This window comes from Trinickia sp. HAY1-2D (assembly GCF_056754935.1).
In genome coordinates, this window is the sequence record NZ_JBPGWX010000002.1 from 396641 (window position 1) to 451397 (window position 54757).

59 protein-coding genes, 1 tRNA gene and 1 riboswitch (2 of these 61 cut by a window edge) are annotated in these 54757 nt (G+C 63.5%); of the genes, 48 read left to right on the forward strand and 12 right to left on the reverse strand.

The window, feature by feature from the left end:
• Positions 1-713: the 5' portion of an ABC transporter ATP-binding protein/permease gene (locus tag ACR9ZC_RS08810; protein WP_440560093.1), read on the reverse strand. Its footprint begins 1054 nt before the window's first position; only the first 713 of its 1767 coding nucleotides appear in the window; the start codon lies at positions 711-713; the stop codon falls past the left edge of the window.
• Between the two features lie 355 nt (positions 714-1068).
• Positions 1069-1201: riboswitch (TPP riboswitch) on the forward strand.
• Positions 1202-1335: 134 nt separating this feature from the next.
• Here ACR9ZC_RS08810 and ACR9ZC_RS08815 point away from each other — a divergent pair.
• The 29 genes from ACR9ZC_RS08815 to tatC all read left to right on the forward strand — a co-directional run bounded on the left by ACR9ZC_RS08815 (position 1336) and on the right by tatC (position 23125).
• The gene (locus ACR9ZC_RS08815) at positions 1336-2493 is read left to right on the forward strand and encodes an FAD-dependent oxidoreductase (RefSeq protein ID WP_481579999.1); all 1158 of its coding nucleotides are present in this window, start codon (positions 1336-1338) and stop codon (positions 2491-2493) included.
• Between the two features lie 62 nt (positions 2494-2555).
• Entirely contained in the window at positions 2556-2753 is a 198-nt protein-coding gene (gene thiS, locus ACR9ZC_RS08820) for a sulfur carrier protein ThiS (RefSeq protein WP_481582626.1), read from the forward strand.
• A 45-nt stretch (positions 2754-2798) separates the two neighbouring features.
• On the forward strand, positions 2799-3608 hold the full coding sequence (locus ACR9ZC_RS08825) for a thiazole synthase (RefSeq protein ID WP_481580000.1): 810 nt from the start codon (positions 2799-2801) through the stop codon (positions 3606-3608).
• Between the two features lie 10 nt (positions 3609-3618).
• Positions 3619-4725, forward strand: a complete 1107-nt coding sequence (gene thiE, locus ACR9ZC_RS08830) for a thiamine phosphate synthase (RefSeq protein WP_481580001.1) — start codon at positions 3619-3621, stop codon at positions 4723-4725.
• 89 nt (positions 4726-4814) lie between these two features.
• Entirely contained in the window at positions 4815-5642 is an 828-nt protein-coding gene (locus tag ACR9ZC_RS08835; protein ID WP_331568184.1) for an ABC transporter ATP-binding protein, read from the forward strand.
• A complete protein-coding gene (gene mlaE, locus ACR9ZC_RS08840; protein ID WP_481580002.1) occupies positions 5639-6415 on the forward strand; it encodes a lipid asymmetry maintenance ABC transporter permease subunit MlaE in 777 nt (258 codons plus the stop codon). Before ACR9ZC_RS08835 ends, mlaE begins: the two co-directional genes overlap by 4 nt.
• A gap of 59 nt (positions 6416-6474) precedes the next feature.
• Positions 6475-7059 (forward strand): outer membrane lipid asymmetry maintenance protein MlaD, encoded by a 585-nt coding sequence (gene mlaD / locus ACR9ZC_RS08845; RefSeq protein ID WP_481580003.1) that lies wholly within the window; start codon positions 6475-6477, stop codon positions 7057-7059.
• A gap of 61 nt (positions 7060-7120) precedes the next feature.
• Positions 7121-8161: an MlaA family lipoprotein gene (locus tag ACR9ZC_RS08850; RefSeq protein WP_481580004.1), complete on the forward strand. Its 1041-nt coding sequence runs from the start codon at positions 7121-7123 to the stop codon at positions 8159-8161.
• A 138-nt stretch (positions 8162-8299) separates the two neighbouring features.
• Entirely contained in the window at positions 8300-8944 is a 645-nt protein-coding gene (locus tag ACR9ZC_RS08855) for an MlaC/ttg2D family ABC transporter substrate-binding protein (RefSeq protein WP_481580005.1), read from the forward strand.
• An 8-nt stretch (positions 8945-8952) separates the two neighbouring features.
• Positions 8953-9255 (forward strand): STAS domain-containing protein, encoded by a 303-nt coding sequence (locus ACR9ZC_RS08860; RefSeq protein ID WP_331568213.1) that lies wholly within the window; start codon positions 8953-8955, stop codon positions 9253-9255.
• A 223-nt stretch (positions 9256-9478) separates the two neighbouring features.
• Positions 9479-10405, forward strand: coding sequence for an ABC transporter ATP-binding protein (locus ACR9ZC_RS08865; RefSeq protein WP_331568189.1), 927 nt, complete (start codon positions 9479-9481; stop codon positions 10403-10405).
• 26 nt (positions 10406-10431) lie between these two features.
• Complete coding sequence (locus ACR9ZC_RS08870) at positions 10432-11187, forward strand: ABC transporter permease (RefSeq protein WP_481582627.1); 756 nt, start codon at positions 10432-10434, stop codon at positions 11185-11187.
• Positions 11188-11200: 13 nt separating this feature from the next.
• A complete protein-coding gene (locus ACR9ZC_RS08875; protein ID WP_331568190.1) occupies positions 11201-11440 on the forward strand; it encodes a BolA family protein in 240 nt (79 codons plus the stop codon).
• A gap of 34 nt (positions 11441-11474) precedes the next feature.
• Positions 11475-12791, forward strand: a complete 1317-nt coding sequence (gene murA, locus ACR9ZC_RS08880; protein ID WP_481582628.1) for a UDP-N-acetylglucosamine 1-carboxyvinyltransferase — start codon at positions 11475-11477, stop codon at positions 12789-12791.
• Positions 12788-13453, forward strand: a complete 666-nt coding sequence (gene hisG / locus ACR9ZC_RS08885; protein WP_481580006.1) for an ATP phosphoribosyltransferase — start codon at positions 12788-12790, stop codon at positions 13451-13453. The genes murA and hisG overlap by 4 nt, the downstream gene beginning before the upstream one ends.
• 52 nt (positions 13454-13505) lie before the next feature.
• Positions 13506-14828: a histidinol dehydrogenase gene (gene hisD / locus ACR9ZC_RS08890; RefSeq protein ID WP_481580007.1), complete on the forward strand. Its 1323-nt coding sequence runs from the start codon at positions 13506-13508 to the stop codon at positions 14826-14828.
• Between the two features lie 11 nt (positions 14829-14839).
• Positions 14840-15913, forward strand: coding sequence for a histidinol-phosphate transaminase (gene hisC, locus ACR9ZC_RS08895; protein WP_481580008.1), 1074 nt, complete (start codon positions 14840-14842; stop codon positions 15911-15913).
• A gap of 90 nt (positions 15914-16003) precedes the next feature.
• Positions 16004-16591, forward strand: coding sequence for an imidazoleglycerol-phosphate dehydratase HisB (gene hisB / locus ACR9ZC_RS08900; RefSeq protein WP_331568194.1), 588 nt, complete (start codon positions 16004-16006; stop codon positions 16589-16591).
• A 39-nt stretch (positions 16592-16630) separates the two neighbouring features.
• The gene (locus ACR9ZC_RS08905) at positions 16631-17251 is read left to right on the forward strand and encodes a MarC family protein (RefSeq protein ID WP_331568195.1); all 621 of its coding nucleotides are present in this window, start codon (positions 16631-16633) and stop codon (positions 17249-17251) included.
• Positions 17248-17889, forward strand: coding sequence for an imidazole glycerol phosphate synthase subunit HisH (hisH, locus tag ACR9ZC_RS08910; RefSeq protein WP_481580009.1), 642 nt, complete (start codon positions 17248-17250; stop codon positions 17887-17889). Before ACR9ZC_RS08905 ends, hisH begins: the two co-directional genes overlap by 4 nt.
• Positions 17890-18030: 141 nt before the next feature.
• Positions 18031-18783 carry a 1-(5-phosphoribosyl)-5-[(5-phosphoribosylamino)methylideneamino]imidazole-4-carboxamide isomerase gene (gene hisA / locus ACR9ZC_RS08915; protein WP_331568197.1) on the forward strand — a complete coding sequence of 251 codons (753 nt, stop codon included), beginning with the start codon at positions 18031-18033 and terminating at the stop codon, positions 18781-18783.
• A gap of 94 nt (positions 18784-18877) precedes the next feature.
• Positions 18878-19651, forward strand: a complete 774-nt coding sequence (hisF, locus tag ACR9ZC_RS08920) for an imidazole glycerol phosphate synthase subunit HisF (protein WP_331568198.1) — start codon at positions 18878-18880, stop codon at positions 19649-19651.
• A gap of 18 nt (positions 19652-19669) precedes the next feature.
• Complete coding sequence (gene hisI, locus ACR9ZC_RS08925; RefSeq protein ID WP_331568199.1) at positions 19670-20077, forward strand: phosphoribosyl-AMP cyclohydrolase; 408 nt, start codon at positions 19670-19672, stop codon at positions 20075-20077.
• Between the two features lie 14 nt (positions 20078-20091).
• Complete coding sequence (locus tag ACR9ZC_RS08930; protein WP_481580010.1) at positions 20092-20454, forward strand: phosphoribosyl-ATP diphosphatase; 363 nt, start codon at positions 20092-20094, stop codon at positions 20452-20454.
• Positions 20455-20506: 52 nt separating this feature from the next.
• On the forward strand, positions 20507-20899 hold the full coding sequence (locus ACR9ZC_RS08935) for a DUF4870 family protein (protein ID WP_481580011.1): 393 nt from the start codon (positions 20507-20509) through the stop codon (positions 20897-20899).
• Positions 20900-20927: 28 nt separating this feature from the next.
• Positions 20928-21290, forward strand: coding sequence for a histidine triad nucleotide-binding protein (locus ACR9ZC_RS08940; protein WP_481580012.1), 363 nt, complete (start codon positions 20928-20930; stop codon positions 21288-21290).
• Between the two features lie 140 nt (positions 21291-21430).
• Positions 21431-21676, forward strand: a complete 246-nt coding sequence (tatA, locus tag ACR9ZC_RS08945) for a Sec-independent protein translocase subunit TatA (protein ID WP_331568203.1) — start codon at positions 21431-21433, stop codon at positions 21674-21676.
• A 45-nt stretch (positions 21677-21721) separates the two neighbouring features.
• The gene (gene tatB / locus ACR9ZC_RS08950; RefSeq protein WP_481580013.1) at positions 21722-22249 is read left to right on the forward strand and encodes a Sec-independent protein translocase protein TatB; all 528 of its coding nucleotides are present in this window, start codon (positions 21722-21724) and stop codon (positions 22247-22249) included.
• Between the two features lie 78 nt (positions 22250-22327).
• Positions 22328-23125 (forward strand): twin-arginine translocase subunit TatC, encoded by a 798-nt coding sequence (tatC, locus tag ACR9ZC_RS08955; RefSeq protein WP_440560080.1) that lies wholly within the window; start codon positions 22328-22330, stop codon positions 23123-23125.
• 69 nt (positions 23126-23194) lie between these two features.
• Here tatC and ACR9ZC_RS08960 read toward each other — a convergent pair whose 3' ends face one another.
• The gene (locus ACR9ZC_RS08960) at positions 23195-24400 is read right to left on the reverse strand and encodes a Do family serine endopeptidase (protein WP_481580014.1); all 1206 of its coding nucleotides are present in this window, start codon (positions 24398-24400) and stop codon (positions 23195-23197) included.
• A 19-nt stretch (positions 24401-24419) separates the two neighbouring features.
• Between ACR9ZC_RS08960 and ACR9ZC_RS08965 the strand changes: the two genes are divergently transcribed.
• The 9 genes from ACR9ZC_RS08965 to ACR9ZC_RS09005 all read left to right on the forward strand — a co-directional run bounded on the left by ACR9ZC_RS08965 (position 24420) and on the right by ACR9ZC_RS09005 (position 32131).
• The gene (locus ACR9ZC_RS08965) at positions 24420-25166 is read left to right on the forward strand and encodes a Nif3-like dinuclear metal center hexameric protein (protein WP_481580015.1); all 747 of its coding nucleotides are present in this window, start codon (positions 24420-24422) and stop codon (positions 25164-25166) included.
• 229 nt (positions 25167-25395) lie between these two features.
• On the forward strand, positions 25396-26016 hold the full coding sequence (petA, locus tag ACR9ZC_RS08970) for a ubiquinol-cytochrome c reductase iron-sulfur subunit (RefSeq protein WP_331568208.1): 621 nt from the start codon (positions 25396-25398) through the stop codon (positions 26014-26016).
• Positions 26016-27401 carry a cytochrome b gene (locus ACR9ZC_RS08975; protein ID WP_331568209.1) on the forward strand — a complete coding sequence of 462 codons (1386 nt, stop codon included), beginning with the start codon at positions 26016-26018 and terminating at the stop codon, positions 27399-27401. The genes petA and ACR9ZC_RS08975 overlap by 1 nt, the downstream gene beginning before the upstream one ends.
• A 22-nt stretch (positions 27402-27423) precedes the next feature.
• Positions 27424-28197: a cytochrome c1 gene (locus ACR9ZC_RS08980; RefSeq protein ID WP_331568210.1), complete on the forward strand. Its 774-nt coding sequence runs from the start codon at positions 27424-27426 to the stop codon at positions 28195-28197.
• Between the two features lie 100 nt (positions 28198-28297).
• Positions 28298-28909: a glutathione S-transferase N-terminal domain-containing protein gene (locus ACR9ZC_RS08985; protein WP_006052302.1), complete on the forward strand. Its 612-nt coding sequence runs from the start codon at positions 28298-28300 to the stop codon at positions 28907-28909.
• A gap of 70 nt (positions 28910-28979) precedes the next feature.
• On the forward strand, positions 28980-29468 hold the full coding sequence (locus tag ACR9ZC_RS08990; RefSeq protein ID WP_481580016.1) for a ClpXP protease specificity-enhancing factor: 489 nt from the start codon (positions 28980-28982) through the stop codon (positions 29466-29468).
• Between the two features lie 20 nt (positions 29469-29488).
• Positions 29489-29564 (forward strand) — tRNA-Thr (locus ACR9ZC_RS08995).
• 169 nt (positions 29565-29733) lie between these two features.
• Positions 29734-30969, forward strand: coding sequence for a glycosyltransferase (locus ACR9ZC_RS09000; protein WP_481580017.1), 1236 nt, complete (start codon positions 29734-29736; stop codon positions 30967-30969).
• Between the two features lie 298 nt (positions 30970-31267).
• Positions 31268-32131 (forward strand): hypothetical protein, encoded by an 864-nt coding sequence (locus ACR9ZC_RS09005; protein WP_481580018.1) that lies wholly within the window; start codon positions 31268-31270, stop codon positions 32129-32131.
• Here the strand turns inward: ACR9ZC_RS09005 and ACR9ZC_RS09010 are convergent.
• Positions 32128-33531, reverse strand: a complete 1404-nt coding sequence (locus ACR9ZC_RS09010) for a sensor histidine kinase (protein ID WP_481580019.1) — start codon at positions 33529-33531, stop codon at positions 32128-32130. The genes ACR9ZC_RS09005 and ACR9ZC_RS09010 overlap by 4 nt on opposite strands.
• A 4-nt stretch (positions 33532-33535) precedes the next feature.
• Positions 33536-34201, reverse strand: coding sequence for a response regulator transcription factor (locus ACR9ZC_RS09015; protein ID WP_331571897.1), 666 nt, complete (start codon positions 34199-34201; stop codon positions 33536-33538).
• Between the two features lie 246 nt (positions 34202-34447).
• Between ACR9ZC_RS09015 and ACR9ZC_RS09020 the strand changes: the two genes are divergently transcribed.
• Both ACR9ZC_RS09020 and ACR9ZC_RS09025 read left to right on the forward strand, forming a co-directional pair.
• Entirely contained in the window at positions 34448-35464 is a 1017-nt protein-coding gene (locus tag ACR9ZC_RS09020) for an ABC transporter substrate-binding protein (RefSeq protein WP_481580020.1), read from the forward strand.
• 87 nt (positions 35465-35551) lie between these two features.
• Positions 35552-36862, forward strand: coding sequence for an MFS transporter (locus ACR9ZC_RS09025; protein WP_481580021.1), 1311 nt, complete (start codon positions 35552-35554; stop codon positions 36860-36862).
• 65 nt (positions 36863-36927) lie between these two features.
• Here ACR9ZC_RS09025 and ACR9ZC_RS09030 read toward each other — a convergent pair whose 3' ends face one another.
• Positions 36928-37668, reverse strand: a complete 741-nt coding sequence (locus ACR9ZC_RS09030) for a CerR family C-terminal domain-containing protein (RefSeq protein WP_481580022.1) — start codon at positions 37666-37668, stop codon at positions 36928-36930.
• Between the two features lie 125 nt (positions 37669-37793).
• On the opposite strand from ACR9ZC_RS09030, the gene ACR9ZC_RS09035 reads away from it, so the two are divergent.
• The 3 genes from ACR9ZC_RS09035 (at position 37794) to ACR9ZC_RS09045 (ending at position 42608) form a co-directional block, all read left to right on the forward strand.
• Positions 37794-38933 (forward strand): HlyD family secretion protein, encoded by a 1140-nt coding sequence (locus ACR9ZC_RS09035; RefSeq protein ID WP_481580023.1) that lies wholly within the window; start codon positions 37794-37796, stop codon positions 38931-38933.
• Positions 38926-40527 carry an MDR family MFS transporter gene (locus tag ACR9ZC_RS09040; protein ID WP_481580024.1) on the forward strand — a complete coding sequence of 534 codons (1602 nt, stop codon included), beginning with the start codon at positions 38926-38928 and terminating at the stop codon, positions 40525-40527. Before ACR9ZC_RS09035 ends, ACR9ZC_RS09040 begins: the two co-directional genes overlap by 8 nt.
• Positions 40528-40703: 176 nt before the next feature.
• On the forward strand, positions 40704-42608 hold the full coding sequence (locus ACR9ZC_RS09045) for a putative bifunctional diguanylate cyclase/phosphodiesterase (RefSeq protein ID WP_481580025.1): 1905 nt from the start codon (positions 40704-40706) through the stop codon (positions 42606-42608).
• A 47-nt stretch (positions 42609-42655) separates the two neighbouring features.
• On the opposite strand, the gene ACR9ZC_RS09050 is transcribed toward ACR9ZC_RS09045, so the two are convergent.
• The gene (locus ACR9ZC_RS09050; protein WP_481580026.1) at positions 42656-43135 is read right to left on the reverse strand and encodes an Lcl C-terminal domain-containing protein; all 480 of its coding nucleotides are present in this window, start codon (positions 43133-43135) and stop codon (positions 42656-42658) included.
• Between the two features lie 200 nt (positions 43136-43335).
• Positions 43336-43839 carry an Lcl C-terminal domain-containing protein gene (locus tag ACR9ZC_RS09055; RefSeq protein WP_481580027.1) on the reverse strand — a complete coding sequence of 168 codons (504 nt, stop codon included), beginning with the start codon at positions 43837-43839 and terminating at the stop codon, positions 43336-43338.
• A gap of 283 nt (positions 43840-44122) precedes the next feature.
• Here ACR9ZC_RS09055 and ACR9ZC_RS09060 point away from each other — a divergent pair, with 283 nt between their 5' ends.
• Positions 44123-45268, forward strand: a complete 1146-nt coding sequence (locus tag ACR9ZC_RS09060) for a methyltransferase (RefSeq protein ID WP_481580028.1) — start codon at positions 44123-44125, stop codon at positions 45266-45268.
• A gap of 31 nt (positions 45269-45299) precedes the next feature.
• On the opposite strand, the gene ACR9ZC_RS09065 is transcribed toward ACR9ZC_RS09060, so the two are convergent.
• A complete protein-coding gene (locus ACR9ZC_RS09065; RefSeq protein ID WP_173260073.1) occupies positions 45300-45626 on the reverse strand; it encodes a DNA-binding protein in 327 nt (108 codons plus the stop codon).
• Between the two features lie 337 nt (positions 45627-45963).
• Between ACR9ZC_RS09065 and ACR9ZC_RS09070 the strand changes: the two genes are divergently transcribed.
• On the forward strand, positions 45964-46794 hold the full coding sequence (locus ACR9ZC_RS09070) for a class I SAM-dependent methyltransferase (RefSeq protein ID WP_481580029.1): 831 nt from the start codon (positions 45964-45966) through the stop codon (positions 46792-46794).
• Between the two features lie 22 nt (positions 46795-46816).
• Here the strand turns inward: ACR9ZC_RS09070 and ACR9ZC_RS09075 are convergent, their stop codons facing one another.
• Entirely contained in the window at positions 46817-47377 is a 561-nt protein-coding gene (locus tag ACR9ZC_RS09075; RefSeq protein ID WP_481582629.1) for a DUF1415 domain-containing protein, read from the reverse strand.
• A 29-nt stretch (positions 47378-47406) separates the two neighbouring features.
• Complete coding sequence (locus tag ACR9ZC_RS09080; RefSeq protein ID WP_481580030.1) at positions 47407-48057, reverse strand: TetR/AcrR family transcriptional regulator; 651 nt, start codon at positions 48055-48057, stop codon at positions 47407-47409.
• 200 nt (positions 48058-48257) lie between these two features.
• Here ACR9ZC_RS09080 and ACR9ZC_RS09085 point away from each other — a divergent pair, with 200 nt between their 5' ends.
• Positions 48258-49544, forward strand: coding sequence for an MFS transporter (locus tag ACR9ZC_RS09085; RefSeq protein ID WP_481580031.1), 1287 nt, complete (start codon positions 48258-48260; stop codon positions 49542-49544).
• A gap of 88 nt (positions 49545-49632) precedes the next feature.
• Here the strand turns inward: ACR9ZC_RS09085 and ACR9ZC_RS09090 are convergent, their stop codons facing one another.
• Positions 49633-51108, reverse strand: coding sequence for an MFS transporter (locus tag ACR9ZC_RS09090; protein ID WP_481580032.1), 1476 nt, complete (start codon positions 51106-51108; stop codon positions 49633-49635).
• Between the two features lie 189 nt (positions 51109-51297).
• On the opposite strand from ACR9ZC_RS09090, the gene ACR9ZC_RS09095 reads away from it, so the two are divergent.
• Positions 51298-52563 carry an Hsp70 family protein gene (locus tag ACR9ZC_RS09095; RefSeq protein WP_481580033.1) on the forward strand — a complete coding sequence of 422 codons (1266 nt, stop codon included), beginning with the start codon at positions 51298-51300 and terminating at the stop codon, positions 52561-52563.
• A gap of 61 nt (positions 52564-52624) precedes the next feature.
• Here the strand turns inward: ACR9ZC_RS09095 and ACR9ZC_RS09100 are convergent, their stop codons facing one another.
• Positions 52625-52828, reverse strand: a complete 204-nt coding sequence (locus ACR9ZC_RS09100; RefSeq protein ID WP_173260067.1) for a cold-shock protein — start codon at positions 52826-52828, stop codon at positions 52625-52627.
• A gap of 413 nt (positions 52829-53241) precedes the next feature.
• Between ACR9ZC_RS09100 and ACR9ZC_RS09105 the strand changes: the two genes are divergently transcribed.
• Positions 53242-54757, forward strand: the 5' portion of a protein-coding gene (locus ACR9ZC_RS09105; RefSeq protein WP_331571707.1) for an APC family permease. The gene runs 74 nt beyond the window's last position; the window shows 1516 of its 1590 coding nt (coding positions 1-1516); the start codon lies at positions 53242-53244; its stop codon lies beyond the right edge, outside the window.

Genomic DNA, 54757 nt, shown 5'->3' on the forward strand with positions numbered 1-54757 from the left:
TAACGGAAGTCGGCTTCGACCCGCTGCTGCTGATAGTTGATCGAAACGAGCGGATGTCCAACCTTATGCATCAGGTACGAGCCGCCGATCGCATAGATCACTGCCGCCCAGACCATATAACCAGGCACGGTCCATGCCGAGCCGGCGAAATGGAAGTTCAGCGCGCCGCCGATCGTCCAGAGGATGGTGATGAACGAGACCAGCGTAACGACTGTCGATAACAGGCCGAGCGACAGATCGAGCGTGTTGGTGGCGAGCGATTGCAGATCGTCGCTGATCCGTTGGTCGGGGTTGTCAGCGAGTCGATCGCGTTCGATACGGTAGAACGCGAGGTCGCCAAGCCAAGTCTTCAGATAGCGGTTCGTCAACCACTGGCGCCAACGGAACCCGAGCATTTGCCGCAGGTAGGTACGATAGACGGCCAACGTGATGAACACGAAGGCCGCAACGGTGAATTGGATCAGCAGCTGCCAAAAATGCGGGCTGTCTTTCGCCACCATCGCATTGTTGAACTTCGCGTACCACTGGTTGATCCAGACGTTGAATCCGACGATCGTCAGGTTGATGAGGATGATCGTCACCAACAAACCCCAGGCGGCCTTCCAATCCTCCGAGACCCAGTACGGTTTGATGAGCCCCCAGGCCGAGGTCGACGAGGGTTGGGGCGGCGCACCGTTGCGGGCAGGGACGGGATTGAGAGATGAGGCAGTCATAGGTCTTCCGAACGGTGTTTCCGAATCAGTTGCGCCAGCCGACGGCAGGCATACGGGCGCTTCGACGATGCGCGGCACGGTACGCGGTTACCGCGGATTCTTGCGCGGAGCGCTTAAGCGAGTCTTAATGGCGGCGGCCCGCGCGTTCCATGCCTGGTATCGCACATCGACACCGACCGTGCGCGTGGTTGGCGAAAAGCAAAAGCGTGTCACCCGCGTGCCGCGATCGGACATTGTGCCAGAGAGCGGTGAGCCAACCTTTCGCGCAGCATCCGAGCGCAAAAAAGGGCGCGTTGGCGGCGCCGCGTCATTGCGCCGCGTTTGCGGCCGCTCGCGCTTTTATGGTCTAATGGCCGCGACGAAACAGGGGTGCTTCGCTGGAAGTGGATAGGGTTCGAGCTGTTCGGACCATTCCGTGGCGAGGCTGAGAGAGACCCTTCGCACCCGATCCGGGTAATACCGGCGCGGGAAGTTTCAGGAACACGCTTATAGCGTGGGATGCCGTGTCGCGGCATCTTTTTCTCCGCCGAAAGCATCGGTTGCGTCGATGCCGCCGGCCGGCCTCACCCGCCGGTTTCGTCCTTGGGTACGCGCAGTTCGCCGTACAGAAAGGATCGATCCGATGAGCGTTCAATCTTCAGTCGTTGTTTCAGGAATACCCGATTTCGCCGTGCTCGGCGGCGGGCTCGCCGGCCGGCTAGTGGCCTGGCAACTCGCGGGCGAGGGGCACCGCGTTGCGCTCTACGAGCGCGGCGACGCGTCGGGGACGGCCTCGGCGGCCTGGGTCGCCGCCGCCATGCTGGCGCCGCTGGCCGAGGCCGCGAGCGCCGAGCCGCTCATCGTCGAGCTAGGCCAGGCCTCGCTCGACGCCTGGCCACGGATCCTTGCCGCGCTGCCGGCACCGGTCTTTTTCCAGCGCAACGGCACACTCGTGGTCTGGCACCGTAACGATCGGCCCGAAGCGGCGCTGCTCGAACGGCGCGTGCACGCCAACGCGCCGCGCACGCTCGCGGGCGGCAGCCGCGTTGCGACGCTCGATGCCGCGCAGCTCGCGGCTGCCGAGCCCGCGCTGGCCGGCCGCTTCGGTCAGGGGCTGCTGCTGCCCGACGAGGGCCAGCTCGACAACCGCCAGACGCTCGCCGCGCTGGCCGCGGGGCTGAGCGAGCGCGGGGTGGACGCGCACTGGAACACCGCCGTCGACGAGGCGGCGCGGCCGAGCGCGCGAATCACGATCGATTGCCGCGGGCTCGGCGCGAAGGCGGCGTTGCCCTCGCTGCGTGGCATTCGCGGCGAAGTCGCGCGCGTGCATGCGCCCGGTATCGCGCTGACGCGCCCCGTTCGCATGCTTCATCCGCGCTATCCGATCTACATTGCGCCGAAGGAACACGATTTGTTCGTCATCGGCGCCACGGAAATCGAAGGCGAGGACCGCTCGCCGATGAGCGTGCGCTCCGCGCTCGAGCTGCTGAGCGCGGCGTTTGCCGTGCATCCGGCGTTCGGCGAGGCGCGCATTCTGGAACTCAACACGCAATGCCGTCCCACGCTGCCCGATCACCTCCCTTCGATCGTCTGGGACGGTGCGAGTACCCTCGCCGTCAACGGTCTTTACCGGCACGGCTTCATGATTGCCCCCGAAGTGGCGAGTACAGCGGCCGGACTGGCCGCCGCGCTGCTGAGCGGCCGTGTCGCCGATGCGGAAGGCTTTGCGCAATGGCGCAGCGAAGCGCGCTGGGCGCCCATGCTGCATCTCGCGGGCGAGCGTGCGGCGCTTGCGATGTGAGTACGATGACGCGCACCCCACAGGAAAAGACCGAGCAACTCCATCGTCGGACCGTTCGAATCATGGAAATCCAGATCAATCAGACGTCTCTTTCCCTTCCCGACGGCGCGACCGTAGCCGATGCGCTCGCCGCGTTCGGCGCGCGGCCGCCGTTCGCCGTCGCGCTCAACGGGCAGTTCGTCGCACGCGCGCAGCATCCCGAGCGCGCGCTCAACGCCGGCGATAAGCTCGATATCGTGCATCCCGTCGCGGGCGGCTGATGACCTTCGTGCCGCTAACATCCATTACGTCCTGAGGATCTTGCGATGATTTCCGCTTCCGCCGCCGATTCGCTCACGCTGTACGGCACCCCCTTTGCCAGCCGTGTGCTGCTCGGTACCTCGCGCTATCCGTCGCTGCGGGCGCTGTCCGATTCGATCGAAGCAGCGCGACCCGGCATGGTCACCGTAGCACTGCGGCGCCAGATGCAGGCCGAGACCGCCGAGGCCGGCTTTTTCGATTTGCTCAAACGCCACGCTGTGCCGCTGTTGCCGAATACGGCCGGGTGCCAGACGGTCGACGAAGCCGTGACGACGGCGCACATGGCCCGCGAGGTGTTCGAAACGGATTGGATCAAGCTCGAGGTGATCGGCGACGACTACACGCTGCAGCCCGACCCGCTGGCACTGATCGAAGCCGCGGCCCGGCTCGTGAAGGACGGCTTCAAGGTGCTGCCGTACTGCACGGAGGACCTGGTCATCGCCCGGCGTCTGATCGATGCGGGCTGCGAGGCGTTGATGCCGTGGGGCGCGCCGATCGGAACCGGCAAGGGCATCGTCAATCCTTATGGGCTTCGCACGCTGCGTCAGCGACTGCGGGACGTGCCGCTCATCGTCGATGCGGGACTCGGCGTGCCGTCGCACGCGTGCCAGGTCATGGAATGGGGCTTCGACGGTGTGCTGCTCAATACCGCTGTCTCGCAGGCGACCGAGCCGGCCGTCATGGCGCGCGCATTCGCGATGGCCGCCGAGGCCGGGCGGGCCGCGTATCTCGCCGGTCCGATGGACGAGCGCGATAGCGCGCAGGCGAGCACGCCGGTGGTCGGCATGCCGTTCTGGCACCAGGACCAAGGCTGAGGCATCGCATATGAGCCGTACGCTTGCGTTCGCGGATCGTGAAATCTTCTGGCCACCCGCCGACGAACTGGTCGAAGCGGCCGAGCGTATCCGCGCGCGCCTCGGCGAATGGCCGCGTGGGGAGGCGCTCTGGCGGATCTGTCTGACGCCGCCCGATGCGCCCGGCGCGGGCGATTTGATCGTCGCCGCGGCGGACGAAAGCGGCGCTGCGCCGGCCCAGTCCGCGTGGCTCGCCGCCGGCGCAGGGGTGATCGAGACGTCGGCCGATGGCGCCTGTTTAGTGTTGGGCGAGGCGCGCTATCCGCTCTCGGGCACCCTCGCCGAAGACTGGCTCGCCGCGCTCGCGAGCTTCCTCGATTGCGGCTTCGCCCCGCACGACGCGCTCGTGTTGGCCATGGCGTGGCGCGACGGCGACGAAACGCGCGGCGACGATGCGTGGCCCGACCAACTCGACCGCTTTCCGCGCGTTCGCGCGCTGCCGCCCGCGCCGACGCAGCGCTTCGCTGATTGCCCGTCGCGGCTCGGCCTGTATGCGGTCGTGCCGAGCGCCGAATGGGTGGAGCGCGTCGCGGCCCTCGGTGTACGCACCATCCAGTTGCGGGTCAAGGATGCCCCGGCGGCGCGGCTCGCCAATGAGATCCCAAAGAGCGTCGAAGCGGGACAGCGCCACGGCGCGCGCGTTTTCATCAACGATTACTGGCGCGAAGCGATCGCCGCGGGGGCGTACGGCGTCCATCTGGGGCAGGAGGATCTCGATACCGCCGAGCTGGGCGCGATCGCGTCCGCGGGTTTGCGGCTTGGACTGTCGACGCACGGCTACTACGAGATGCTGCGGGCGCTGTACTATGCGCCGAGCTACCTCGCTTTCGGCGCGGTTTTTCCGACGGCGACCAAGACAGTGGCGAGCGCGCCACAAGGTCTCGCGCGGCTCGCGCGCTATGCGCGGGTGATCGGCCCGAAGGTGCCCCTCGTCGCGATCGGCGGCATCACGCTCGACACGCTTGCCGCCGTGCTCGATACGGGCGTGGGCAGCGCGGCCGTCGTGAGCGCCGTGACGGGGGCGCCCGACCCGGCCGAGGCCGTGGCCGCGCTCGAGCGAATTTTTGCGGACCGGTGAGCGTTTTGCACTTGGAAAGTTGGGTGTCACGGCAACGTTCTCGCTGAGGCCCTATAATTCGGCTTCCGCGTAAAAGGAGCCGCCGCTTCGTGCCGCCTACATCCGCTGAGCCCATTCTCGAGCTGCGTAACGTCGATTTCGGCTATGACGAGGATCGTCTCGTCCTGGCGAACCTGAACATGCGCTTCATGCGCGGGCAGGTGGTCGCCGTCATGGGCGGCTCGGGCTGCGGCAAGACTACCGTGCTGCGCCTGATCGGCGGGCTCGAGCGAGCTCGCCGAGGCGAGGTGCTGTTCCACGGGCGGGACATGGGCAAGGAGAGCCGGGAAGGCCTTTACGCCTTGCGCCGCAAGATGGGCATGCTGTTCCAATTCGGTGCGCTTTTCACCGATATGTCCGTCTTCGAAAACGTTGCGTTCGCGCTGCGCGAGCACACCGATCTGCCCGAAGCGTTGATTCGCGATCTGGTTCTCATGAAGCTCAACGCTGTGGGCCTGCGCGGCGCGCGCGATCTCGCGCCATCGCAGATCTCGGGCGGCATGGCGCGGCGCGTGGCGCTTGCGCGCGCAATCGCGCTCGATCCGGAGCTGATGATGTACGACGAGCCGTTCGCCGGCCTCGACCCGATTTCGCTCGGCATCACGGCCAATCTCATCCGTACGTTGAATCGGGCGCTCGGTGCCACCTCGATTCTCGTGACGCACGATGTCCCCGAATCGTTCGCCATTGCCGATTACGTCTACTTTCTGTCGAACGGCGCGGTGCTTGCCGAAGGAACGCCGGCCGAGCTGCGGGAGTCGGTCGACCCCTCGGTGCGGCAGTTCATCGACGGTGCGCCCGACGGCCCGTTTCGCTTTCACTATCCGACGCAAACGCCGCTCGATGCGGATTTTGGCCTCGGCGGAGGACGCGCATGATTGGTGCAATTGGAACGTTGGGGCACTGGGTGCTCGCGGGCATCGCGCGCGCCGGTTATGCCACCCGCATGTTCGTTCGCCTCGTGCTCGAGTTTTTCGCGCTCGTGCGCCGGCCGAATCTCGTCATCAAGCAGATTCTGTTCGTCGGCAATTATTCGCTCGTCATCATCGGGGTTTCCGGGCTCTTCGTCGGCTTCGTGCTGGGCCTGCAGGGCTATTACACACTCAATCGCTATGGTTCCGAGCAGGCGCTCGGACTGCTCGTCGCGCTGTCGCTGGTGCGCGAACTGGGTCCCGTCGTGACGGCGCTGCTGTTTGCCGGGCGCGCGGGCACCTCGCTGACCGCGGAAATCGGTCTCATGAAGGCGGGCGAGCAGCTGACAGCGCTCGAAATGATGGCCATCGATCCACTCGCGAACGTCGTTGCACCGCGCATGTGGGCGGGCATCATCGCCATGCCGATACTCGCCGCGATCTTCAGCGCCGTCGGCATTTTCGGCGGCTATGTCGTAGGTGTGCTGATGATCGGCGTCGATTCGGGCGCCTTCTGGTCGCAGATGCAAGGCGGGGTGCAAGTCTGGGCGGACGTCGGCAACGGCGTCGTCAAAAGCGTGGTGTTCGGCTTTGCCGTCACATTCATCGCGCTGTTTCAAGGCTATGAGGCAAAAGCGACCCCCGAAGGGGTCTCGCGGGCGACCACCCGCACGGTCGTCTACGCCTCGCTCGCCGTACTCGGACTCGATTTTCTGCTGACGGCGTTGATGTTCAACTGACGCAGTCCATATTGCACCGCTGGCACGATTGGCGCCTGCGCGAGCGCGCTTCTTTTGGGATGACGATGAAAAAGACTGTTCTCGACTTCTGGGTCGGTTTGTTCGTGGTGCTCGGTTTCATCGCGCTGCTGTTCCTGGCGCTCAAGGCCGGCAATATGAGCTCACTCTCGTTTCAGCCGACGTACCCCGTGAAGCTCAAGTTCGACAATATCGGCGGGCTCAAGGTACGCGCGCCGGTGAAAAGCGCCGGTGTCGTCGTCGGGCGCGTGACGTCGATCGGATTCGACACGAATACCTATCAGGCGCTCGTCACGATCGACCTCGACAAGCAATTTGCGTTTCCGAAGGACACGTCGGCGAAGATTCAGACCTCCGGTCTGCTCGGAGAGCAGTACATCGGCCTGGAGCCGGGCGGCGACACCGAAATGCTGAAAGCCGGCGATACGATCACGATGACGCAATCGGCCATCGTGCTCGAGAATCTGATCGGCCAGTTTCTCTATGGCAAGGCGGCCGATGCGGGCGGTGCCAAAACGGCACCTGCGCCGGCCGCCGCGCCTGCCGCTCCTACCACCTTGCCCGCAGCTCCCGCGGCATCCGCTACGGCGCCGGCCAGTGCCGCGGCGTCGGGGGCAGGCGGTTGACGCGAACCTTTGACGCGGGCGGCAATGTGCCGCCCGGGACCGATCATCACGGAGAACAATAATGCAGACCACGCGCGCCAAAAACGTGACGCTGGCAATAGCGGTGGCGATGCTCGCCGGGTGTGCGTCGGTTCAGACGCCCACCCCGGGCGACCCGCTGGAGAGCGTGAATCGCGGCGTGTTCAAGTTCAACGATACGCTCGACACCTATGCGTTGAAGCCGGTCGCGAAGGGCTACCAGCAGGTCGTGCCGGAACCGGTGCGCAGGAGCGTCACGAACTTCTTCTCGAACATCGGCGATGTCTATATCGCCGCGAACGAGTTGCTGCAGCTGAAAATCGCGGACGGCGTCGGCGACATCATGCGTGTGACGATCAACACGCTGTTCGGCGTGGGCGGCCTGTTCGATGTCGCGACGCTGGCGAAGCTGCCCAAGCATGCCGCGGACTTCGGGATCACGCTCGGCCATTATGGCGTCCCGTCGGGTCCGTACCTCGTCCTGCCGTTGCTGGGACCCAGCACGGTGCGCGATGCAACGGGCCTCGTCGTCGATTACTATGGCAATCCGCTGACGTACGTGCAGCCGTCTTCAGTGAGCTGGGCGCTGTATGGACTGAATCTCGTCAATACGCGCGCCAACTTGCTGACGACGGTCGACGTGCTGTCGGGCGCCGCGCTCGACAAGTATTCGTTCGTCCGCAATGCCTATCTGCAGCGGCGCCGCTTCCTCATCACGGGTGGCGACGGCGACGGTGCCCAACTGCCGAACTACGATCAGTCGCTGCCGAAGTACGATGACGATGGCGCGGCGCCTGGCGCCGCTGCGCCGGGGGCCGGTGCCGCCGTGACGCCGGGTGCTACCGGTGCCCCCGGTGCCACCGGTGCGGCAGCGCCGGCATCCGCTGCGGCTCCGGCTTCGGCCGCGGCGCCGTCCGCTACCGAACCGGCGGCAGGGGAGCCGGCCTCGGGCGCGCAGCCGGCATCGGCGGCGTCCGCGACAGCGGTACCGGCACCGCTGGGCGGACCCGACGGAACGGTGCCCGGCCAGCAGTACGTGCCGCCGCCGCAACGCACGGGCTTGCCGATCATTCGTCTGAAGTGACTCGTTGCGGTAACACTTCGACACGAATCTTGCGAGGCCGTGTGACATGAATCCTGCCGAGCCGTGCAAGATGCGGGCTGAACTTGCACGATTCGGCGAGGCTCCAACCTCAGCGTTTCTTCGATATCAGGGTTGACGATGAAAAAATTCTTTCTGATTCCTCTTTTCGCGATGCTCCTTTCGTTTGCCGGTGCGGCGTTCGCCCAGACGAACGCCGGCGGCGTCGATACGAGTTCGCCTGACGTCATGATCAAGACGGTCACCACCCAGGTGCTCGATACGATCCGTGCGGACAAGTCGATCCGCTCGGGCGATATCAACCGCATCACCGAGGTGGTCAACAAGCAGATCCTGCCCTACACGGACTTCCGCCGCACGACGCAATTGGCGATGGGCCGTGCGTGGCGCCAGGCGACGCCGGAGCAGCAAGACCAGATGGTCGAGCAGTTCAAGATGCTGCTGATCCGCACCTACGCTGGCGCGCTGTCGCAGTTCCGCGACCAGCAGGTCCAGTTCAAGCCGTTCCGCGCGGCGCCGACCGATACCGACGTCGTCGTGCGTAGCGCGGTGATCGACAACGGGCAACCGGTCGAGCTCGACTATCGTCTCTACAAGACGCCGCAGGGCTGGCGCGTCTACGATCTGAATGTTGCCGGCGCATGGCTCATTCAGGCGTATCAGCAGCAATTCGCCCAGAAGATCAACGAAAGCGGCGTGAGCGGGCTGATTCAGTTCCTGACCGACCGCAACCAGCAGCTTGCCGCCGGCAAGCAGCCGACGTGAGCACCCCAATGAGCCGCTTTGCCCTGGGCACGGCGCTCACCCATGCGAGCGCGAAAAGCGCGCTCGCGGCCGGCTTGACGAGCATTGCGGGCGGCGCGACGGGCGTGGACTGCGCCGCGCTCACCGAATTCGATTCATCGGCACTCGCGGTGCTGCTCGCGTGGCAGCGCGCAGCCGAGGCGCGCGGCAGCGCATTCGAGATCATCAATGTGCCGCAGGGGCTGGCAAGCCTCGCCGCGGTGTACGGTGTGGACGCCCTTCTGGCGGCGCGACACCGCTCGTCCCCCGAAGGCGTCGCGGCCCCGCTCTGAGCCGCACGCGCGGCGCCGCCGCGGCGCAATGCTCCGACGGTCCACGGCCACGCGCGCCAAGTGAGCCGCCTCGACTTGGCCTATAATCAACCGTTTTTTCGGGCATGCGATCGCTCCGGTTTTTTCCGGGATGCGACGCGGCGCTGCCGTGGCGCCAGCCCGGCGATCAGGTCCAGTCACGTCTAAACAAAGGCGCGCCATTCGCGAAAGGCCGCGCACATCCATGTCAGCGATAGAAATCCGCAACGTCAAGAAGCGCTATAAGGCGCTGCAAGCGCTCAAGGGCGTCAGCTTGACGATCGACGAAGGCGAATTTTTCGGCCTGCTCGGCCCGAACGGCGCAGGCAAGACCACGCTCATCAGCATCCTTGCCGGATTGGCCCGGGCGGACGAAGGTAGCGTCGCCGTGCTCGGCCACGATGTCGTGTCCGATTTCCGCGGCGCGCGCCGCTCGCTCGGCGTCGTGCCGCAGGAGCTCGTGTTCGATCCCTTTTTCACCGTGCGTGAAACGCTGCGCATTCAATCGGGCTACTACGGCCTGCACCGCAACGATGAATGGATCGACGAGGTGATGGCTCATCTCGATCTCACCGAAAAGGCCGATGCGAACATGCGCGCGCTGTCGGGCGGCATGAAGCGGCGCGTGCTCGTCGCGCAGGCGCTGGTGCACCGGCCGCCCGTGATCGTCCTCGACGAGCCGACGGCAGGTGTCGACGTCGAGCTGCGACAGACGCTCTGGAAATTCATTTCGCGGTTGAACCGCGAAGGGCACACGATCGTGCTGACGACTCACTATCTGGAAGAAGCCGAGTCGCTGTGCGGCCGCATCGCGATGCTGCGCCGCGGGGAAGTCGTGGCCCTCGATCGCACGCGCGACTTGCTCGCGCGTTTCGCCGGCATGCAGCTTTTTCTGCGCTTGTCCGCGGGGGTCTTGCCGGCGGAGCTGCGCGCGCTCGAGGTCGACGCGGCGCCGCCAGGTGCGCGCGAGCATCTGTTGCGTCTCGCGAGCTATGACGATGTGGAGCCGATTCTCGCGCGCTGTCGCGAACAAGGCTGCACGTTCGACGAGATCGACGTACGGAAGGCGGACCTCGAGGACGTTTTCGTCCAACTGATGAGCGGCCCGGAACTGGTGGAGGGACTGGCATGATGTACCCCCGCACTCAGGCTCGCGGCATGACCGGCTTTCGCACGCTCTTTTACAAAGAGATTCTGCGTTTCTGGAAGGTCTCGTTCCAGACGGTGCTCGCACCCATCGTCACGGCGTTGCTCTATCTGACGATCTTCGGCCACGCGTTGCGCGGACGTGTCGAGGTCTATCCCGGCGTCGAATACACGAGCTTTCTGGTTCCGGGCCTCGTCATGATGAGCGTGCTGCAAAACGCGTTTGCCAACAGCTCGTCGTCGCTGATCCAGTCGAAGATCACGGGTAATCTCGTCTTCGTGCTGCTACCGCCGCTCACGCACTGGGAGATATTCGGCGCTTACGTGCTTGCATCCGTCGTGCGCGGACTCGTGGTCGGGGCGGGCGTATTCATCGTGACGATCTGGTTCGTGCCGATGACATTCGCGTCGCCGCTTTATATCGTGCTCTTCGCCGCATTCGGTTCGGCGATTCTCGGCACACTCGGCCTCATCGCCGGTATCTGGGCCGAGAAGTTCGATCAGCTCGCGGCGTTCCAGAACTTTCTGATCATGCCGCTCACGTTTCTCTCGGGCGTGTTCTACTCGACGCATTCGCTGCCCGAGCTCTGGCGGCATGTGTCGCGGCTCAATCCGTTTTTCTACATGATCGACGGTTTCCGCTACGGCTTTTTCGGCGTGTCCGACATCGATCCGCTTGCGTGCCTGGCCGTCGTTGCCGTTTTCTTCGCGCTGATCGCCGCGCTCGCGATGCGTCTCATCGCGTCCGGCTACAAGCTGCGTTATTGAGGAGTCATGAACCATGTTGCCGACACCCGACGAGGTCAAGCAATATATCGCGGCCGGATTGGCCTGCACCCACCTCGAAGTCGAGGGCGACGGTCAGCACTTTTTTGCGACGATCGTCTCGGACGCCTTCGAGGGCAAGCGCCCGATCCAGCGTCACCAGCTCGTCTATGCGGCGCTGGGCGAGCGCATGAAGGCGGAAATCCACGCGCTGAGCATGAAGACGCTGACGCCGGCGGAATGGCGAAACGCATAATCCAGGAAACGTAGTGCGCATTACACAAGACGATATGGCGGCAGCCGGCAGCGGCGCCGCGCGCGAGGGACAGCTCGGCATGGATAAACTTTCGATCGAAGGCGGCCGCCGCCTTTCAGGCGAATTGAGCGTTTCGGGCGCCAAGAACGCGGCCTTGCCGATTCTCTGCGCGAGCCTGCTCGCGGCCGATCCGCTCGAGCTTGCGAACGTGCCGGACCTCAAGGATGTTCGCACGACGCTGACGCTGCTCGAACAGATGGGCGTACGGGCTCGGTTATCGGGCGGCACGGTGTCGCTCGATGCTACGCATGTCGACAATCCGGTCGCGCCTTACGAACTCGTGAAAACGATGCGGGCGTCGATTCTCGTGCTCGGACCGCTCCTGGCCCGCTTCGGCACGGCGAAAGTGTCGCTGCCGGGCGGCTGCGCCATCGGTGCGCGGCCGGTCGATCAGCACATCAAGGGCTTGCAGGCGATGGGCGCCGACATCAGCATCGAGCATGGCTACATCGAGGCGCGGGCGCGCCGGTTGAAGGGCGCGCGCATCGTGACCGACATGGTCACGGTGACCGGAACCGAAAATCTGCTGATGGCGGCCGTGCTCGCCGACGGCGAGACGATTCTCGAAAACGCCGCGCGCGAGCCCGAGGTCGGCGATCTGGCGCATCTGCTCGTGGCGATGGGAGCGAAGATCGACGGCATCGGTACGGATCGTCTCGTGATCCAGGGTGTCGAGAAGCTGCATGGCGCGCGTCACGCGGTGATCCCCGACCGGATCGAAGCCGGCACGTTCCTGTGCGCCGTCGCGGCGGCGGGGGGCGACGTCATGCTGCGCGACGTGCGCCCGAGTACGCTCGATGCGGTCACGGCCAAGCTGCGTGAGGCCGGCGTGACGATCGAAGAGGGCGACGACTGGCTGCGCGTTCGGATGGACGGGCGCCCGAGCGCCGTCAGCGTGCGCACGTCGGAGTACCCGGCGTTCCCGACCGATATGCAGGCCCAGTTCATGGCGCTCAATGCGATTGCCGAAGGCAGTGCGCAAGTCATCGAGACGATCTTCGAAAACCGCTTCATGCACGTGCAGGAATTGAACCGCCTCGGCGCGCATATCGCCATCGACGGCAATACGGCGCTCGTCACGGGCGTGCGCGAACTGTCGGGCGCGACGGTCATGGCCACCGACCTGCGGGCCTCGGCGAGCCTCGTGATCGCCGGCTTGACGGCGCAAGGCGAGACCATCGTCGAGCGCATCTACCATCTCGATCGAGGCTACGATCGGATGGAGGACAAACTCACGCGCATCGGCGCGAACGTGCGCCGCGTTCCTGCGCATTCCGGAGCTCGCGCATGAGTGCCCAACCGTTGACGCTCGCGCTCTCGAAGGGGCGCATTTTCGAAGAGACGATGCCGCTCCTGGCGGCAGCCGGCGTCGAGGTATCGGAAGACCCCGAGACTTCGCGCAAGCTGATCCTGCCGACGAGCGCCGGCAACTTGCGCGTCATCATCGTGCGCGCGACCGACGTGCCGACCTACGTCGAGTACGGCGCAGCCGATTTCGGCGTCGCGGGCAAGGATGTGCTGCTCGAGCACGGCGGCGGCGGTTTGTACCAGCCCGTCGATCTGAACATCGCGCGTTGCCGCATGTCGGTCGCCGTGAAGGCGGGCTTCGATTACGCGAACGCGGTGCGCCAAGGCGCCCGTCTGCGCGTGGCGACGAAGTACGTGCAAACGGCTCGCGAGCATTTCGCGGCGAAGGGTGTGCACGTCGATCTGATCAAGCTCTACGGCTCGATGGAACTCGCGCCGCTCGTCGGGCTGGCCGATGCGATCGTCGACCTCGTCAGCTCGGGCGGAACGCTGCGCGCGAACAATCTCGTCGAGGTCGAGGAAATCATGGAGATCTCTTCGCGCCTCGTGGTGAACCAGGCTGCGCTCAAGCTCAAGCGCGCGGCGCTCAAGCCGTTTCTCGACGCGTTCGAACGCGCCTCGAAACGAGGCACGGCGCCCGCGTAAGCGGTGCGACGAGCCGACTTGGCAACGCGCGCCTTACCGAACGGATACCAGCATGTCTTTGAAGATTCGCAAACTCGATTCGAGCGCCGCCGATTTCGACGCGACGCTCGCGGCGGTGCTCGCCTTCGAGGCGAGCGAGGATGAAGCGATCGAGCGCTCGGTTGCACAGATTCTCGCCGACGTGAAAGCGCGCGGCGATGAAGCCGTGCTCGAGTACACCAACCGCTTCGATCGGCTCGACGCCACCAGCGTGGCAGCGTTGGAGCTGCCCCCTGCCGCGCTCGAAGCGGCGCTGGAGGGCCTTCAGCCGAAACAGCGTGCCGCGCTCGAAGCGGCGGCCGCGCGCGTGCGCGCCTACCACGAGAAGCAGAAGATCGAATGCGGCAGCCATAGCTGGCAATACACGGAAGCCGACGGCACGGTGCTCGGTCAGAAAGTCACGCCGCTCGATCGCGCCGGCATCTATGTGCCGGGCGGCAAGGCCGCCTATCCGTCCTCCGTGCTGATGAACGCCGTACCGGCGCGCGTGGCCGGCGTACGCGAGATCGTCATGGTCGTGCCGACCCCCGACGGCGTGCAAAACCCGCTCGTGCTGGCGGCTGCGCTCTTGGGCGGAGTCGATCGCGTCTTCACGATCGGCGGCGCGCAGGCGATCGGCGCACTTGCATACGGAACCGAGACGGTACCTGCCGTCGACAAGATCTGCGGTCCCGGCAACGCGTACGTGGCGTCGGCCAAACGACGCGTATTCGGCACGGTGGGCATCGACATGATCGCCGGCCCGTCGGAAATCCTCGTGCTGTGCGACGGAACGACGGATCCCCGCTGGATCGCGATGGATCTTTTCTCGCAGGCCGAGCACGACGAGCTCGCACAGTCGATCCTGCTGTGTCCGGATAAAGCATTCATTGCGCGCGTGGAGGAGGCGATTGCCGAGCTCTTGCCGACGATGCCGCGCCGTGACGTGATTCAGCGTTCGCTCGAGGGCCGTGGCGCGCTCGTCAAGGTGCGCGACATGGCCGAGGCCTGCGCGATCGCGAACCGGATCGCGCCGGAGCACCTCGAGATTTCGGCGCTCGACGCGCAACAGTGGGCGAAGGAAATCCGTCATGCCGGAGCGATCTTCATCGGCCGCTTCACGAGCGAGAGCCTCGGCGACTACTGCGCCGGCCCGAATCACGTGCTCCCGACCTCGCGTACCGCGAGATTTTCGTCACCGCTCGGCGTCTACGATTTCTTCAAGCGCTCGAGCGTGATCGAAGTCAGCGCCGAGGGCGCGCAAACGCTCGGCGAGATCGCGGCGGAACTCGCGTATGGGGAAGGGCTGCCGGCGCATGCCAAGAGCGCCGAGTACCGCATGAAGCAAACCGGCTGAGAGCGACGACCATGACCCGACCGCAAGACATCATCCGCCCCGACGTGCTGGGCATGACGAGCTATCCCGTTCCCGATGCAACGGGGCTCGTCAAGCTCGATGCGATGGAAAATCCGTTCACGCTGCCCGAGGCGCTCGCCACGGAGCTCGGCGAACGCCTCGCGGGCGTGGCGCTCAATCGCTATCCGGCGCCGCGTCCGGCCGCGCTCATCGAAAAACTGAAGCGGGTAATGGGTGCGCCCGCGGGCAGCACCGTGCTGCTCGGCAACGGCTCCGACGAGATCATCAGCATGATCGCCGTCGCCTGTGCGAAGCCGGGCGCGAAGCTGTTGGCGCCCGCGCCCGGCTTCGTCATGTACCAGATGTCGGCGAAATTCGCGCAGCTCGAATTCGTCGGCGTGCCGCACCGGCCCGATCTGACGCTCGATACCGACGCAATGCTCGCCGCGATCGCCGAGCACGCGCCGGCCATCGTCTATCTGGCCTATCCGAACAATCCCACCGGCACGCTGTACCCGGATGCCGATATCGAGCGGATCATCGCGGCGGCGACCAAAAGCCTCGTCGTCATCGACGAGGCCTACCAGCCGTTCGCCCAGAAAAGCTGGCTTTCGCGCGTACTGCAGTTCGACAACGTCGTGGTGATGCGCACCGTGTCGAAGCTCGGGCTGGCGGGAATCCGGCTCGGCTATCTGGTGGGCTCGCCGGCCTGGCTCGACGAGCTCGACAAGGTTCGCCCGCCGTTCAACATCAATGTACTGACGCAGGCGGCGGCCGAGTTCATGCTCGATCATGTCGAGGATGTGCTGGAAGTCCAGGCCGCCCGGTTGCGTGCCGAGCGCGAGACTCTTGCCCAGGCCATCGCAGCGTTGCCGGGCACGACCGTGTTCCCGAGTGCAGGCAATTTTCTGCTCGTGCGGGTGCCCGACGCGGACGCGGTGTTCGAAACGCTGCTGGCTGCGCGGGTTTTGATCAAAAACGTGGGTAAAATGCACCCGTTGCTGACCGATTGTGTGCGTTTGACCGTGGGTACGCCCGAAGAGAATGCCCAAATGCTGGCGGCACTCAAGCTCATATTGAAGTAACTACTGAAAATTCGTGCCGTCGTCGCCCTGGGCGTGCGGCGGCCGGCACATTTCGCCCCACACCCTTTGCAGTCAGATTCGAGGTTTTCCATGCGCGTAGCGGAAGTCGTTCGCAATACCAGCGAAACGCAGATCCGTGTGAAGGTCAATTTGGACGGTACCGGTCAGCAAAAGCTCGCGACCGGCGTGCCGTTTCTCGACCACATGCTCGACCAGATCGCCCGTCACGGCTTGATCGATCTCGAGGTCGAGGCGCAGGGCGACCTCCATATCGACGATCACCACACGGTGGAAGATACGGGTATCACGCTCGGCATGGCTTTCGCCCAGGCGGTCGGCGATAAAAAGGGTATTCGCCGCTACGGCCACGCCTACGTACCGCTCGACGAGGCGCTCTCGCGCGTGGTGGTCGACTTCTCGGGGCGGCCGCTGCTGGACATGCATGTGCCGTTCACCCGCGCGCGCATCGGCACGTTCGATGTCGATCTGGCGAGCGAATTCTTTCGCGGCTTCGTCAATCATGCGAAGGTGACGCTCCATATCGACAATCTGCGCGGCGTGAACGCGCATCATCAGATGGAAACGGTCTTCAAGGCGTTCGGCCGGGCGTTGCGCATGGCCGTCGAACTCGACGAACGTGCGGCGGGGCAGATCCCGTCGACCAAAGGCACTCTTTAAAGCGAGGACGGCTCACCGGCGCGCGCGCCGCGCACACCGATGGATCTTCTCAAATCGTTTATTTCGCTGCTGGCGCTGATCAATCCGATCGGCGCCGTGCCGTTTTTCCTGAGCCTGACATCCGAACATTCGGAGGGTGAGAGGCGGCGCACGATTCGCATCGCTTCGATTTCGGTGTTTTGCGTGATTGCCGTCACGACGCTGCTCGGCCAGCAAATCATCGGCTTCTTCGGCATCTCGGTCGGCTCGCTGGAAGTCGGCGGCGGCATCATCATGCTGCTGATGGCTATCAGCATGCTCAACGCGCAGGTCGGCAACGCGCGCGCCACGGCGGAGGAGCGCGACGAAGCCGAATCGAAGAACAGCATCGCGGTCGTGCCGCTCGCGATCCCGCTGCTGACGGGGCCGGGTTCGATCAGTACGGTGATCGTCTATGCGGCGAGCGCGCATCATTGGTACGACCGGCTCGGGCTCGTGGCGATCGGCCTGGCCATCGCGGTCATCTGCTTCGGAACGCTGAGGCTCGCGGCGCCGATTGCCCGCTGGATCGGACAGACCGGTATCAATATCGGCACGCGGTTGATGGGTTTGATGTTGTCGGCGCTGGCGGTGGAGTTCATCGTCGACGGATTGAAGGCGTTACTGCCTAATTTGAGATGAAGACGTCAATTGCGATTGTGGATTACGGTATGGGCAACCTGCGCTCGGTGCAGCAGGCGCTGAAAAAGGCGGCCCCGGAAGCGGACGTGGCGATCGTCGATCGGCCCGAAGGCATCCGCACCGCCGATCGCGTCGTGCTGCCCGGCCAGGGCGCGATGCGCGACTGCATGCGCTCGTTGCGCGAATCGGGGCTCGAGGAGTCGGTGCTCGAGGCGGCGCGCACCAAACCCTTGATGGGCGTGTGTGTCGGCGAGCAGATGTTGTTCGACTGGAGCGAGGAAGGCGATACGAAGGGGCTGGGCCTGCTGCCCGGCAAAGTCGTGCGCTTCGAGCTCGATGGCCGGCTGCAGGACGACGGCTCGCGCTTCAAGGTGCCGCAAATGGGCTGGAACCGCGTCCGACAGGCGGTGCCGCACCCGCTGTGGGACGGCGTGCCCGATGGCAGCTATTTTTATTTCGTGCACAGCTACTATGCCGTGCCCGACAATCGCGCTCATACGGCGGGGGAAACGGACTACGGCGGGCTGTTTGCGTCGGCAGTGGCCCGCGACAACGTGTTCGCGACACAGTTTCACCCCGAAAAGAGCGCCGAATCGGGGCTGCGCGTTTATCGCAACTTCGTGCACTGGAACCCTTGAATGTCGCGCTTTTTGCATCGAAATGACGGCTTGAGCGTCGAAAGAGTGTACTAAACTAGCGAGACGGTTCGCCGTGCGCCCGTATCCAGGCGCGCCGGCGGGCATCCACGATACCCAACCATCCAGACTTACGCGATTGCTATGCTGCTGATTCCCGCCATCGACCTCAAGGACGGTCAGTGCGTGCGCCTGAAACAAGGGGATATGGACCAGGCGACGATATTCTCCGAGGACCCTGCCGCGATGGCCCGTCACTGGGTCGAGCGCGGTGCGCGGCGGCTGCATCTCGTCGATCTGAACGGCGCGTTTGCCGGCAAGCCGAGAAACGAGGAAGCGATCCGAGCGATCATCGAGGAAGTCGGTACCGAGATTCCCGTCCAGTTGGGCGGCGGCATCCGCGACCTCGAAACGATCGAACGGTACCTCGACGACGGTCTCTCGTATGTGATCATCGGCACCGCGGCCGTGAAGAATCCTGGTTTCCTGCAAGACGCCTGCACGGCATTCGGCGGCCACATCATCGTCGGGCTCGACGCCAAGGACGGTAAGGTCGCCACCGACGGCTGGAGCAAGTTGACGGGCCACGAAGTCGTCGATCTCGCGCAGAAATTCGAAGACTACGGTTGCGAATCGATCATCTACACGGATATCGGGCGCGACGGCATGCTCCAGGGCATCAATATCGATGCGACGGTACGGCTTGCCCGCGCGGTGAAAATCCCGGTGATCGCAAGCGGCGGTTTGTCCAGCCTCGCGGATATCGATTCGCTGTGCGAAGTCGAGGATGAAGGCATCGAAGGCGTCATCTGCGGGCGCGCGATCTATTCGGGTGATCTCGATTTCACCGCGGCGCAAACGCGCGCCGATACCTTGCGCGAATCGGACGACGCTTGAGCGCGCCGTACCCGCGCAACCCATCGCTCTCGAAAGGACGGCGCCGCCGGCTTTCGCGAAAGGGCGGCCCATCAGCAGCGGCACCTGCATCATCATGGCTCTAGCTAAACGCATCATCCCTTGTCTCGACGTGACCGCCGGGCGCGTCGTGAAGGGCGTCAATTTCGTCGAGCTGCGCGACGCGGGCGACCCCGTCGAAATCGCGCGCCGCTACGACGAACAAGGCGCCGACGAACTGACGTTCCTCGATATCACCGCCACCTCCGACGGGCGCGACCTGATTTTGCCGATCATCGAGGCCGTGGCTTCGCAAGTGTTCATTCCGCTCACGGTGGGCGGCGGCGTGCGTGCTGTGGAGGACGTGCGCCGGCTTCTGAACGCGGGGGCGGACAAGGTCAGCATGAATTCCTCTGCGGTGGCCAACCCGCAGCTCGTGCGCGATGCGTCCGATAAGCATGGAGCGCAGTGCATCGTCGTTGCGATCGACGCAAAGCGCGTCTCGGGTGCCGACGAGGCCCCGCGCTGGGAAGTCTTCACGCATGGCGGGCGCAAGGCGACGGGGCTCGATGCCGTCGAGTGGGCGCGCAAGATGGCCGAACTCGGTGCGGGCGAAATCCTGCTGACGAGCATGGACCGCGACGGCACGAAAAGCGGATTCGACCTGGCGTTGACGCGCGCTGTCTCGGATGCCGTACCGGTGCCGGTGATTGCGTCAGGCGGGGTGGGATCGCTGCAAGACCTGACCGATGGCGTTGTCGAAGGCCGTGCCGACGCCGTTTTGGCCGCCAGCATCTTCCACTACGGCCAGCATACGGTCGGCGAGGCCAAGCGCTTCATGGCCGCGCAGGGCATTGCCGTGAGACTCTAGGATCGAGACGGTACGAACATGATTACACCCGACAAACCCTGGCTCGACAAAGTCCAGTGGGACGTGAACGGTCTCGTGCCGGTCATCGCACAGGAAGTCTCGACGAACGACGTGCTGATGTTCGCGTGGATGAACCGCGAGGCGCTTGCGAAAACGATCGAGACGGGCCGCGCGGTTTACTTCTCGCGTTCGCGTCAACGGCTCTGGTTCAAAGGCGAGGAGTCCGGCCACGTACAGCGTGTGCACGAAGTGCGGCTCGATTGCGACGAAGACGTGGTGCTTCTGAAGGTCGAGCAGGTATCGGGCATTGCCTGCCATACCGGCCGGCATTCATGCTTTTTCCAGAAATTCGAAGGCACCCTTGACGAGGGCGACTGGGTCGCCGTCGATCCGGTGCTGAAAGACCCCGAACAGATTTATCGATAATGGCCACCCAACCGATGCCTTTGACCGAAGATACGCTCGTCCGGCTTGCCGCGATCATCGACAGCCGCAAGGGCGGCGACCCCGAAAGCTCCTACGTTGCGCGGCTTTTTCATCGCGGTGACGACGCGGTGCTCAAGAAGATCGGCGAGGAGGCGACCGAGGTCGTTCTCGCCGCCAAGGACGTACGTCAGGGCGGCGCGCGCGTGGCGCTCGTCGGCGAGGTGGCGGACCTCTGGTTCCATTGCCTCGTCATGCTGTCGCATTTCGACTTGAGCCCGGCGGACGTCATCGCCGAACTCGAGCGGCGCGAGGGCATGTCGGGCATCGAGGAAAAGGCGCTCCGAAAGCGGCGTGAGCGCGAGGAAAACGGCGGCTGAATCGGGCTGCCGGCCGATCGACGGCAACATTCACGAAGCGAGGAGAGCCACCATGGATGACCCGCAAGGCGGACGGACCCCGGCGGCGTATACGGGCACGATCGATGCCGATCGCGAGCGCAGCATCCGCACGCTGACGCACGTCATTTATGGGCTCTATGCGCTGCACTGGTTCACGGGCGGTGTGTCAGGACTCGTCGCGATCATTCTCGACTACTTGAAACGCGGCGATGCGGCGGGCACGCCGTACGCCGATCACTTCCAATGGCAGATCCGCACCTTCTGGTTCGGTGTCGCAGGCTACATCATCGGTGGCGTTCTCGTTTTCGCGATAATCGGATTTCCGATTCTGGCGGCCGTGTCGATCTGGATGCTCTATCGGATCGTCAAGGGTTGGCTGTATCTTTACGAAACGAAGCCGCTCGATCCGAGCGCCTGGTTCTGAGGCGGCGCATTGAACAACCGGGAAGACCATGAGCCACGAAAACTGTCTTTTCTGCAAGATCGCCGCCGGCGAAATTCCGAGCGCGAAGGTCCACGAGGACGACGAGTTCGTCGCGTTCAAGGACATCCGCCCCGCGGCGCAAACGCATATCCTCGTCATCCCGAGACGACACATCGATACGCTGTCTCACTGCGTCGAAAGCGACGCACCGCTGCTTGGTAGAATGATGATTCTGGTGTCGCAGCTCGCCGATAAGCTCGGCTGCGCGTACACGGGCGGCGAGACAGGTTTTCGCACGGTCATCAACACAGGGCCGGGCGGCGGACAGGAGGTCTATCATCTGCACGCGCATCTGCTCGCGGGGCCGCGTCCGTGGCAACGGATGGGCTGACGCCCAACGTGTATTGCGCAGAACAAAAGGGTATGCGGGGTAGAGACGACGGAGCGCATGCGCGCTGATTGCGGCTGCAAGGCCGATGTTGCTTGGCCGGGCATGAATTTCCATGCAGCGGCGGGGTTCTGGAGATTTTCATGGGTTCGTTTAGCGTTTGGCATTGGCTGATCGTGCTGCTGATCGTGGCGCTGGTTTTCGGCACGAAAAAGCTGCGCAATATCGGCAGCGATTTGGGCAGTGCCGTGAAGGGTTTCAAAGAGGGCATGAAGGAACACGAGACACCGGGCCCGGCTGCGAATGGCGGCGAGCATCCCGAGTTGCCGACCGCGCGCACGGTCGACGTCGAGGCGAAGGAAAAAACCCGTTCGGGCGACTACCGCTGATGCGCGGAGCGACGCTGCGAGGCCTGCCGGGATAGAACGACAACCATGCTCGACCTCGGTCTCACCAAAATGGCGCTGATCGGCGTGGTCGCGCTGGTCGTGCTCGGCCCCGAGCGGCTGCCCCGTGTGGCGCGCACCGCCGGGGCGCTGTTCGGCCGCGCACAGCGCTATATCAACGATGTCAAAGCCGAAGTTACGCGCGAAATCGAGCTCGACGAATTGCGCCGCATGAAGAGCGAGTTCGAAGCCGCCGCGCACAACGTCGAAAACACGATTCACGAAAACGTCCGGCGCCACGAAGCCGAGCTCAACGAGGCCTGGCAGGCCGGCACGAGCGTTTCGCCGAGCATCGCCGGCGGTGGGGCGTCGTCGGACGGCTCCGACAGTGGGGTGTCCACGTGGTCGCGCGGCCCGGCGCTCGCCGAAAAACGCCGCAACTGGCGGGCGAAGCGTTTGACGATGCCCACTTGGTACAAACGGGCGACGGGACGGCGAACGCATGTGCTGTCCGGGGCGGCGCGCGTCGCGCGCCATACGCCGGCCAGCCTGCGCCGGCCGCGGCGCTTTCTCTGACCGGATGGGCATGCCCTTGACGCTTCCCGTCTTCGAGCGTGCGATGCCACGCTTTTCGAATTTCCAACGAGGGCCGGCGTGAGCGACCCGAAACAGAACCAGGACCACGACCCGGAGCAGGGCGACGATTCGCAAGAGACGTTCATCTCGCATCTCGTCGAACTGCGCGACCGCATCATCCGGGCCGGCATCTCCGTCATTGTCGTATTCGTTGCGCTCGTCTATTGGGCCCCCGATATTTTCCGGCTGCTGGCCCGGCCGCTGATGCAAAACCTGCCGAGCGGCGGCAAGATGATCGTCACCGACGTCACGGGCTCGTTTTTCGTGCCGATGAAGGTGACGATGCTCGTTGCATTCGTCATAGCGTTGCCGGTCGTGCTCTACCAGATCTGGGCTTTCGTTGCGCCCGGACTCTATCAGCACGAAAAGCGGCTCATCGCGCCACTCATCGGCAGCAGCTATTCGCTTTTTCTCTGTGGCATGGCGTTCGCCTACTTCGTCGTGTTCCCGACGATTTTCCGTGTCATGGCGCATTACAACGCCCCGCTCGGCGCGGAGATGTCGACCGACATCGACAACTATCTGAGCTTCGTGCTGACGATGTTTCTCGCGTTCGGCGTGACCTTCGAGGTGCCGATCGTGGTCGTGCTGCTCGTGCGCATGGGTTTGCTGACGGTGAAAAAGCTCAGGGAAATCCGCCCTTACGTGATCGTTGGCGCATTCGTGGTGTCGGCCGTCGTCACCCCGCCCGACGTGTTCTCGCAGCTGATCCTGGCCGTGCCGCTCATCGTGCTCTATGAGGCTGGAATCATTGCGGCGCGGCTCCTCGTGGGCAAGGCGCCACCGGTAGCGGACGGCGAGAACGCCGCGAGCTGAAAGCCCGCGAGCGGCTCAAGTCGAGCCAGCCGCGGCGCAAACCGGCCCCGGCCCTTTCCGTCACGCCCGTCACTCGTCTTGTTGGCTGTCGTCGCTGCTGCCTTTCGGCGGAGGCGGGCGCTTGCCGATCATGACGTCGACCAGCATCTCCTTGTTCTTGCGCATCAGACGGATCTTCGCATCGGTGCCGGGCTTGATTTGCGCAATGACGTTCAGAAGCCGCGTCGTGTCGGTGATTTCCTGGCCATTGACGTCGAGCAGCACATCGCCGGGCTTGATGCCGGCCTTGTCGGCGGGACCGCCTTGCAGCACGCCGGCGACGATCGTGCCCTTTTGCTGGAGCCCGAACGATTCGGCGATCGCCGGTGTCACATCCTGCGGCTCGACGCCGATCCAGCCGCGCGTGACCGAGCCCGTCGTAATGATGCTTTCCAGCACGCTCCTGGCTGTGGAGACGGGGATGGCGAAGCCGATGCCGAGCGAGCCCCCGGAGCGCGAGTAGATGGCCGTATTGATGCCGAGCAGGTTGCCGCGGGCATCGACGAGTGCGCCGCCCGAGTTGCCCGGGTTGATCGGCGCATCGGTCTGAATGAAGTTTTCGAATGTATTGATGCCGAGGTGATTGCGCCCGAGTGCGCTGATGATGCCCATCGTCACCGTTTGACCGACGCCGAACGGGTTGCCGATTGCAAGCACCACATCGCCTACGCGCGCCTCGTCGATCCGCCCGAGCGTGATCGTCGGCAGATTCGTCATGCCGATCTTGAGCACCGCGAGGTCCGTTTCGGGATCGACGCCGACCACTTTCGCATTGGTGCGGCGGCCGTCGGCCAGGGCGATTTCGATCTGGTCCGCCCCGTCGACGACATGTTGGTTCGTTAGAATGTAGCCTTCCGAGCTGACGATGACGCCCGATCCGAGGTTCGTTGCCGGCTCATCCTGGGGCGGTTCCTTGCCCCCTTTCGGATTGCCGAAGAAGTAGCGGAACAGTGGGTTGTTGGCCTGCGGGTTGGGCGGCAACGATCCGGCTTTGCCCGAAAACACGTTGACGACGGCCGGCATCGCCCTTTGCGCGGCATCGGCATATGACGTGACCGTCGGTGTCGAGCCTGTACCCGGCGCGACTTCGCGCAGCGCCACGATGGGCGAGGCCAGTTGCTTGCCGAGCTGTCCTTGCCGCTGCAGCCATTGCGGCTTGAGCGTCACGACGATGAACATCAGCGCGAGCAGCACCGTGACCGCTTGGGCAAAGAACAGCCAAAAGCGTCTAAGCATTTGAAGATTAGAGGATTCTATGGATCGGATCGAACTTGAATTGTACTTGAACGATATGCTCGGCACGGCACGCTTCAAGGACTATTGCCCCAATGGGCTGCAAGTCGAGGGGCGCCGCCGCATCGAGAAGATCGCTACCGGTGTCACGGCGTCGCTCGCATTCGTCGAAGCTGCGCGCGAGTGGGGGGCCGACGCATTGCTCGTGCATCACGGCTACTTCTGGCGCAACGAAATGCCGCAGATCGTCGGGCGCAAATATCGGCGCCTGAAGGCCCTCATCGCCAGCGACATGAATCTGTTCGCGTTTCACCTGCCGCTCGATGCGCATCCCGAGTACGGCAATAACGCGCAGCTCGGTGCGCGCATGGGTTTGATTGCCGATGCGCACTTCGGCGCCGACGATCTCGGCTGGATGGCCACGCTGCCGATGCCGATCACGCTCGCTCACTTCACGGCACAAGTCGAGCATACGCTCGGCCGTACGCCACTCGTGCTGGGGGACCCCGAGCGCGAGTTGCGCCGCATCGCCTGGTGCACGGGGGCCGCGCAGAGCTATTTCGAGGCCGCCATCGACGCCGGCGCCGATGTCTTTCTGACGGGCGAGATTTCCGAGCCGACTACGCATATCGCTGCCGAGAGCGGCGTCGCGTTTCTTGCGGCGGGGCACCATGCGACGGAACGCTTCGGGGTGCAGGCGCTCGGCGCCCATTTGTCCGAGCAGTTCGATATCGAACACCTCTTTATCGATATCGATAATCCCGTCTGATTATCGGAATTGCGCTGCGTTGCACGATCCACCCGATACGCGAAATGCTTGAACGAGGCATCGTTTACCGGCCCGACGAGCTGCTGGTGTCTCGGGAAAACCCTTACGGATCAAGCGGTTCGCATGGTTTTTGGCGGACAGGTCTTGTAAATGACGACTCCATTCCCGCAAACTAGCGGGCGGTGGCAAAAAGCGTGACGGAAAATCCAACTCAGAAGTGGGGCGTGTAATGCGAGATAAAGAAGAGGAACGCGTCGACGGCAGCCGCCGTACCTGGCTGATTGCGACGTCCGTAGCAGGCGGCATTGGAGGCGTAGCCGCTGTCATACCGTTTGCAAGCTCGTTGGAACCCTCTGAAAAGGCCAAGGCCGCCGGCGCACCGGTCGAGGTCGATATCGGCGATTTGAAGCCCGGCGAAATGAAGACCGTTGCCTGGCGCGGCAAGCCCGTGTGGATCATCAATCGGACGGACGCCATGCTGGCCGACGTGGTCAAGGCCGACAACGAAGTGGCCGATCCGAACACGAAACATCCGTTTTCGATGCCCGAACCGGCGTACTGCCAGAACGAATACCGTTCGCGCCCCGATCACAAGAACATTCTCGTCCTCGTGGCCGTGTGCACGCACCTGGGCTGCACGCCGACGCCGCGGTTCACCCCGGGACCCCAGCCGAACCTGCCCGGCGACTGGCCCGGTGGCTTTCTCTGCCCTTGCCACGGGTCGACGTATGATCTGGCGGGCCGGGTCTTCAAGAACAAGCCCGCACCGCAGAACCTCGACGTTCCCCCCTACATGTTCACGTCGGCGACCACGATCGTGATCGGCAAGGACGAAAAAGGAGAAGCGTAATGGCGACGACGGAAAAAGAAGCCGTAACGACGACGGGTCTTGCCGGCTGGATCGATCGCCGCTTCCCGATGACGTCCACCTGGAAGGCCCATCTTTCCGAGTACTACGCACCGAAGAACTTCAACTTCTGGTACTTCTTCGGCTCACTGGCGTTGCTCGTGCTCGTGAACCAGATCGTGACGGGCATCTTCCTCACGATGAACTACAAGCCCGATTCGACGCTCGCGTTCGCCTCGGTCGAGTACATCATGCGCGAGGTGCCATGGGGCTGGCTCATTCGCTACATGCACTCCACGGGCGCGTCGATGTTCTTCGTCGTCGTCTATCTGCACATGTTCCGCGGGCTGCTTTACGGTTCGTATCGCAAGCCGCGCGAACTCGTCTGGATCTTCGGTTGCGCGATCTTCCTGTGTCTCATGGCCGAGGCGTTTTTCGGCTATCTGCTGCCGTGGGGGCAAATGTCGTACTGGGGCGCGCAGGTGATCGTGAACCTGTTTTCGGCGATCCCGTTCGTCGGCCCTGACCTTTCGCTGTGGATTCGAGGCGACTACGTCGTGTCCGACGTCACGCTGAACCGCTTTTTCGCGTTTCACGTCATCGCGATTCCGCTGGTGCTGATCGGACTCGTGTTCGTGCATATCGTCGCGCTGCACGAAGTCGGCTCGAACAATCCCGACGGCATTGAAATCAAGGCCAAAAAAGATCCGCACGGTCGCCCGCTCGATGGCATTCCGTTCCATCCGTACTACTCGGTCCATGATTTCATGGGCGTGTGCGTGTTCCTGATGGTATTCGCCGCGATCATCTTCTTCGCACCGGAGATGGGCGGGTACTTCCTCGAGCAGAACAACTTCGTTCCGGCCAATCCGCTGCAAACGCCGCCCGAGATCGCGCCTGTGTGGTACTTCACGGCCTTTTACGCGATGCTGCGTGCCACGACCGATCCGTTCAAGATCGTGCTGATGGTCGTGATCGGGCTGCTTGGGCTCCTTGCGCTCGTGCGGGCACGAGGCAAGTGGAAGATCGGTTTGCCGGTCCTGGCCGTGCTCGTGATCGTTGCGATGTACCTGACCCAATCGAAGTTCTGGGGTGTCGTCGTGATGGGCTCCGCGGTGGTGTCGCTTTGCTTTTTGCCGTGGCTCGACCGCAGCCCCGTGAAGTCGATCCGCTACCGGCCGTTGTTCCACAAGGTTTTCTACGGAATCTTCGTGCTTGCGTTCCTGACCCTCGCTTATCTGGGCACCAAGCCGCCGTCGCCGGCCGCGACGTTGATCGCTCAGATCTGCGCGCTGATCTACTTCGCGTTCTTCCTCGGCATGCCGTTCTGGACGCCGCGCGGCAGGTTCAAGGAGCCGCCGGAGCGTGTTCGGTTCAAGCCCCATTAATCGCGAGCGAGGACAAGACGATATGAAGACATTGCTTTCGAAGCTTGCCCGCATTGGCGCGGTGGTGGTCACGCTGGCCGCCGGCATGCTCGTGGCCCCCGGGGCTTGGGCGCAGGAAGAGGGATTTCGGCTCGATCGTGCGCCCGACAACACGGAGAACCTTGCGTCGTTGCAACATGGCGCGCAATTGTTTGTAAACTACTGCTTGAGCTGCCACAGTGCGAGCCTCATGCGCTACAGCGCGCTGACGCAGCTTGGCCTTTCACAAAAGGAGATCGAGCAGAATCTGCTCTTTACGACCGACAAGATCGGTAACACGATGACCGTGGCCATGCGTCCGGAGGATGCCAAAACGTGGTTCGGGGTCGCGCCGCCCGATTTGTCGGTGGAAGCACGGGCGCGCAGCAGCGACTGGCTCTACACCTATTTGCGCAGCTTCTACCGGGACGAAACGCGGCCGACGGGATGGAACAACATGGTGTTCCCGAACGTCGGCATGCCGCATGTCTTGTGGCAGTTGCAGGGTGTGCAGACGGCGAAATACGAGGACGAGTTGAACCCCGAAACGGGGGAGAAGGAGCATCGGTTCGTTGGCTTCGCGCAGGCAAAACCGGGGACGATGTCCCGGGTAGATTATGATTCTGCCGTGGCCGACCTTGTCGCCTACATGACCTGGATGTCCGAGCCGACGCAACATGGGCGCCGGCAGCTTGGCGTATGGGTGCTGCTGTTCCTGGGCGTGCTGACGTTCCTGGCCTGGCGGCTGAACGCGGCGTACTGGAAGGACGTTAAATAATCACGCCGTGACGGCGGTGTGAGGGCCGGCGCGACTCGAAGCCCGCTTCGGCGGGCTTTTCGGCGTGCTGGCCCTTCAGCTTTTTGAGGAAATTTTAGACATGATGGTTCTGTATTCCGGCACAACTTGCCCGTTTTCCCAGCGTTGCCGGCTGGTGCTGTTCGAAAAGGGGATGGACTTCGAGATCCGCGACGTCGACCTCTTCAACAAGCCGGAAGACATTGCGGTGATGAACCCGTATGGGCAAGTGCCGATCCTGGTCGAGCGGGACCTGATTCTGTACGAATCGAACATCATCAACGAATACATCGACGAGCGCTTTCCCCACCCGCAGCTGATGCCGGCCGATCCGGTGCAGCGCGCGCGCGCACGGCTGTTCCTGCTCAATTTCGAGAAGGAGTTGTTCGTGCACGTGGGCACGCTCGAGAACGAGAAGGGCAAGGCAGCGGAAAAGAATCACGAGAAGGCGCGTCTTGCGATTCGCGATCGTCTGACGCAACTGGCCCCGATTTTCCTGAAGAACAAGTACATGTTGGGCGAAGAGTTTTCGATGCTCGACGTGGCGATCGCTCCGCTGCTCTGGCGTCTGGACCATTACGGTATCGAGCTTTCGAAGAACGCCGCGCCGCTCATGAAGTACGCTGAGCGCATTTTCAGCCGGCCGGCGTATATCGAAGCGCTGACGCCGTCGGAAAAGGTGATGCGCCGCTGATGTAATTTCAGGGTGCGGCGCTTGTGGCGGGAGCTCGGCAGCAAGCGTTGCACCTTGGCGAGGACAGTCGATGCAAGAGATTCCAACGAAACCGTATCTGTTGCGCGCGCTTTACGAGTGGTGCACGGATAACGGGTACACGCCGCACATTGCGGTGAGGGTCGACAATCAGACGCGCGTGCCGCGGCAGTTCGTGCACAACGACGAGATCGTGCTCAACATCAGCTTCGAGGCGACGACGCAGCTGCAAATGGGCAACGAGTGGATCGAGTTCAGTGCGCGCTTCTCGGGCAAGGCGCACAAGATCGAAGTGCAGGTAGCCAACGTACTGGCGATCTACGCGCGCGAGAATGGGCAGGGTATGGCGTTTCCGGTGGAGCCCGCGGTGGGGGCGGCCGGTGGCACCCCTGTCGAATCCGAGGTGTTGGATGCCGAACCGGAGGATGTCGGCGTCGGAGCGGGAACGCAGGCGCAGGCGACAAAAGACGACGGTGACGGACCGTCCTCCGACGACGGCTCGAAAGGCGGTGGCAAAGGGCACCTCAAGGTCGTGAAATGAAGTAGAATCACGGGCTCAACGCCGGCTTAGCTCATCTGGTAGAGCAGTTGATTTGTAATCATCAGGTGGCGGGTTCGAGTCCTGCAGCCGGCACCAAACAAAACAAGGGGTTACGTGATATTCACGCAACCCCTTGTCGCATTTTTGACCCCTCCCGGTACACTGCGCCGTCGGAACTCGCCTGCTCGGTCCGGATGCGCGGTCTGCCAGACGATCAAGACCGCACGGACAAGTGCGGCGATTTACGGGGTGTTTAAAAATCAGAATGGCGAAGCAACAACGCATAACCCGGGAGAGCAAGCGCATTCGCGCTCACTTCCATATCACCGACTTCAACAACGGCGGCATCGAATCGTCGCTCTTGCAGTGGCTGCGGATCCTCGATCGCAGCCTTTTTCGCGTGTCGCTGTCGGTGACGTATGCGTCGCCCGCGCTGGAACACCGCTTCCGCGCGCAAATCCCGGCTGACGTTCCCATCGAAGTACTCGCGGACCGGCCGTGGCTCCGATACTTTCAAAGCAGACGTCACCAAAACCGCCTCGGAAAGCCGGGACGTGTCGCGCGCGACGTACATTCCGCACTGGTCGTGCGCCCGCATGTGGCGAAGCGGATCAAAGCGATCGCGTCCGATGTCGATGTCATCATCGACTACGATATGTCGCTGCGGCGGCTTTGTGGCCAATTCGATGTGGCGTGGCTCGGCATCCATCACTTCAGCTTCCGCGCGCGGCTGAGCGGTCGCGCGAATCGAGTGCGGCGCTTGCTGCGCCAATACGGTGGATACGATTGCCTCGGCGCGCTCAACGAGCAGATGGCCGAGGAAGCCATGCAAATGTTTGGCAGCCAGCTCAAAGGCGTCGCGGTGCTGCCCAACGCGATCGACGTCGAGGCCGTACGCAAGCGCGCAGCGGCTGGCCACTCTGAACTCGGCCTCGGACGCCCCTATATCGTTTCAGTCGCGCGCCTGGATGAACTGCAAAAGGACCATCGCACATTGTTGCGCGCGTATGCGGCGATGGTGCGCCAACACGCGGTCGACGAGCAGTTGGTCATCGTCGGAGACGGTGCGCACCGTAACGAACTGGAAGCGCTCGCTCGCGAGCTCGGGATTGCAGGGCGTGTCCATTTCACGGGCCAGCTCGACAATCCGCATCCAGTCATGGCGGGTGCTTCGATGCTCGTGCTGAGTTCGAAGAACGAGGGCATGCCGATGGTCCTCATCGAAGCGCTCGCGCTCGGTCAAGTTGTCGTGGCGACCGATTGCCCGACCGGGCCGCGCGCAATCCTGAATCACGGCAAGGCGGGCGTACTCGTGCCCGTTGGCGACGTCGACGCTATGGCTGCGGCGATGGCTCGCCTCATCGACGACGAGCCGCTCAGGCAGGCATACGCCGAGGTGGCCGTGGCGCGTGCGGCGTTCTTCGACGTCAAGCAAAGCAATCAGCGGCTCTATGAGTGCCTCGAAGACATCCGTTCGGCGCGCCGCAAGATCGCCGCGTAGCATAGCTATCTCCGTGCAGGCGGCATAGCTGCCGCACGCCTCGTTGTTCCATTCGCGCTGTCGCACATCAGAACATGGTAGCGACGCACACGCTTCTTTCCGTTTGTCCTAGAAACGGCGCCGATCGGTGCCGTTCCCCCTCCGTGAAATAGATTCCGAGGCTGTTTGACGTCAGACGTGCGGCTGTTCTCGTGGCCAACGCGCCTGCCTTCGGCCATGCGCCGTCCGACGTCGCTCACGCAGGCCTGCGTTTGCCTGTCCTGCGTTCGTCAACTTCCTCGGAGCGTTCGGAGAAACAATGAAGCGAAATCATGGGCGCCGCTGCGCGCTATCGGTCAAACGTGCAGTTGCGTTGACCGCACCGGTTGCACTCGTCGTCCTCGCAGGATGTAACGGCGGCGATGACAAAAAGTGGTCGAACCAAAGCAAGGCGGAAGCGCCGAAGTCCGCGATCGAAGTCGCCGGTCAATCGGTGTCGGTCGAAGGCGTCGACGGAGAAGTCGATGTGCTGCTGCTTTCGCCGAGCTCGGCCAGTATCGATTCGATATCGGGCTTCATGGGCAAAATGAAGACGGCAGAACTCAAGGAAGCTGCTCCTGGAGCGTACGTCGCCTTCGGCGATCAGCTTTCGCTGCTCTCCGGAACCGTGACCGACCTGTCGGGCAACGGCGCCTATGCGATCGGTAAATGGACCAACGGCTCGGATTCGTCCGGCGCGACCTACAACCGGAACCAAGCCCGTTTCTGGGCCGTGGGGCTGCCTGTCGATGTCGAACTCAAACCGGGTGCATCGATGCACTGCACAGTGGCGTCGAAAACGCAGCCCGTGGCGATGGACGGCAACACGGCACCCGGCACGCTGCTCGACGCATCGGCTGAAATTCGGCGCATCTCGGATCAGGACTCGGCGGAGATGACGCTTTCCCTTCGTTACTCGATCGGGCAGGACCAGCAAACCGTCACGCTCGAGAGCATGCCCGGCGCTTACACCTCGCGGCAAAGGGAAGCGTCCCACAACGGTGCCCAGCGTTCGGAGCGATATGCCGTCGCCAGCCGCTTTATCGGACGTGATCCGCTGAAGCCCTACCTGGCGGCAAGCTATACGTTGCATTCGCCCACCGCCGGCGTGATTTCCGGGATGGTGGCGCTGAGCTGCTCCTAGGCCTTGGTCACGGCGGCCGGGCGTTCCACCGCGTCATGACGTGGAAACGAAAGCGTCACGGCGAATCCGCCCGATGCGGGAAACGAGAATGCAACCCGTCCGCCGTGCGCTTGCATCACTTCGCTCACGATCGCCAAGCCAAGGCCTGAACCTGTGCTGTGCTCGCTGCCGTTGCCCAAGCTGACGAACGGCTGCAGCACGGCGTCCCACTGCTCGCGTGGAATACCGCGGCCGTTATCGCGGACCGTCAGGTCGACCGACGTCGTCGTCGACGCGACCGATACGACGATCTCGTCGGCGCGGCCGTGAGAAAGCGCATTGTGCAGTACGTTCGAGAGCGCTTCGCGCAAGCTGATGCCATCGCCGACAATCTCGGTGCGGGCAGCGTCGCTCTCGAACGCGACGGCGACATCGCGATCGTCGGCAAGCGGGATCGTCCGTCCGAGCACCTCCTTCGCGAGTGCGTTCAGATCGAGCGGAGCAAGCGCGACGAGCTCCGAGCGGTGGATGACCATCGCATGATTGAGCAACTGGCCGGTGAGCCGCCCCACGTCGGCGCAGGTGTCGCGCAACGCAGCAAGCCGCTCTCGATCGTGAATTCCATCGTGCTCGGCGCCGAGCAGTTCGATTTGCGCATCGAGTCTCGCAAGCGGTGTGCGCATCTGATGGGCGGCGTCCGCGATGAAGCGTTGCATCGATGCAATCCGTTTCGCGAGGCGCTGCATGAGGACGTTGATCGCGCCGATGATCGCGGCAATCTCGCTGGGCGTGTCGGCGACGACAGGGCGAAGATCCGCGGGATCGCGCGCTGCGATGATCGCTTCGATCTGCGCAAGCGGACGCAGCCCCCGCTTGATGGCCAGGCCGCTCGCACCGATCGCGAGCAGGCTCATCAGCACGATCAGCGTCCACACTTTCAGACTCATGTCGTTGGTGAGCTGCTGCCGTGCATGGGTGGTCTGCGCAACGGTAATCGTTGCCCAACCCGGCACGGTTTCCTCGGGCATATAGCGCGCAATCGTGACGATGCGTACCCGCTGACGCTGGTATTCGCCGCTGTCGAACTCCGGGCCAAGCCGCGTCGCGGCACGCGTTGCGCGGCTCGCAAGTGCGGGATCGCCGGCAACGACCAGACCGCGCGAATCCGTCACTTTGTAGTAGACGACGTCGTAGCTCGATAGTGTCGAGAATGCGGCAACGGGCGGATTGAGTGCGAGCACGCCTCCTTGCACATACAGGTTTTCGGCTACCTGCACGGCGGCGCCCGACAACAATTGATCGTACGCCCGCTCGGCCGCGACGCCCGCGTAATAGCGGGCAATGACGGCAAGCCCAATCGCGCCCGAGACGACGACGAATGCGATGAACAACAGCGTGCGCCCGAAAAGCGTGCGCTTCATCGTTTCAAAGTGTCGCAATCTGATACCCCATGCCGCGTGCCGTCCGGATTTCGACCGAGCTGCCCTGAAGCTTTTTGCGCACGCGCGTCACGTACTGTTCGACAGCGTTCGTGCTGGGTTCCTTGTCGAAGCTGAAGAGCTGGCTGAGCAGCTCGTCCTTGGAGAATATTCGCTGCGGGCGGCTCGCGAGAATCTCGAGCAGCGCGAATTCCTGGCGCGATAGCGCAAGCGGCTTGCCATCGAGTTCGGCGAGCCGGTTACTGCGATCGATGACGAGCGTGCCCACCCGGACGACGTCGTTTGCATGGCCGCTTTGACGGCGCAGTAGTGCCTGCACGCGTGCGTCGAGCTCGCGATAGTCGAATGGCTTCACGAGATAGTCGTCCGCACCGAGGCCCAGCCCGCTCACGCGGTCGTCGATCGTCGAGCGAGCCGTCAGCAGCAATACCGGTGTCTTGCCGCCCGCCTCGCGCATGCGACGCAAGATCGTGAAGCCGTCCATCGAAGGCAGCATCACGTCGAGCACGACGAGATCGAACGATTCGGTGTCGAGCAGCGCGTCAGCCATCGCGCCATCGGTTTCGAGGTCCACGGCATGGCCGAGCCGCGACAGGCGGCTGCGAATCGCGGCGCCGATTTGTGCGTCGTCTTCCACGACGAGAATGCGCATGATGCTGCCCTTGCTATGTCCTTGGCGATGTCATTGGCTCGCGCTGTCGGCCGTTGCCGATACGCATGCGGCTGTCTGCTTATGACCTGCGCGGTTCCACCGCGGATAGAGGGGTTTTCCCGAGTCGCGCTTGTCAGCATTTTCTCAGACTCGCCCGGTAATCTCCGTCCATAGAACGCATCGAGCGGCGACTATTGCTGGCGAAGGCCTGCAAAGGCGTTCGCATAGGGGAAAGGAGGGGAGACGATGATGGCGAATCGGCGCCGCCGCGCATTGACCATCGCGGCGCTCGGCGCATCGCTCGCGCCGTCCCTCGCCTTGCCACGGCCGCGCGAGGTACGCATCTCGAAGGGCTATGGGGTGCTTTATCTGCCGTTGCTCGTCATGGAGCAACAGCGTCTGTTCGAAAAACATGCGGCACGTCGTGGCATGGGACAGGTTTCCGTCAATTGGGTACTGCTCGACGGAGGCAATTCGATCAACGACGCGATGATGGCAGGCACGCTCGATTTCGCCGGAACCGGCGCGCCGGGCTTCATCGAACTGTGGGCACGCGCCCGTGGCCTTCCGAATGTCGAGGTCATTGGCGTGAGCGGTCTCGGCCGTGCGCCGCTCTCGCTCAACACGAACAAGGCGTCCATTCGGTCGATCGCCGATTTTTCGGCGGCGGACAAGATCGCCGTGCCGGGCATCCGCACGTCGTTATCGGCCGTCGTCCTGCAAATGGTGGTCGCCAAGCAGCTCGGGGTGCGGCAATTCGCGCGGCTCGATGCGATGACCGTCAATTTGCCGCATCCGCAAGCGATGCAGGCGCTGGTTCGCCGTCAGGGCGGCGTGACGGCGCATTTCTGCGCGCCGCCGTTTTCCTATCTCGAATTGCGCCAGCCGGGTATCCACCGGGTGCTGAACGCGAGCGACGTGTTGGGGCCGCTGACGCTCGACGTGGTCTTCGCGCCGAAGAAGGTCGTCGATACCGAACCTGTGCTCGTCGAAGCGTTCCTCGACGCATTGGATGAAGCGAATCGGCTCATCGAAAGCGACCGGCGGCGAGCGGCTTCGATTTACGTGGCGGGTTCAGGCGTCGAAGTGTCGGCCGATGACGTCCTGCAGATGCTGTCGGACGAGCAAACGCATTTTTCGGCTGTGCCGAAGCAATTGATGGACTACGTGGAATTTCTTTCCTTCACCGGGACCATCAAGGCAAAGCCGCGCCGCTGGCAGGAGATGTTCGCTCCGACGCTGGCGCGCTATGGCGCGATGTAACGAGCGGTGCCCGCGGGCAGCGCAACGATGAACCATGAAGACGGGCTACGCCCGGACTCGAGTCGATACGAAAGAGGAGCCTACCCTGTGAACGCAAGCGATACCCTTCACCCGCCATCAGCCGAAGAGCGGCACGTCATGGCGAAGACGGCACGCCGCCTGATGCCGATTCTCGTGCTCATGTTCCTCATCTCGTTCATCGATCGTCAGAACGTCGGCTTCGCCAAGTTGCAAATGGTGCACAGCCTGGGCATGACCGAAGCCGCTTTCGGTCTCGCCTCGTCGCTCTTTTTCATCGGCTATTTGCTGTTCGAGGTACCGAGTACGCTCGCGCTCCACCGGTTCGGCGCGCGCGTCTGGCTCGCGCGCATCATGCTGACCTGGGGTGCCATCACCGTGCTGATGGGTTTCACGACCTCGATGGGGATTTTCTGCGGCCTGCGCTTCGCGCTGGGGGTTGCGGAGGCCGGCTTCTACCCGGGAGTCATCTACTATCTGACGCTCTGGTTCCCGCAGAGTTACCGGGCGCGCGTGCTGGGCATCTTTACGCTGGGCAGTGCGCTGGCCAATATGCTCGGCTCGCTCGTGGGCGGTTGGCTGCTGAGCCTCGATGGCGCCTTCGGGCTGGCCGGCTGGCAGTGGGTCTTCGTGGCAACCGGTTTGCCCGCTGTGCTCGTCGCGCTCGTCGTCTTCAAGATCCTGCCCGCATCGCTGCAAGAGGCACGTTTTCTCGATGCGCGCGAAAAGCAGATCGCACTCGCGGCGCTCGAGCGCGAGAAACCGGTCGACGCGGTGCACGAGCATCCCTGGAAGGCCTTGCTCGATCCGCGTGTCATGCTGTTCGCCTGCACCTACATGCTCATGTCGACGTCGCTGTACGGCGTGACCTACTGGCTGCCGACGCTCGTCAAGTCGTTCGGTGTCGCCAGTACGACCAACGGTTTGCTGAGCATGCTGCCCTGGGCCATCGCCGTGCTGCTGCTGCTCTACTTGCCGGGCAAGCTCAAGCGCAGTAAGGGCGTTCTCAAGGCGATCGCCGTCGTCGCCGCGGTAGGTGCGCTCGGTTTCACCTGCAGTCTGCTGTTGCCGACGACACCGCTTCGCTTCATCGCACTCGTGCTCGGCGGGGCATGCATCCCGCTGCTCTATCCGTGCTTCTGGTCGATGCCGCCGCGTTACTTCAGCGGCGCGCGAGCAGCGGCAAGCGTGGCGGCGATCAACTCGATCGGCAATCTCGGCGGCTTTTTCGGCCAGAATCTCATGCCTTATGCGGGCAAGGCCACAGGCACCGCGTTTGGCCCCATGATCGTGCCGATCGTTTGTTTGAGCGTCCTTTGTTTCGGTGCTGCCATCGCGTGGTTCCAGACCGAGCGGCGGCTCATCGTCGCGCAAGCCTGAGGCAGCAGGCTGCGAAGGCTTGGCGGCGGCCGCTCAACGACGCCTCCACGTTGTCGAGCGTGCCGTCAAAGCCCGCCGCCGCCGCTTTGCCCATCGTCTCCCGCTGCGCGCGCCTGGGCCCAAAGGTTCAGGAGCGCACGTGTCTGAGCTTCGATCGTCCTTTGTATCAGCGCGCTTTTCTCGGCATCGATTTGCGTCCACTCGAGCAGCGCCAGCGCTGAGCGTGGAGCGACATTGAATACCATCATCTGGCCGTGCAGGCTCAAGAGGCGAATCCGCGTAACCGGGTCATCGATGCGTGTGCCCCCGATGCGCGCAACCAGTTCCGTACCGACGCGGTTCAGCGGCGCGCGCATTCGCGTTTGCAGAATTTCCGACGCGATCGACGGCTCCTGCCCCGTTTGCTCCCGTACGAAAAACAGGCGTTGACTGGCTGTCGCAGGTGACAGGAACATCCGCTCGGCGATTACCTGCTGGATGTCGATGAACGCGTCGATCAGGTGAGGCGTGTCCGCACCGGACGCAAGCTTTTCGTTCGCGCTTTGCACGACCGGCGCAAAGCGTTCCCAGACTATCTCCGCAATGTGCTCTGCGCAGGCACGATAGACCCCTTCCTTGTTGGCGAAGTAGTACTGCAGCGCAGGGGCATTGACGCCCGCCCGCGCGGCGATATCGCGTGTCGACGCGGCGTCGAAGCCGCGCTCTCCAAACAGCTCGATGGCCGCGTGAATGATGCGCAGCCGCGTTTCGTCGCCGCGCGCATACCCGCCTTGCGCGGAGCGCCGGCCACGCTTCATTTCATTCATGGGCTTCGTGCTCCTCACGTGCTCGCCTGGATCGACCTGTTGCCCGAAGGCAAAAATATATCACTTGACACATTTTTTCCAAGTGGAATAAATTGGGCGCCTCGTATCAACTGGAATCGAACATCATGTCGGAGACGATCGATGCCTCCCAGCGCATCGACGGGCCGCGCTCGGGACGCGGCGCGCCAGGGCGCCGCAGCAAACGTGCACTACTCGCAGTCTTGCTGATCGCCCTCGCGATAGTGGGTGCATCGTGGTTTGCATACTGGTGGACGCACGGGCGTTTCATCGAAACGACCGACGATGCCTACCTGCAGACCGATAGCGTCACGATCGCACCGAAAGTCAGCGGTTATATCGCCGAGGTGCGGGTCGCGGACAACGAGGCGGTAGCGGCCGGCGCGCCGCTCGTACGGCTCGATGTGCGCCAGTATCAGGCTGCCGTCGATCAGGCGCAGGCGACCGTCGACGCGCGCGCCGCCGATCTCGCGCGCGCCGAGGCCGACGTCGAGCAGCAAAAGGCTATCGTCGCGCAGGCGCAGGCGGAACAGCAGGTCGCGCGCGTCGCGCTCGAGCATGCCGCGGACGATGTGCGGCGCTATGCACCGCTGACCGCGCAAGGCGCAGAAACGGCGGTCCATCTTGCGGAGCTGACGAGCACGCGCGATCAAGCGCGCGCGACGCTCACGGCCAAGGCGGCCGCGGTTCGCTCGGCGCAGGCTCAGGTGACGTCGATGACGGCGCAGATCGCCCAGGCGCGCGCGCAACTGGAAGCGGCGGGTGCGAGTTTGCGGCAATCGCAGCTCGATTTGCAAAACACCACGCTCGTGAGCCCGCTCGCGGGCCGCGTGGGCGATCGCAGCGTCCGGGTCGGCCAATACGTCCAGCCGGGCACGCGGCTGATGTCGGTCGTGCCGGTGCACGCGGTTTATCTCGAAGCCAATTTCAAGGAAACGCAAATGCGGCGCATGCGGGTTGGACAGCCCGCGACGCTGCATGTCGATGCGCTGCGCGGTGTCGAGCTGCATGGCGTCGTCGATAGTTTCGCGCCCGGCACCGGGGCACAGTTCGCACTGCTGCCGCCCGAAAACGCGACGGGCAACTTCACGAAAATCGTCCAACGTGTGCCGGTTCGCATCCGCATCGAAACCGGCAGTGAAACGCGCAATCTCCTTTTGCCCGGGCTGTCGGTGACGGTCGATGTCGACACGCGCTCGGCCCGTGACGAGGACCAGCGTGTCGTCAGCGAGAATCGGCATGGCTGAGTCGGCATCGGCTGCCGGCCTGCCCGATACCCCAGCTCATGGCGAGCGGGCGAGCGTTGCCGACTGGATCGCGGTCGCGGCCGGCGCGCTCGGCGCGCTGATGGCCACACTCGATATCTCGATCACGAACTCGGCGCTGCCGCAGATTCAGGGTGCCGTAGGCGCGACCGGCACTGAAGGCACGTGGATTTCGACCGGCTATCTGATGTCCGAGATCGTCATGATTCCGCTCGCGGCCTGGCTCACGCGCGTATTCGGCCTGCGTAACTTCCTGCTCGCGAACGCGGCGCTTTTCATGGCGTTTTCGATGATGTGCGGCATGTCGGCATCGCTGCAGGCAATGATCGTCGGCCGTATCGGGCAGGGCTTCACGGGCGGCGCGATGATCCCGACCGCGCAAACGATCATTCGCACGCGATTGCCGCGCGCGCAGTTGGCGATCGGCATGACGATCTTCGGGCTCATCGTCCTGCTCGGTCCGTTGCTTGGCCCCGTCGTCGGCGGCTGGCTTGCCGAGAACGTCTCGTGGCGCTGGTGCTTTTTCATCAATCTGCCGGTATGCGTGGCCCTTCTGGCGCTGCTTTTGACCGGGTTGCCCAGTGAATCGCCGCGCTGGCGCGAATTCGTGGAGGCGGATTGGATCGGCATCGTCGGCCTGTCGATCGGCCTGAGCTCGTTGACGGTCGTGCTCGAGGAAGGGCAGCGCAACCAGTGGTTCGAATCGAACGAGATCGTAGCCATGAGTGCGATTGCGGCGCTCGGTTTCGTGCTGATCGCGGTGTCTCAACTCGTTGCCGACAAGCCGATCATGCGGCTCTCGCTGCTGCGCAACATTCGATATGCGAGCGTCATTCTCATTGTCTCGGCGGTGGGGGCGGGCATCTACGGGATTTCTTATCTCGTACCGCAGTTCCTGAGCCTCATCGCGGGCTATAACGCCGAGCAATCGGGCGGCATCATGTTGCTTGCGGGCTTGCCGGCGTTCCTCGTGATGCCCATTTTGCCGCGCTTGCTGAACAAGGTCGATTTTCGCGTGCTGGTAGTGAGCGGTCTGGCTTGCTTCGTGATCAGCTGCTTCATCGATACCGGGCTGACGTCGCAAAGCGCCGGCCACGATTTTCTGTGGTCGCAACTGTTGCGCGGCGTGGGACAGATGCTCGCGATGATGCCGCTGAACCAGGCGTCGATGGCGGCCGTGTCGCGCGAGGAGTCGGCGGATGCGGCGGGCCTCTACAACATGGCTCGCAACCTGGGCGGCTCGGTCGGCCTCGCCATCATCGGCGTGGTCATCGATCGTCGCAATAGCTTTCATATCGAGGCGATTCGCGAGTCGGTGACAGCGAACTCCCTTCGCGGGCAGGAGAGAATCGCCGCCGACGCGGCGGGTTGGCTCGCCCGCGCGAGCGATGCGGCTCACGCGAATAGGCAGGCGCTTGGCCAGTTCGCCGAGCAGATTCAGGTGCAGGCGATGGTGATGACCTATTCGGAAACCTTCTACGTTCTGGCCATCGCGTTGCTCGTCTGCATCCCGCTCGCACTGTTATTGAGAACGCCCAAACAGATGTCTGTCGACGCAAGTGCAGCCGGTCACTGACCGCGCGCATACCCTGGCATCGGGGTTGCCGCGCGCACGCAACCGGTTTAGCCGCTCAGGACCGGGTGCGGCGTGCCCCGGGGGCCGTGGCCCTCGACGGGACGCCCCGCTGCGGAATCTCGTCGAGGACGGCATATATTCTCGGTAAGATATGAAAAATCGCCGGGGGGTGACGTGTGCTGACATCGGACTCGGGTGAAAGGGGGCGCGGCGCCGGTTTGGTGCGGCGCATCTATGTCATCCGCCTTGTTGGCTATGTGATGGGATTGCCGCCCATCCTGCTGCACCTGCATGCGCAGCATGCCGGGGCGTGGCTCCTTGCGTCCGTTTTGGTGATTTGCCTGATATGGCCGCATGTGGCCTATCTGCAGGCAAAGCGGGCGGCGCAGCCGATCGTGCGCGAAAGAGTGAACCTCGTCTGCGATTCCGCGTGGGGTGGGTGGCTCGCGGTCGCGATACAGCTCGCACCGATCGGCACGATCGTAATTCTGCTCATGTTCGCGCTCGACAACATGGCGGTAGGCGGCTGGCGGCTCTTTTTGGCCGGCACGCTCGCGAGCGCCTGCGCGGTCTTCCTCGGTGTCGTCATACTGGGTGCGCCGTCGGTACTCATCGGCGCCGAGTCCTACATCGCCTTCGCGTGGCTGCCCGTTGCCGTGGTCTACCCGCTCGTGCTCGCCAAGACCACGCACGATGTGTCCGCCAAGCTCATCGAGCGCTCGGCGCGATTGCGCGAGCTGAGCGAACGCGACAGCCTCACGGGACTTGTCAATCGCGGCACGGTAGCCGGGAGCCTGCAGGCGCTGCTGGCCGGGGCGGAGGGCGCGCAGGAGCGAATCAGCGTGCTCTTTATCGATCTCGACGGCTTCAAGACCGTCAACGACGCATTGGGCCATAACGTGGGCGACGAGCTGCTCGTCAAAATGGCTAAACGGCTCGCGGCGTGCGCGCACGATGACGAGATCGTTGCACGCTACGGCGGCGACGAGTTCGTCATCGTTGCGCGCCACAGCAAGGAAAATGGCGCCGATCGCAGATCGATACTGTCCGAGGCCGTGCTGCAAGCCGTGTCCACGCCGATCGACGTAGGCGGACACGAGCTCTTGCTCGGAGCGAGCATCGGCGTCAGTTCGTTTCCCGATGACGGCCGCGATGCGGCCGGTCTGCTGCACAGCGCCGACATCGCGATGTATGCCGCCAAGAACCGCGGCCGCAACTGCTACGAGCTCTATCAGCCGAGGATGCGCGCCGAAGCGGATGCCCGGTTGCGGCTGTCGGCGCGGTTGCGAAAGGCCATCGAGTCGGGCGGTCTGCGTTTGCACTATCAACCGCAGGTCGACATGCGCACGGGCGAACTGCGTGGCCTGGAAGCGCTGGTTCGCTGGAATGACGTCGATTTCGGCGAGATCCAGCCCAGCGATTTCATCGCCGTAGCCGAGACTGCCGGACTCGTCTCGCATCTTGGCGAATGGGTGCTCGGCGCTGCCTGTGGGCAGGTCGTCGCGTGGCAGCGCTTGGGCTTGCGTTTGCCGCGCATTTCAGTCAACGTTTCGCCGCTCCAACTGCAACGTGCGGATGTGGTCGAAACGTTCGAGCGAATCTTGAACGAGACGCGAATCGATCCGGCGTGCGTCGAGCTGGAAGTGACCGAGACGGCGCTGATGCGCCAGCCGGAAACTGCGGCGCGGCGCCTCGGCGAATTCCGACGCGCCGGCATCACGATCGCGATCGACGACTTCGGCATAGGTTATTCGAGCCTGGGTCAATTGCGCACGCTGCCGATCGACCGCATCAAGATCGACCGCGCATTCGTCGAAGGGATCGGCGCGGGCGACTCCGGCGCGATCGCGACTGCAATCGTGACGCTTGCCAAGACCCTTGGCCTCGCGGTCATTGCGGAGGGTGTCGAGACGGTCGCGCAACGCGATTTTCTGCTCTCGCTGGGCTGCGTCGACGCGCAGGGCTACCTTTATAGCAAGCCGCTCGATGTCGACGCTGCGACGCGCCTGCTGGTTGGCGGCGGCACCTTGCCGCAGTTGGGCGATGCGCCATGCGATGGACAAGGACGCATCGTGGTCTGACGCGGCGAGACGCGCCGCCTGTTCGACGATGCACCCTCCGTGTCTCCTCAGGCGGGAACCGTGCGCACCGCACGTGCGCGCGCTGCGAAAACCTTGAAGAGAAAGTCCAGATCCGTATCGCCGAAATTGCGCGCATAAGCCGTGATCGCATCGCGGTCGGTGCTCGACCAGTACAGGTCGTTCGCGAAGAACAGCTCCGGCATCGTCACGTACGCAACGTTCAGCTCGGCGAGCGAGGGCAGATGAAAATCGGTATGGCCGTCTTTCTCGTAGTCGTCGGCCCATTGGGCGGCAGGGTGCGGCAGTGCGCGCGCCAGCAGCGCTTTTGTATTCGCTGCGCCATCGGTTCTGCTCGTGGCCTCCGGTACATGATCCGAACCCCACTCGATGTCGACGGCTTCATCGATCGAGAACACGAGATGCTTAGGTTCGTGGCCCTCGTAGTCGGGCATGATCCCCGCATAGAGACCGCCCTGTCCCTGCCAGTATTGGCCGATTGCCGGCGCTTCAATCGATTGGAGAATCATCGAAGACTCCTTTCCCGTGATTGCAAAGTTGCAAAGTTGCAAAGTTGCGAAGTTGCGAAGTTGCGAAGTTGCGAACTCGCCCGTGCCGGTTCGTTCCGCGCTGCAATGAAGCGGCCGGCTCGTCATTGGACGATCGATGCCGATAGGCCGGGCGTTCGGCCACCCGATATCGGACCGAACGCCGCGAAGCTTCTTTTCGACTAGGCGGGAATCGTGCGCACCGCGCGTGCGCGACCATCGAAGGTTTTGAACAGATGGACGAGATCCACCATGCCGCCGAAATTGATGCCATAAGCCGATGTGGGCGAGTAGTCACTGCTCGACCAATACCAAGCCCCGCGTGCGAATGCGTCCTGAATCGTTACAGACGCTACTTCCCACTCGGCGCGTGACGGTAGATGAAAGTCGGAATGGCCGTCTTTCGTGTATTCGCTGGCCCAACGTGCGGCCGGGTGCCAATGCGGGCATTCCATCAACGCCTCGGTATTGGCTTCGCCGTCGTGCATGCTGCTTGCGTCCGGTTCCGCAACGCTGTAGCCGCCCCATTGGACGTTGGTCTTTTCGTCGACCGAGAAAATGAGATGCTGAGGCGAGTGCCCGGTGTAATCGGGCATGATGCCGGCGTAAATGCCGCCCTGGCCGACCCAATATTCGCCGACGTTCGGCGCGGGGTTGTGCAGGGCGTTCGTTCCGGAAATCGTCATCGAATCCTCCTTTTGCGCATCGAGGGCCTCTGTGTAGAGTCCAGTGGCGGAACGCCGCTCGGCGGATCGCCCCTGTGGCGCGGCGTTCCGTGCGTCATTTCACCCGCCATGGCGACGCACCGCATGGCTATATCGAAAAGTCGGACGAAGTGCCGTTTTCGAGCTATCAAATTTCGGGCGGAATGGCCGGGGCAGTGCAATGCGAGGTATCGTGTCGTCCTGAAAAGAGCCGCGCAACGCGCTCGCCGCGGCAGCCCCGCCGCCTACATCGAAATCCATACCCGTGACTCTAGATTCGACGCCCGATCAGCTCACCTGGACCGAAGCCGACGTGGAACAACGCGCGCAGTGGCGCTCCGAAGCCGGCGTGCGCGCGCCAAAGCGCGTCATCGTCGCCGACGATCGCCTTACCGCCGACGCGGCCTATGCGCAAGCTTGCGAGGGCATTGCGCTGCTTTGGCGCGGCGACTTTCAGAACGCGCGTCAGTTGTTGCAGGCCATGGCGCGGCGCATCGACCGCAAACCGCGCAAAACGGCCGACGCGCCGCTCGACGCATTCAATCTGCATCGTCAGGCGCAGGCCCACCGCGCGCGCACGCTCGGCATGCTGCTGATTCCGCTCGGTGAGGACTATCGCATCGCGTTGCGCCGTGCGCCCGATGTGCGCGAGGCGTGCCACGAGGCGTGGGGGCCGGCCGCCGGGCCGAGCGTCGTTTCGCTGCGGGAGCTGCAAGGGCTCATCGGCGCGCACGAGTGGCGCAAGAAGGGTGTCGAGATCGCGGCGCTCGACGGGGCGCGGATCCACCCGCACTACGGGGTGTTTTCACCCGTGCGCGGCGAGTACCTGGAGCTCGTTGCACGGGCGCGGCTGCCCGCGCGCACATTGGCTTTCGATGTCGGCACCGGTACCGGCGTACTGGCGGCCATTCTGGCCAAGCGCGGGCTCGAGCGCGTCGTGGCGACGGACTGCGATGCTCGCGCGCTTGCCTGTGCGCGTGAGAATGCGGCGCGTCTGGGATACGCCGATCGCATCGAAGTGATCGAGGCCGATCTTTTCCCGCCAGGGCGGGCGCCGCTGGTGGTCTGCAATCCGCCGTGGCTGCCGGCCCGTCCAAGCTCGCCGGTCGAGCGTGCCATCTACGATCCCGACAGCCGGATGCTTCGCGGTTTCCTGGCCGGGCTCGCCGCGCATCTGGAGCCGGGTGGCGAGGGATGGCTGATTCTCTCGGATTTCGCCGAGCACCTGGGGTTGCGCACGCGCGAGGCGCTGATGGCGATGATCGATGCGGCGGGGTTGGAGGTGCGCGGACGCGACGAGATCAGGCCGCAGCATCCGAAGGCATCGGATGCCGGGGACCCGCTCCATCGCGCTCGCTCGGCAGAGGTGACTTCGCTCTGGCGGCTTGGTGTGCGTGCGGTGCCGCGTTGACCGACTCGCGGCGCGCCGGCGGGTTCGCGGCTCAGCCCGGATACGCTTCGTCGACTTTCAGGCCTGCGAGCTTGAAGATGACGCGTAGCGTTTGCGGGCGGATGTCGCGCCTGGACGCGAGCGTCGTCAAAATGAAGTCGACCACCTTCGCGTATTTGAGCAGTGTCAGCAACGTCTCGAGTCGGGTGTCTTCGGTGTCGCGCATCGATTCGGCAAGGCGAAGCATTTCGTTGGAAATATCGCGTGCCATTTCGAGCTCGAGCTGCTGTTTTTCCGACCAGCCGGTTGGCGCCGCCAGGAGCGTGGCGAGCATGGCTTGAAACTTTTGCTCTGCATCTCCGTTGGGTATCGTAGCCATCCCTGTCGTCCTTTCGTCAACTTGATCCTTCGAGGATGTGGGCACCGTGTTGCGGCCCCGCATACTCCGTTTCCCCCCGATGCAGTGTTACGTAACATGTGGCCGGTGCTCCGTTGCACGTTACGCTTGCTTCCGCCCGTCAGCTTATGCAGCGCGGCGAAGCTACGGCTTGTCGGTTGCGACGACTTCGCAGTAGGACGCGTTGGAGCACGATACGTTCCATCGGCTGGCGCCGACGAACGGGAAGCCACGCTTTTCGGTAAACTGACGCGAATCTCCTTGTTGTTCTGTAGGCTGTCGCACGTTAGGCGCGACTTCCGCACAGGTCGCCCCGACGATGTCCGCAAAAAACTACGAAATCCGTCCCGAACAGTCGGTCGAGCTGCTGAAAGAGCTCCATATCCTGACCCGCGACGGCAAGATGAATCAGGATAGCCGCCGCAAGCTGAAGCAGGTTTACCACCTTTATCAGTTCATCGAGCCGCTGCTCGAAGAGGTCCGCCGCGAGAAGGGCTGCGTCTCGCTCGTCGATCATGGTGCCGGTAAGTCTTATCTTGGCTTTATTTTGTACGACCTTTTTTTCAAGGCGTTGCCGCGCGATGACGGTTCGCACGTCTACGGAATCGAGACGCGTGCCGAACTCGTCGAACGTTCGACCGAACTGGCGGCGCGGCTGGGCTTCGAGGGAATGTCGTTCCTGAACTTATCGGTGGCGGAGTCGATCGAGTCGCCGCGCCTGCCGTCGACCGTGGACGTGGTGACTGCGCTGCACGCCTGCGACACGGCCACTGACGATGCGATTCGTTTCGCGTTGGGCAAGCAGGCGCGTCATATCGTGCTCGTGCCGTGCTGCCAGGCCGAAGTCGCTGGCGTGCTACGGCGGAACAAGGGCAAGTCGCTTGGCAATGCGTTGACTGAAATCTGGCGTCATCCGCTGCACACGCGCGAGTTTGGTTCTCAGGTCACGAACGTGCTGCGTTGCCTTCAGCTCGAGGCGCACGGTTATCAGGTGAGCGTGACCGAGCTCGTCGGGTGGGAGCATTCCATGAAGAACGAGTTGATCGTTGCTCAGCATAAGGCGCTGCCGGGCCGGCGGGCGGCGGAACGGCTGACCGAGGTGTTGGATACGCTCGGGCTCGACGCGTTGCGCGAGCGGTTTTTCGTTTAACGCTTACGCCATCCTTCCACGGCTACTTTTCCTCTCCCATCCACAGCCGCCAGCCCTCATGACCGAGGCGCTGCATCGTTTCGATGTTGCGTTCGTAAATATCGGCCGCGTCCGGAAAGGCTTCGACTGCACGCGTAACGCTCGCTTCGCGCAGCAGGTGCAGGATCGGATAAGGGGCGCGATTGGTATAGTTTTCGATGTCCTCAGGTTCGCTGCCTTCGAAGCGGTAATCGGGATGGAAGCTGGCGATTTGCACAATGCCGTGCAGGCCCAGTTGGTCGACAAGCCGTTCGGCAAAGAAAACGCAGTCGTTGAATTCGAGGAAGCCGCCAAGCGCGCGCGGAAGAATCAACAGTGTCGTATCGACTTGCGCCGGATCCGCCTCGGCGAGCCATTTGAGTTCCGCTTCGAGTTCGGTCAACGCGCCTTCCACATCGCGCGCCTCGCTGACCACGTATCGTATCTGTCCCTTCGCATGGACGGCTTTGGCGAACGGGCACAGATTGAGCCCGATGACGGCGCGCACGAGCCAGTGCTGCGTCGCCGCGACGACGGCTTCATCGGAGAGCGGACGCCCGCCCATTTCAGGGGATACCGCGTTCGCCTCGCTGCTCATGCCTGCCCGTCCGCCGGTCGCGAACACGCGCCGGGACAAGCGGCGGCAACGAGTTGGGCGGCGAGCCGGGGCGCAGCCTGGACAGGCCCGCAGCCCGGCCCGTATGTTTGACTCGCGGCATAAATGCCTTCGATCAGCAGTGCGAGCGCGTTCGCGAGGTACGCAGGATCGTCCGCACCGGCGGCGGTCGTGAGAGCGAGGAGTCGCGCCATCAGCTCTGTCTTGTTGCGCGCCACGCACTGGCGCGCGGGATGGTTCGCGTCGGGAAATTCCGCCGATACGTTCACGAACGGGCAGCCCCGATACCCCTCGACCGATGCGCGGCCCGTCAGGTCTTCGAAATATTGCGCGATCTGACGGACCGGCTCGCCCGGATGCTTGTCGATACTGCGGTCAAAGCGCTCGAAAAAGCGTTCGCTCGCCTGTTCGAGGTAGGCGACGACGAGCTCGTCCTTCGACGAAAACTGCCGGTACAGGCTCATTTTGTTGACGCCGGCACGCTCGACGACGGCGTCGACGCCGACCGCCCGAATGCCCTCGCGATAGAACAGCTCGCCCGCGGCGCGCAGCAGCAACTGCTGCGCCGTGGGCCCCGCTGTATGAGGGCGAGAGCGGGCGGCGGATTTGTCCGAAGCAGTGCGGGTCATGAGCGTTCCTTCCGGTGAGCGTGCGTCAGGCCTACGAATCGACACCCTTGACATGTTACCGATCGGTAACTAGCATTGCAACTCGAAGTGACTGCTTGGTCACAAGAGCGGGCGCAGGGGCCCGGAAACGCGTCGAAGAACACCTCGAATCAATGAACAGCGCGCCGCATCGCGCGGTACGTCAAGAAAAAGGAGCGCCGATGAACTGGGCAGCGAAACGGATAGGAGGAAGGTTCCACTACGGCTGGCTCGCGGCTGCCGTCGTGTTTCTGGTGCTGCTGGCCGCAGCGGGCACGCGCGCGACGCCGAGCGTCATGATGGTGCCGCTCGAGCACGAGTTCGGCTGGAGCCGCGCGACGATCTCGCTGGCAATCTCGGTGAATATCGCGCTCTATGGCTTGACCGGGCCCTTCGCCGCGGCAGCGATGCAGCGCTTCGGCGTGCGCCCGACGGTGTTGGCCGCGCTGGCCGTGATGGCGGGCGGAGTGGCATTGTCCTCGATGATGACCGCGCCGTGGCAAATGGTATTGAGCTGGGGCGTGATGGTGGGGGGCGCCACGGGCGTGGCCGCGCTGACGCTCGGTGCGACGGTGGTCAATCGCTGGTTCGTGGAGCGGCGCGGTTTCGTCATGGGCATCCTGACGGCCAGCTCGGCCACGGGGCAGCTCGTATTTCTGCCGATGCTGGCGTCGGTGGCGCAGCACCATGGCTGGCGGCCGGTCGTTTTGATCGTCGCGGCAGCTGCCGTCATCGTCCTGCCGCTCGTTTTCTTCCTGTTGCCCGAAAGCCCGGTCGACGTCGCATTGCGTCCCTACGGCGCGGCGCCCGACGCTCCGGTCGCCCCTGCCGGTACGACGCAAAACCCACTCGCGATTGCCTTCGGTACGTTGGCCCGGGCGTCCGGCAAGTGCGACTTCTGGCTGCTGTTCTTCAGCTTTTTCGTCTGCGGCGCCAGTACCAATGGCTATATCGGCACGCATCTGATCGCCATGTGCGGCGATTACGGGATGACGGAGGTGCAAGGCGCGTCGCTGCTCGCGGCGATGGGAATTTTCGATCTCTTCGGCACGACGCTCTCGGGCTGGCTGTCCGACCGGTTCAACGGCCGTACGCTGCTCTTCTGGTACTACGGACTGCGCGGCCTGTCGCTGATCTATCTGCCGCATGCATTTGGCGTCCAATTCTTCGGCTTGCCGCTGTTCGCGATGTTCTACGGGCTCGACTGGATTGCCACCGTGCCGCCCACCGTCCGGCTCACGACCGACGTATTCGGCAAGGAGTCGGCGCCTGTCGTATTCGGATGGATCGTTGCCGGGCATCAGCTCGGTGCGGCCTTCGCCGCGTTCGGCGCCGGTGTGCTGCGTGCCGATCTCGGAACCTACACCGTCGCGTCGACGATCTCGGGCGGGTTGTGTCTCGTCGCCGCCATCGTCGTGCTGCGAATCCATCGTCGAGGCCTGGTGCGTGACCTGAGTCCGGCCGCCTGACGCATGCGGGGCGCCATTCCCGGCGTAGCTGGACATCGCCGCTGCGGGGCGCTCTCAACGAGGGCGCCTCGCAGTTCTTCATCATCGGTTACTCGTCGTCGGGCAGCGCCGAAAGCGGCAACGCTACGTGCTCGAGCGGTCTGCGTTCAGCATCTACGCCCCAGATCGCCGCGACGACGGCCGCGGCGATCATCAACGCAGAGCCCACCAGATAGCCGTCGAAGACGGCGCTGCGTTCGTGCGTATCGATGAGTCGCCCGAAGAACGCCGGGCCCGCGATCCCGCCAAGGCCCGTGCCGAAAGCGTAGAAGACGGCAATGGCGAGTGCGCGGATTTCAAGCGGGAACGATTCGCTGACCGTGAGATAGGCGGAGCTTGCCGCCGCCGAGGCAAAAAAGAAGATCACCATCCAGGCGGCGGTCTGTTGCACGACGTCGAGCATCTGCCGCTCGAACAGATATCCGCTTCCGATGAGCAGTAAACCCGATAGGGCATAGGTGAACGTAATCATCGTACGGCGGCCGATGGCATCGAACGCGTGCCCCAGCACCAGTGGCCCCAGAAAATTGCCGAGCGCAAACGGCAGCAGATACCAGCCTACATGGGCACCGGGCACATGATAGAAATCAGTGAGCACCAGCGCATAGGTAAAGAAGATGGCGTTATAGAAAAACGCCTGCGCCGTCATCAGCGCGAGGCTGACGAGCGAGCGCCGTCGATGCAGTACGAAGAGCGCCGCGAACACCTCGCGCAGCGGCGTGTGCCCGCGCCTGATGAAGCGCAGTGTACGCACCGCCTCCTGGGTCGGCCGTCTGCCTGCCCGATGAAAGCGTGCTTCTATTGCCTCGACGATTTCGCGCGCTGCTTGGGGCTGATTGTGCGTGATCAGCCAGCGCGGACTTTCCGGTACCCACATGCGCATCCAGACGATCGTGAGCGCGAGGGCCGCGCCGATAAAAAAACATAGCCGCCAGCCGAGATCGCCCGGTGCCAGCCGCGGATCGAGCAACACCAGCGAGCCGCCGGCGCCGAGTGCGGCGCCCACCCAGAACGTGCCGTTGATGCCGAGATCGGTCCAGCCGCGCACACGGGCCGGCGTGAATTCCTGAATCGTCGAGTTGATCGCGGCGTACTCGCCGCCGATCCCCGCGCCGGTCAGAAAGCGAAAGAGCGCGAAGCTCGCGAGATTCCAGGAAAGCGCGGTGGCGGCCGTGGCGGCCACATAGAGTCCGAGGGTGATGAAAAAGAGTTTGCGCCGTCCGAGCCGGTCCGTGAGCCAGCCGAAGCCGAGCGCCCCGAGCACGGCCCCTGCGATATAGGCGCTGCTCGCAAGGCCCACATCGGCGTTCGAAAATCTGAGAACCGGGCTTGCTTTCAATGCGCTCGCCACAGCCCCCGCAAGCGTGACTTCCAGCCCATCGAGGAGCCACGTCACGCCGAGCGCCACCACGATGAGTGTATGAAAGCGTCCCCATGGCAGGCGATCGAGCCGAGAAGGTAAGTCCGTTTCGATGACATCGGGGCGAGGTTCGTCTACGGTGCGATCGAGTGCGGGTTGAGCCACGCGACGATTCTCCTGATGAAAGCCGGCTGCAAGCATGCGATGGCGGGCGGAATGAACGTCGCGCGCAATCATCGTGCCCGCGATTGGTGGCGGCGAAGCGTCCGGTTTGCCGCCGAGATTTGCGGTTGCCCGCGGGGGGCGTTCGTGTTACAAAGCCGGTCCTTCTTCGCAGCCTCGACGGGTGACGCCATGCCAGCGACGACTTACTGCGCGATAGATTTTGGCACTTCGAACTCTGCGGTTGCGCTGCCTGCGGCCGGTGCCGTGCGCCTCGCCCCGGTCGAAGGCGAACATGCGACGTTGCCGACGGCTGTTTTCTTCAATACCGATGAAAATTCGCGCGTGTATGGAAGAGAAGCCCTCGAGGCCTATATCGACGGCTTCGACGGGCGCCTCATGCGCTCGCTCAAGAGCATTCTCGGGTCTCCGCTCGCGGAGAGCACGACGGAGCTCGGTGACGGGACCGCAATCAAGTACACCGATGTCATCGCGCTTTTCATCGCGCATTTGAAGGCTTGCGCGGAGGCTTGTGCCCACGATGGCGTGACCCGCGCGGTGCTGGGCCGTCCGGTGTTTTTCGTCGACGACGATCCGCGTGCCGACCGCCTCGCGCAGCGTCAGCTCGAGGCGGCTGCCGAGGCCGCCGGCTTGCGCGAATTGCACTTCCAGTACGAGCCGATCGCGGCCGCGTTCGACTACGAAGCCCGCTTGACGAACGAGGGGCTCGTGCTCGTGGCCGACATCGGCGGCGGCACGTCCGATTTCTCGCTCGTCCGCGTCGGCCCTGAGCGCATGAAGCGCATCGATCGCAAGGACGACGTGCTCGCGCATCACGGCGTGCACGTTGCGGGGACGGATTTCGATCGCCGGGTGAATCTCGCGACGATCATGCGCGAGCTCGGCTACAAATCGCTCGATCCCGAAGGCCGCGAAGTGCCGAACCGGGTCTACTTCGATCTTGCGACGTGGCACCTGATCAACACCGTCTATACCGGCAAGCGTAGCGGTGAAGTCCGGCTCATGCGGCATCTCTATCGCGACGTGCGGCACCATGAGCGGCTGGTCCGCGCGGTGGAACACCGGCTTGGCCATGCCCTTGCCGCGCGGGCGGAAGAGGCGAAAATCGGCGTGGCGGCGGGCGGGCAGACATCGATCGATCTGGACGATGTCGAGTCCGAGCTTTCACTCGCGTTCGACGATGCACAACTGATCGATGCAGGGTTCGAGGAGACTCGCCGCATCGTCGATGCAGCGCTCGATACGGCGCGCGCGGCCGGCCTCGCGCCGAACGATGTCGACGCGATCTATTTCACCGGAGGCTCGACGGGCCTCGCCTTCCTGACCCATGCCATCGCGAACGCCTTCCCTGAGGCCACGCCCGTTTTCGGCGACCGCCTGGCGAGCGTTGCAATGGGGCTCGGCATCCATGCGCAGCGCGTCTTCGCCCACGCCTGAATCGACAAAATGAAAAAACCCCGCATTCGCGGGGTTTTTGCGTCAGTCAAGACGGTGTCGCTTACAGCGGCTTGATGTTGGCCGCTTGCTTGCCCTTGGGGCCCGTCTTCACTTCGTACTGGACCTTCTGGTTTTCCTGAAGCGTCTTGAAGCCTTCGGCACGGATTTCCGAGAAATGCGCGAAGAGATCTTCGCCGCCGCCATCGGGCGTAATGAAGCCAAAGCCTTTCGCGTCATTGAACCATTTGACGGTACCGGTTTCCATATTACTGTTTCCTAAAAATGAGTGAACAAGGCCGAAGCCCGGGGTGCATGAAGATCAAGGAAGGGTAATAGGACCAACCGGAGTACCTGAAGGGCGAACCACGAAAGACCAATTCACACGCGCCACTTGAAATCCTGCCACGACGTTATACGGCGAATCCTGCGCGCGGTCAACATCGCCCTACTGTGCCAGTGGGATAGAACGGTCCGCCCCACACCGGTGCGATTCGCCTCATTTTTGATGGTTCCAGATCAAATTGTGCCCTACGGTGGGGCGCAGCCGGTAAACTACCGCCGCGCGACAGGGTTGCGCCTGGTTGCGGCAAGCTCCGCCGCGAGGCCAGGCGCCCGAGCGAGCCCCACAAAGGTTCGCATACGGCCCGTCGGGCAGTTCGAAAATCCTAAGGAGAGGTTGTGAAAAGTTCTATTCAACGGAACATCGGGCCGTTTGCGCTGATGCTGACAGGGCTCGGCTCGATCATCGGTTCCGGTTGGCTCTTCGGAGCGTGGAAGGCGGCCAAGATCGCGGGTCCCGCCGCGATCTGCGCCTGGATCATCGGCGCCGTCGTCATTCTGGCCATTGCGACCACCTACGCCGAACTCGGCGCCATGTTTCCGGAGTCGGGCGGCATGGTGCGCTATGCCCGCTATTCGCACGGCGCACTCGTCGGCTTCATCAGCGCGTGGGCGAACTGGATCGCCATCGTGTCCGTCATTCCCATCGAGGCCGAGGCATCCATTCAGTACATGAGTACTTGGCCCTATGACTGGGCTCATGCGCTCTTCGTCAACGAATCGTTAACGCCCATGGGCATAGCCCTGTCGGCAGTGCTGGTCATCGTTTATTTCCTGCTCAACTACTGGGGCGTGAAGGTTTTCGCGCGCGCCAATACGGCTATCACCGTCTTCAAATTCCTGATCCCGGGCCTCACGATCCTGGGCCTGTTCACCGGCTTTCATCACGAGAACCTCGGCGCGCAGGGCGAGTTCGCCCCCTACGGCTGGTCGGCGGTCTTCACGGCCGTCGCGACGAGCGGGATCGTGTTCGCGTTCAACGGCTTCCAAAGCCCGGTGAACCTCGCCGGCGAGGCACGCAATCCGGCGAAAAGCGTGCCGTTCGCGGTCATCGGCTCGATTCTGCTCGCGCTCGTCATCTACGTCCTGTTGCAGATAGCGTATATCGGCGCTGTCAATCCCGCCGACGTCGCCAAGGGCTGGAGTCACTTCAATTTTGCTTCGCCGTTCGCGGAGTTGGCGATCGCGCTGAATCTGAACTGGCTCGCCATCATGCTTTACGTCGACGCGTTCGTGAGCCCGAGCGGTACCGGCACGACCTACATGGCCACGACGACCCGCATGATCTACGCAATGGAGCGCAACAATACGCTGCCGAAGATGTTCGGCAACGTGCACCCGTTCTACGGTGTGCCGCGCAACGCGATGTGGTTCAACCTGCTCGTCTCGTTCGTCTTTCTGTTGTTCTTCCGCGGCTGGAGCTCGCTCGCGGCCGTCATTTCCGTCGCAACCGTCATTTCCTATCTGACCGGGCCGGTCAGCCTGATGGCGCTGCGCCGTGCCGCCACGGATGTCGCGCGGCCGCTCCGTCTGCCGCTCATGAACATCGTCTCGCCGTTCGCATTCGTTTGCGCGTCGATGGTTCTCTACTGGGCGAAGTGGCCGCTGACGGGCGAAATCATCCTGTTGATGATCGTGGCGTTGCCTGTCTATTTCTACTACCAGGGCAAATCGGGTTGGACCGGTTGGGGGCGCGATCTCAAGGCCGCCTGGTGGCTCATCGCGTATCTGCCGACGATGGCACTGCTGTCCCTGATCGGCAGCAAGCAGTTTGGCGGCACGGGCGTGCTGCCTTACGGCTGGGACATGCTCGTCGTCGCGGTTTTCTCGCTCGGGTTCTATTACTGGGGAGTCA

What these genes read in the sequence shown, in the direction of transcription:
- ACR9ZC_RS08815 (WP_481579999.1), top strand. Translation starts at nt 1,336, where the DNA reads ATGAGCGTTCAATCTTCAGTCGTTGTTTCAGGAATACCCGATTTCGCC.
- thiS (WP_481582626.1), top strand. Translation starts at nt 2,556, where the DNA reads ATGGAAATCCAGATCAATCAGACGTCTCTTTCCCTTCCCGACGGCGCG.
- ACR9ZC_RS08825 (WP_481580000.1), top strand. Translation starts at nt 2,799, where the DNA reads ATGATTTCCGCTTCCGCCGCCGATTCGCTCACGCTGTACGGCACCCCC.
- thiE (WP_481580001.1), top strand. Translation starts at nt 3,619, where the DNA reads ATGAGCCGTACGCTTGCGTTCGCGGATCGTGAAATCTTCTGGCCACCC.
- mlaE (WP_481580002.1), top strand. Translation starts at nt 5,639, where the DNA reads ATGATTGGTGCAATTGGAACGTTGGGGCACTGGGTGCTCGCGGGCATC.
- mlaD (WP_481580003.1), top strand. Translation starts at nt 6,475, where the DNA reads ATGACGATGAAAAAGACTGTTCTCGACTTCTGGGTCGGTTTGTTCGTG.
- ACR9ZC_RS08850 (WP_481580004.1), top strand. Translation starts at nt 7,121, where the DNA reads ATGCAGACCACGCGCGCCAAAAACGTGACGCTGGCAATAGCGGTGGCG.
- ACR9ZC_RS08855 (WP_481580005.1), top strand. Translation starts at nt 8,300, where the DNA reads ATGAAAAAATTCTTTCTGATTCCTCTTTTCGCGATGCTCCTTTCGTTT.
- ACR9ZC_RS08860 (WP_331568213.1), top strand. Translation starts at nt 8,953, where the DNA reads ATGAGCCGCTTTGCCCTGGGCACGGCGCTCACCCATGCGAGCGCGAAA.
- ACR9ZC_RS08865 (WP_331568189.1), top strand. Translation starts at nt 9,479, where the DNA reads ATGTCAGCGATAGAAATCCGCAACGTCAAGAAGCGCTATAAGGCGCTG.
- ACR9ZC_RS08870 (WP_481582627.1), top strand. Translation starts at nt 10,432, where the DNA reads ATGACCGGCTTTCGCACGCTCTTTTACAAAGAGATTCTGCGTTTCTGG.
- ACR9ZC_RS08875 (WP_331568190.1), top strand. Translation starts at nt 11,201, where the DNA reads ATGTTGCCGACACCCGACGAGGTCAAGCAATATATCGCGGCCGGATTG.
- murA (WP_481582628.1), top strand. Translation starts at nt 11,475, where the DNA reads ATGGCGGCAGCCGGCAGCGGCGCCGCGCGCGAGGGACAGCTCGGCATG.
- hisG (WP_481580006.1), top strand. Translation starts at nt 12,788, where the DNA reads ATGAGTGCCCAACCGTTGACGCTCGCGCTCTCGAAGGGGCGCATTTTC.
- hisD (WP_481580007.1), top strand. Translation starts at nt 13,506, where the DNA reads ATGTCTTTGAAGATTCGCAAACTCGATTCGAGCGCCGCCGATTTCGAC.
- hisC (WP_481580008.1), top strand. Translation starts at nt 14,840, where the DNA reads ATGACCCGACCGCAAGACATCATCCGCCCCGACGTGCTGGGCATGACG.
- hisB (WP_331568194.1), top strand. Translation starts at nt 16,004, where the DNA reads ATGCGCGTAGCGGAAGTCGTTCGCAATACCAGCGAAACGCAGATCCGT.
- ACR9ZC_RS08905 (WP_331568195.1), top strand. Translation starts at nt 16,631, where the DNA reads ATGGATCTTCTCAAATCGTTTATTTCGCTGCTGGCGCTGATCAATCCG.
- hisH (WP_481580009.1), top strand. Translation starts at nt 17,248, where the DNA reads ATGAAGACGTCAATTGCGATTGTGGATTACGGTATGGGCAACCTGCGC.
- hisA (WP_331568197.1), top strand. Translation starts at nt 18,031, where the DNA reads ATGCTGCTGATTCCCGCCATCGACCTCAAGGACGGTCAGTGCGTGCGC.
- hisF (WP_331568198.1), top strand. Translation starts at nt 18,878, where the DNA reads ATGGCTCTAGCTAAACGCATCATCCCTTGTCTCGACGTGACCGCCGGG.
- hisI (WP_331568199.1), top strand. Translation starts at nt 19,670, where the DNA reads ATGATTACACCCGACAAACCCTGGCTCGACAAAGTCCAGTGGGACGTG.
- ACR9ZC_RS08930 (WP_481580010.1), top strand. Translation starts at nt 20,092, where the DNA reads ATGCCTTTGACCGAAGATACGCTCGTCCGGCTTGCCGCGATCATCGAC.
- ACR9ZC_RS08935 (WP_481580011.1), top strand. Translation starts at nt 20,507, where the DNA reads ATGGATGACCCGCAAGGCGGACGGACCCCGGCGGCGTATACGGGCACG.
- ACR9ZC_RS08940 (WP_481580012.1), top strand. Translation starts at nt 20,928, where the DNA reads ATGAGCCACGAAAACTGTCTTTTCTGCAAGATCGCCGCCGGCGAAATT.
- tatA (WP_331568203.1), top strand. Translation starts at nt 21,431, where the DNA reads ATGGGTTCGTTTAGCGTTTGGCATTGGCTGATCGTGCTGCTGATCGTG.
- tatB (WP_481580013.1), top strand. Translation starts at nt 21,722, where the DNA reads ATGCTCGACCTCGGTCTCACCAAAATGGCGCTGATCGGCGTGGTCGCG.
- ACR9ZC_RS08960 (WP_481580014.1), bottom strand. Translation starts at nt 24,400, where the DNA reads ATGCTTAGACGCTTTTGGCTGTTCTTTGCCCAAGCGGTCACGGTGCTG.
- ACR9ZC_RS08965 (WP_481580015.1), top strand. Translation starts at nt 24,420, where the DNA reads ATGGATCGGATCGAACTTGAATTGTACTTGAACGATATGCTCGGCACG.
- petA (WP_331568208.1), top strand. Translation starts at nt 25,396, where the DNA reads ATGCGAGATAAAGAAGAGGAACGCGTCGACGGCAGCCGCCGTACCTGG.
- ACR9ZC_RS08975 (WP_331568209.1), top strand. Translation starts at nt 26,016, where the DNA reads ATGGCGACGACGGAAAAAGAAGCCGTAACGACGACGGGTCTTGCCGGC.
- ACR9ZC_RS08980 (WP_331568210.1), top strand. Translation starts at nt 27,424, where the DNA reads ATGAAGACATTGCTTTCGAAGCTTGCCCGCATTGGCGCGGTGGTGGTC.
- ACR9ZC_RS08985 (WP_006052302.1), top strand. Translation starts at nt 28,298, where the DNA reads ATGATGGTTCTGTATTCCGGCACAACTTGCCCGTTTTCCCAGCGTTGC.
- ACR9ZC_RS08990 (WP_481580016.1), top strand. Translation starts at nt 28,980, where the DNA reads ATGCAAGAGATTCCAACGAAACCGTATCTGTTGCGCGCGCTTTACGAG.
- ACR9ZC_RS09000 (WP_481580017.1), top strand. Translation starts at nt 29,734, where the DNA reads ATGGCGAAGCAACAACGCATAACCCGGGAGAGCAAGCGCATTCGCGCT.
- ACR9ZC_RS09005 (WP_481580018.1), top strand. Translation starts at nt 31,268, where the DNA reads ATGAAGCGAAATCATGGGCGCCGCTGCGCGCTATCGGTCAAACGTGCA.
- ACR9ZC_RS09010 (WP_481580019.1), bottom strand. Translation starts at nt 33,531, where the DNA reads ATGAAGCGCACGCTTTTCGGGCGCACGCTGTTGTTCATCGCATTCGTC.
- ACR9ZC_RS09015 (WP_331571897.1), bottom strand. Translation starts at nt 34,201, where the DNA reads ATGCGCATTCTCGTCGTGGAAGACGACGCACAAATCGGCGCCGCGATT.
- ACR9ZC_RS09020 (WP_481580020.1), top strand. Translation starts at nt 34,448, where the DNA reads ATGATGGCGAATCGGCGCCGCCGCGCATTGACCATCGCGGCGCTCGGC.
- ACR9ZC_RS09030 (WP_481580022.1), bottom strand. Translation starts at nt 37,668, where the DNA reads ATGAATGAAATGAAGCGTGGCCGGCGCTCCGCGCAAGGCGGGTATGCG.
- ACR9ZC_RS09035 (WP_481580023.1), top strand. Translation starts at nt 37,794, where the DNA reads ATGTCGGAGACGATCGATGCCTCCCAGCGCATCGACGGGCCGCGCTCG.
- ACR9ZC_RS09040 (WP_481580024.1), top strand. Translation starts at nt 38,926, where the DNA reads ATGGCTGAGTCGGCATCGGCTGCCGGCCTGCCCGATACCCCAGCTCAT.
- ACR9ZC_RS09050 (WP_481580026.1), bottom strand. Translation starts at nt 43,135, where the DNA reads ATGATTCTCCAATCGATTGAAGCGCCGGCAATCGGCCAATACTGGCAG.
- ACR9ZC_RS09055 (WP_481580027.1), bottom strand. Translation starts at nt 43,839, where the DNA reads ATGACGATTTCCGGAACGAACGCCCTGCACAACCCCGCGCCGAACGTC.
- ACR9ZC_RS09065 (WP_173260073.1), bottom strand. Translation starts at nt 45,626, where the DNA reads ATGGCTACGATACCCAACGGAGATGCAGAGCAAAAGTTTCAAGCCATG.
- ACR9ZC_RS09070 (WP_481580029.1), top strand. Translation starts at nt 45,964, where the DNA reads ATGTCCGCAAAAAACTACGAAATCCGTCCCGAACAGTCGGTCGAGCTG.
- ACR9ZC_RS09075 (WP_481582629.1), bottom strand. Translation starts at nt 47,377, where the DNA reads ATGGGCGGGCGTCCGCTCTCCGATGAAGCCGTCGTCGCGGCGACGCAG.
- ACR9ZC_RS09080 (WP_481580030.1), bottom strand. Translation starts at nt 48,057, where the DNA reads ATGACCCGCACTGCTTCGGACAAATCCGCCGCCCGCTCTCGCCCTCAT.
- ACR9ZC_RS09085 (WP_481580031.1), top strand. Translation starts at nt 48,258, where the DNA reads ATGAACTGGGCAGCGAAACGGATAGGAGGAAGGTTCCACTACGGCTGG.
- ACR9ZC_RS09095 (WP_481580033.1), top strand. Translation starts at nt 51,298, where the DNA reads ATGCCAGCGACGACTTACTGCGCGATAGATTTTGGCACTTCGAACTCT.
- ACR9ZC_RS09100 (WP_173260067.1), bottom strand. Translation starts at nt 52,828, where the DNA reads ATGGAAACCGGTACCGTCAAATGGTTCAATGACGCGAAAGGCTTTGGC.